Here is a 56,910-nt window from a genome sequence, read left to right on the forward strand (position 1 = left end):
CAAGGCCTGGACGATCCGCAGTCGCGGCTCGGCAAGCCGGTGCAGACCAACGAGCGCTACAAGATGATCCTCGAGCGCGGGGGCGGCGGTCTGAGCGTGGCGTTGAAGACGACCTGATGGCGGGGACGACTCCGCCCCGATGAGCCTCGGCGAGGTCGGGCACTGCGGGGTCGAAGGTCGCCTCGTCGTAGCTCGGAGGTGCTGTTCAAGGCCGACCTTGCGCTCGGCGCGCTCTCGAGCTCGGTGCCGCAGGTGCGGCAGCGCACCGGCGGTGACCCGTCTTGGCGCGTATCTCGGAGCGGCGAACGCCAGGTGCCGAGCGCGCTCCCTCGCCCAGGATGGCTACGGCGTCGTCGAGGAAGCGCGACGGGCGCCGTGACGCCCGACCGCCGACGTTGCGGGAGGCGGCCCGGCTGATCGGTGACCTGATGGCCTACCCCGACGTAGAACAGCCGCCGCTCCTCCTCGATGGCCTCCGGTCTCCGGCCATCGAGATGGGCGAGGCCGGCAGCCCGCCGCGCAGCAGCCGACCAGGTGGACGACGTCCCACTCGAGGCCCTTGGCCAAGTGCAGGCTGGCCAGCGTGACGCCCTGCACCGTCGGGGCGTGCTTCGACAGCCACGCACGCTCTGCGAGGTCGGCGACCAGCTCGGGCAGCCGGGCCTGCGGGCGCGCAGCGAGGTCGTCGGCCAGCGACGCGAGCGCCTGCAGCGACTCCACCGCTCGCGGGTCGCGCCACCCGCTCGCAGGTGGCTCAGCCTGACCGCGCAGCCCCGCTCAGCACGTCGCGTGCGCACCGCCGAGCGACCGAGCGCTCGCCGCGGTGCTCGGCAGCAGCACCACCGCGTCGCGGACCTCAACGCTCTTGACGAGACTCTCGCCCTCGCGCACCAGGTAGGGCACGTCGGCCTCCGCGCTGCGCACCCAGCAGCCGATCGGACTGGCCGTTGGTCACCAACGTGGCGGATCTCGCTCGGCGGCACGCCGCGTTCGTGCGGGCCTTGATCGCCGAGGCGACCTCGCGCGCCTCGGCCTGGTCCTGCGTGCCGCTCGAGGACGGGCCTCGGACCGGCGTCCCGCTGAGCCTGCAGCTGGACGAGCGAGCGCGGCGACGCGCCTGCGCGCCCTGCGCCGATGACGAGTTGGCAGGGAGACGATCTGCGGGGTGGAGCGGTAGTTGCGCACGAGCGTGACGGTGCCGGTTGCGCCCGGCCAGCGGCTCGTGAACCCCGAGCAGGTGCTCGGGCGTGGCTCCGGTGAAGGAGTAGATCGTCTGGGCCGGTCCACGCCACAGACTGGAGATCCTGCGCGTGTCGCACGAGGTGGAGCAGCCGCTGCTGGACCTCGAGCGACGCCGCGCGGGCTCGTCCACGAGGACATCGCGCCGACGCCGGCCGCCGGATGGTCGAGGTGTCGCGCAGGATCGCCAACGGTGATCCCGGCCATGCTCGATGCCGTCCGCGCCGAGGCGACCCTCGGCGAGATCTGCGACGCGCTGCGCGCCATGGGGGATCTACCGGGAGCCGGCGCGGTTCTGAGGGCGGTCCGGCCCGGTCACGACGGGGCCGCACCCGACGCCTCCCGGCGCCCACGACGCAGGCACCGAGTTTGGTGCCTGCGCGCCGGTCGGGCATGGTGGAAGGGCTGTTCGGCCCGCGAACACCCTGGGTAGACCCCGGAAAGGCCCTGTCGTGCCCCGCACCCCCGCTCGTCTGCTGTCCGTCGCCTGCGCCGCCACCCTGCTGGCTGCGTGCAGCGGCGGTGCGACCAGCCCCAGCACGACGACCAGCCCGAGCACGACGACCAGCCCCAGCACCGCCCCCACCACGGCGGCGCTCAGCGACCAGCAGATCGTCGAGCGCGCGGTGGCCGCGGTGACCACCCCGGCAGCGACCACCCCAGCCACGACCGCAACGCCAGGCGGCGCCGCGAGCAGCGCGACGAGGCCGACGTTCAGCGCGGACTCGGGGGTGCGCCTGCTGGCCCGCTCGACGCCGCTCGGGGGCTACCCGGCGAGCTGGCTCGCGGTCACCCAGCCCCAGGAGGGTGTGCCCGCGCTCGTCGTCGTCACCCAGCCGGCCGCGTCCGCCGCGGCGAAGGCCACCCGGTTGGTGCCGCTGCTCGACGGCGCCCAGGTGCGGGCCTTCCCCTCGCTGTCCAGCGGCACCGCGTTCAGCGCGCCGGCCGGGCTGGCGATCACCCCGGAGGCGCTGGTCACGGCCTACGCGAAGTCTCTCGTGCATCCCTCGCCGAGCCCGCTGCCCAAGACCGTGGCGGCCGACCCGTTCGCCGCCCAAGTGCGGGCGGCCGAGACGCAGCTGGCCGACGGGGTCAAGGGCGCCGGATCGGCGACGTCCACCCAGCGCATCCTGCCGGGCACGACGACGGTGACCCAGGCCGACGGCGGAGCGCTGGTCCTCGCGACGCTGGAGCGCACGACGACGATCACCGTGACCGAGGGAGCCGAGGTGGCCACGCCGGCTGCCTTCCAGGCGGCGAAGGGTCCCAAGACGCTGAAGCACAAGGGGACCTGGGTCACCCAGGAGGCCCTCGCGTTCGAGGTGCCGAAGGGCGCCGGGCAGGCCCACCTGGTCGGTGCCGACGAGCGCACCGTGTCCGCGAGCGGCTCCTGACCGCGACTTCGGCACATCGCGCCAGATAGGAGACAATGAGCCCATGACGTCTCAACCGTTCCCCGGTGCGCCGCTGCGTGGCGCCGTCGATCTCGGCGCGCTGGCTGCGCGCCCGCAGCCCGGAGCCGCCGGGTCCAAGCCCGCCGGCCCCGCTGCCGGTGGCTCGCAGGCCCAGGGCGGCGTGGTGGTCGAGGCGACCGACGCGACCGTCCCCGCGATCATGAACTCCTCCATCTCGGTGCCCGTGGTGCTGCTGCTGTGGTCGGCGTCGCGCCCCGAGACCCGCGCGGTGGTCGACGACTTCTCGGCCGTCGCCAGGGCGGCGGGCGGTCGCTTCCAGCTCGCCACCGTCGACATCGACGCGAATCCCTCTCTGGCGCAAGCCCTTCAGGTGCAGCAGATCCCGATGGCGATCGGCATGCTGCAGGGTCAGCCGGTGCCGCTCTTCGTCGGGCCGCAGCCGCGCGAGGTCATCACTGCCTACGTCGACGAGCTGCTCAAGATCGCCGTCAGCAACGGCATCACCGGCCGCGTGCCGGGTGCCGAGGACGCCGAGGGCAATGGCGCTGAGGTCGAGCCGCCGCTCCCGCCGCTGATCCAGGAGGCCTACGACGCCGTAGACCGTGGCGACCTCGACGGGGCCATCGCCGCCTTCACGAAGGCCCTGGCGGACAACCCCGACGACCGCGAGGCCCAGCTCGGCCTCGCGCAGATGCAGCTGCTGGCCCGCACCCAGGGCGTCGACCTCGCCCAGGCGCGCCAGGCCGCGGCCGAGCGCCCCGACGACGTCGCCGCCCAGACGATGGTGGCCGACCTCGACGTGCTCGGTGGTCACCTGGAGGACGCGTTCACCCGGCTGATCGACTTCGTGCGCACGCACGCGGGCGACGACCGCGACGCAGCGCGCCTGCACCTGATCGGGCTGTTCGACGTCATCGGCAACGACGACCCCCGCGTCAAGAAGGGCCGCACCTCGCTGATGAGCGCCCTGTTCTGACCTGAGCCAGGGCCTCACCCAGCCAGACGCGGCAGTTCCGGTGGCGCGGTCTACGCCTGGTCGGGCAGCGTTCGGACGCTGCGGATCGTGAGGGTGCCGAGGGCAACGATCAGGTAGACCACCCCGCTCACCACCATGAGTCGGTGCGGGTCGACGGCGGACGCGATCAGCCCCCCACGCGAGCTGACCCACGGGCATGGCGACGAAGCTGCCAAGCATGTCGTAGCTGTAGACCCGCGAGAGCGCGGCCTGCGGGACGTGCTGCTGCAGTGCGGTGTCCCAGGCGACCCCGAAGATCGCGGACCCGACACCGGCGAAGAGCGCCGCCGTGGCGACCCAGGGAGCGGTGAGCCCGCCTCCGAGGGCGAGGATCGGCAGCGCGACGCCCGCGACGGCGATCATGCCGGCGAGCAACGGTCGCCGCAGCCTCAGACGCAGCAGCAGGACCGTCCCGACCAGCAGGCCTACGGACTCCACGCTGAGCGCGAGACCCCAGCCGCGCTCGCCGAAGCCGGCGGTGGCCTTGGCGACAACTGGTCCGAGGACGAGCCAGCCTCCGGCGCTGACGGCGTTGAGGATGCCGAAGGCGACGACGATCACCCACACCCAGCGTCGCACGGTGAACTCGGTCCAGCCCGCCCGCAGCTCAGCAGGGGATGATCGGGGCCGGACGCTCTCGCGGCCGGGAGGCGCACCCGAGCCAGGCAGCCGATCGCCAGCACGTAGGTGAGCGCATCGAACGCCAGCGCCCATCCGGCACCGACACCGACGACGAGCAGGGCTGCGATCGTAGGGCCGAGGATTTGCATCCCGGAACGGGTGAAGGACAGCAGCGCGTTGGCCTGTTGCAGCAGCGGCCGGGGCACCAGCTCGGGGACGATCCCCAGCATGGCGGGCATGGTGAAAGCGGTGACGGCGCCGTTGACCGCCTCGAGGACGACCAAGGTGGCGATGCTCGCCGTGTGGGTGAGCAGCAGCAGCAGGCAGCAGGCGCCGGTGCGCGCCGCCAGGACCAGGGCGAGCGCGCCGGGCGAGCCGTCGATCTCGAGCACGCCAAAGGTCAGCGCGACGGTGGCCATCGCGGTCCCGAGCGTCGAGCTGACCCGAGCGCCGTAGAATCAGGCGTAGTCGCGGGACCGCAGCACCTCGGGGATGGCGCCGCGTCGGCCGAGGCGTCCCCTCCAGGTCATTCTGGAGAGGCTAGCGGGGAGGGACTAGCGGCAGGGGCTAGCGCGCAGGCGTCAGCGAGTCGGTGGCGGTGCGAACGAGCAGGATCAGGCTCCGGCGCTGCCGGGGGTGTCAGCGCTGCCGTCGAGGACGCCGCGGATCCGGTCGATCTCGGCCTGCTCGTCGTGGGAGACGCCCTTGGAGGCGCCGGCGACCTCGTTCATCGCGCTCTCGAGCACCTCGCGGTAGCCGCGCTGCAGCTCCGGGTGGGACGCGAGCGCTGCCATCGCGGCCTTGAGGTCGCCGAGGATCTTGGACTCGACCTGCTCGGGCGAGCCGCTCGGCGGCGCCATCAGCCCGCCCTGGAGGAGCTCACGGATCTGCTCGGGCGCCTTGGCCAGGGCCTTGGAGCCGGCCATCGACTCCTTGAAGGTCGCGAAGAAGCCGGGGTCTGCCTTGGAGACCAGGGCGATCGCGCCGAAGGCGCCGCGACGGATGACGTCCTTGTCGGCGTCGCTCAGCTGGGACGGGGTGGCCGGGGTCTGCGTGGGGTCGCTCATGGGCGGGGCATACCCGGTGGCGTGGCGGGGCAGACCCGGGCCACGCCGGGGGCGAGCACGGTGACCTGGGTGAGGTGACCGGCGAGGTCTACGGCGTGCTCGGTCCAGCACAGCCCGGGCGTGGGTGGCACCCCATGGGCGAGGACCTGGTCGAGGTCGGTCAGGCCGGCCTTCACGGCGCACTCCATCCGGCACCAGGTGGAGGTCGACACCCCGGCCGCACGCTCGGACCGAGCCCCGATCCGCTCTACGTCGATGCCGATGGCGGTGGTGCGTCCGGGCGTGACCGCTGCTGCCACGACTCCGTCCGCGTGCGCCCACGAGACGGCGACGTCGGGCCCGCGGACGACCGCCGGGCGGCCGTGCCCCGTGCGTCCGCAGGTCGGGCAGCGCTGCTCGATCTCGATGGCGGCGAGCGCGGCCACGTCCAGCGGAGAGGCCGGGTCAAGGTGGTCGAGCCCCGCGCCGACGGCGAGCCCGCGAACGAGCACCCGGACGAGCAGGTGAGCGGCGAGGTAGTCCCGCCGGTCGTTCGATCGACGCAGCCGGTCGTGGCGCTGCTGCTCGGCCTCGCTGAGCAGCTGGCGCAGCGCGACGGGGTAGGCGGAGCCGCCGGACCACTGCGCCACGAGCGACTCGCTCGACCCGACCGCGGCGACGGTCCGGCCGGAGGTCACGACCCGAGCGCGGCCACGATCCCGGCCACCCCGGTGGGTGCGCCGGCGACGTGCCAGCGGACCGGGCCCACCTGCACGAGGGCCGTGGCGCCGCCCGCGCCCTCGACCAGCGCCTTGCCGGGCAGCCAGTCCCAGTCGGGGCAGGAGTGTTGATACCACACGCCGATCCGGCCGCCGGCCACGGACGCGAGGTCGACCGACGACGAGCCGAGCATGCGCACGGTCGCGACGCGCGAGGTCGCGGCCTTCCACGGCTCGAAGATCTCGGGCCGGGTGAACCGGGTCGGGTGCAGGTAGGTCGCGGCACTGATCTGGTCCAGCGGTCGGTCCTCGATGCGCTCGACCGGCTCGCCGTTGCGCGTGGTCGGCAGCTCGGGGCCACCGAGCCACAGCTCGTCGCTCTGCGGGTGGTAGACCGCGCCGAGGACCACACCGGCTGGTCCGGTGAGGGCAAGCGCGCTGCACCAGTGGGACAGGCCGGAGGCGAAGTTGTAGGTCCCGTCCACCGGGTCGATCACCCAGGTGCGGCCGCTGGCGGGCTCCTTCGCGGTGCCCTCCTCGCCAAGGATCCCGTCGTCCGGGCGAGCGGCCCGCAGCCGGTCCCCGACCAGCCGCTCAGCCGCGTGGTCCGCCGCCGTGACGACGTCGGACACCGACGTCTTGGTGTGCGTCTGCAGGCCCCCGCCGCGCATCTGCAGCGCCAGCGTCCCCGCCTCGCGCACGAGGGTCGCGGCCAGCTCCAGGTCGGTCAGCGTCGAGTCGTCGGCGGCTTCGGCGGCGGCTCCGGCGGCGTCGAAGGGTGCGGCTTCGCTCATGGCTCCAGCCTCTCACGGTGCGCGCGTCGACGACCGAGTCTGCCTAGAGTGGGCAGATGCCGAATCCCCAGGCGGTCGGCACGCAGTGGTTGCTCACGCAGACCGAACGTGCCAACCCGCGCTCGCGGCTGGACGACCAGCACCCGGGCGACCAGGCGTGGTCGACCGGCAACCGCGTCACCCCGCTGGTGCATGGGGCGACCTACTTCGCGGACCTCTACGCGCGACTCGAGGCGACCCGCGAGGGTGACCTCGTGTGGTTCACCGACTGGCGCGGCGACCCCGACGAGCGGCTCACCGACGACCCGGGCTCCGACATCGTGTCCGTGCTGTCGCGGGCCGCCGAGCGCGGTGTCGACGTCCGCGGCCTGGTGTGGCGCTCGCACTGGGACAAGCTGGCGTTCTCCGCCGAGCAGAACCGCCGCATCGGTGAGCAGCTGCAGCAGCACGGCGCCGAGGTGCTCCTCGACATGCGGGTGCGCACCGGTGGCAGCCACCACCAGAAGTTCGTCGTGATCCGACACCGGGACCGGCCGAAGGACGACGTCGCCTACGTCGGTGGCATCGACCTGTGCCACACGCGCCGTGACGACGCGGCCCACGAGGGCGACCCGCAGGCGGTGCCGATGGCCGAGGAGTTCGGCCCCACCCCGGCCTGGCACGACGTCCAGGTAGCCATCTCCGGGCCGGCCGTGCACGACGTCGAGACGGTCTTCCGCGAGCGGTGGGAGGACCCGACCCCGTTGTCCCGCAACGTGTTCCGCATGCTGCGCGATCGACTGCGCGGTGACGACGTGTCGCCCGACCCGCTGCCCGAGCAGGCTCCGCGTCGGGGTGCTCCCTCGCTTCACCGACCAGGGCGGTGCGCTGTCCCGCACCCCGCAGCTGCTGGGGCGGCGTCAGGCCCTGGACGCGATCGCCGCGGCCGCCCCGGATCGGGTCGGCTTCTTCGGCCCCGAGAACCACGCCGGCGACCCGGTCTACGTCCACGCGAAGGTGTGCGTCATGGACGACCGCTGGGCGAGCGTGGGCTCCGACAACTTCAATCGCCGCTCCTGGACCCATGACTCGGAGCTGTCGGCCGTGGTGGTGGACGAGTCGCGGTCGGACTACAACGCCTGGGCGGGGCGGTTGCGGCTCACGCTCGCAGCCGAGCACCTGGATCGCGAGATCGCCCCCGGCACCGACGACGACGGTCTCGCTGAGCTGATGGCCGACTGCCTCACCCCCGAGGGGATGCTCGCGACCTACCGCGCCAGCGCCGAGCGGCTGCAGGCGTGGCACGACGGCGGCCGGCGCGGCACCCGGCCGCCGGGTCGCCTGCGCGAGCAGGCGCCCGTCGACCTGTCGCTGCTGCAGCGGCTCTGGGCCACCCCGATCTACGAGCTGGTGCACGACCCGGACGGTCGTCCGGCGCCGCTGCGACGTCGCCACGAGTTCTGAAGCGGGAATGGATCGCTCGGTGAGCCCGTTGCCGCGTAGGAGAGCCGGGCCGCGCGTCCGGCCGCTGCCACCGCCGTAGACCTCACCGCAGGGAGCCCTCGTGTCCACGCCTTCCGCACCGTCCCAGTCCACCGACCGACTGCCGCTGTCGATCCTCGACCTCGCCACGGTGGGGCACCGCCAGAGCGTCGGCGAGGCCCTCGCCGAGAGCACCACGCTCGCCCAGAAGGCCGACCAGCTGGGCCGGTTCGAGCGGCTGTGGTTCGCGGAGCACCACAACATGGCCAGCATCGCCTCGGCGGCCACGTCGGTCCTGCTCACCCACATCGCGGCGCACACCGAGCGCATCCGGGTGGGCTCGGGCGGCGTCATGCTGCCGAACCACTCGCCGCTGGTGATCGCCGAGCAGTTCGGCACCCTCGCCGAGCTCTATCCCGACCGAATCGACCTCGGCCTCGGGCGCGCGCCCGGCACCGACCAGCGCACCTGGGCGGCGCTGCGCCGCGACCCGCGCGCCTCCGACCGGTTCCCCCAGGACGTCGTGGAGCTGCAGGGCTACCTCGCCGAGGAGACCAAGGTGGAGGGGATCGAGGCGGTGCCCGGCAAGGGGACCAACGTCCCGCTCTACATCCTCGGCTCGTCGCTGTTCGGCGCGAAGCTCGCTGCCGCTCTCGGGCTGCCCTACGCCTTCGCCAGCCACTTCGCCCCCGACGCGCTCAAGCCAGCGGTGCAGGCCTACCGCGCCGAGTTCCGCCCGTCCGAGCAGCTCGAGTCGCCCTACGTGATCGCGGCGCTCAACGTCGTCGCCGCCGACTCCACCGAGGAGGCGAAGGCGTTGCGGGACAAGACGCTTCGCGCCCGCGCCGCGTCCCTGGCGTCCCGACAGCTCCCGCGCGGCCAGGAGCTGACCGACGACCAGCTCGACTTCGTCCTGCACTCGCCGCTCGGCGAGCAGGCGCGGCACATGATGACCTACACCGCCGTCGGTGACGCCGCGGACGTGGCGGACTACCTGCAGTGGTTCCGGGCCGAGTCCGACGCCGACGAGCTGATGTTCACCAACGCCATCCCCGGGATGGACAACCGGCTGCGTGCCCTCGAGATCGTCGCCACGATCGACTGAGCTCAGCCCGGCAGCACCATCGCCAGCACCGGCGCGTCGGCCTGGTCCAGCCAGGGCGGACGCGCCGTGCCGACGACCCGCCACCCGCGCTTCTGATAGATGAGCGGCGCGGGGGAGTAGCCCTGGATGACGTCGAGGCACGGGCCGAGCCCACGCGAGCGGATCTCGTCGACCGCGACGTCGAGCAGCCGCCCGCCGAGCCCGCTGCCCCGCTGGCTCAGGTCCACGAAAAGCGCTGACACAGTGGCGAGCTCGTCGACCGGGCGGTTGTGGCCCTGGACCCACGCCGGAGTCACCTCGTCGTCGAGCATGAGGCAAGCGCTCACGCTGCCCTCGGGGCGCTGGACGCACACGTGCCCGACGGGATGGCCGTCGACCTCGGCGGTCCAGGCCGCGAGCTCCCGGTCGCGGCGGATGAACTGCTCGATGGGGAAGGGCAGCTCGCGGCGATAGGGGTAGTGCGTGAGCGGCTGCTGGGCGAGCAGCACCTCCACCAGCGCGGGGACGTCCTCGTCCCGGCGAGGCCGCAGCACGGCCTCACCGGGACGGTCGGGCTGGGTCACGCGCCGAGCGCGGCCGAGACGACCTCGCGAGCCTCGGACTGCACCTCTGCCAGGTGCTCGGGGCCCTTGAACGACTCGGCGTAGATCTTGTAGACGTCCTCGGTGCCGGACGGGCGCGCCGCGAACCAGGCGTTCTCGGTGACGACCTTGAGGCCACCGATGGGGGCGTCGTTGCCGGGCGCCCGCGTCAGCTTGGCGGTGATCTCCTCGCCGGCCAGGGTGGAGGCCTTGACGTCGTCGGGGGAGAGCGCCGCCAGCTTGGCCTTCTGCTCGCGGTTGGCCGGGGCGTCGACGCGGGCGTAGGCCGGGTCGCCGTGCTTGGCCACGAGGTCGGCGTAGTGCTGGCTCGGGGAGCGGTCGGTCACGGCCTGGATCTCCGAGGCGAGCAGGGCCAGCAGGATGCCGTCCTTGTCGGTGGTCCACACCGACCCGTCCTTGCGCAGGAACGACGCGCCCGCGGACTCCTCGCCGCCGAACGGACCAGAGCCGTCGAGCAGCCCGGGCACGAACCACTTGAACCCGACCGGCACCTCGACGAGGCGGCGGCCGAGGTCGGCGGCGACGCGGTCGATCATCGAGCTCGACACGAGCGTCTTGCCGACGAAGCCGTCCTCGCGCCAGCCTGGACGGGCCCCGCTGAAGAGGTACTGGATCGCGACCGACAGGTAGTGGTTGGGGTTCATCAGCCCGGCGTCGGGGGTGACGATGCCGTGCCGGTCGGAGTCGGCGTCGTTGCCCGTGGCGATCTGGTACTTGTCCTTCTGGGCGATCAGGCTGGCCATGGCCGACGGCGACGAGCAGTCCATCCGGATCTTGCCGTCCCAGTCGAGCGTCATGAACCGCCAGGTGGGGTCCACCAGCGGGTTGACGACGGTGAGGTCCAGGCCGTGCGTCTCGGCGATGGCGCCCCAGTACTCGACCGCAGCACCACCGAGCGGGTCGGCGCCGATCCGGACGCCGGCGGCCTTGATCGCCTCGACGTCGATGACGTTGGGCAGGTCACGGACGTAGGTGCCCATGAAGTCGTAGGGCTTGCAGGCGGCGCGAGCCCGGGCGAACGGGATGCGCTTGACGCCCTCGAGACCGGCCTTGATGTAGTCGTTGGCCTTGTTGGCGATCCACTTCGTGGCGTCGGTGTCGGCCGGGCCACCGTGCGGCGGGTTGTACTTGAAACCACCGTCGGTGGGCGGGTTGTGCGAGGGCGTCACCACGATGCCGTCCGCGAGCCCGATGTGCGCGGGGAGGTCGTCGACGCCGCCGATCTTGCCCTTGTTGGCCGTCAGGATGGCGTGCGAGACCGCCGGGGTCGGCGTGTAGCCGTCGTGGTCGTCGACCAGGGTGATCACGTCGTTGGCGACGAGCACCTCGATGGCGCTGGCCCAGGCCGGCTCGGAGAGGCCGTGCGTGTCCCGGCCGATGAACAGCGGCCCGTCGAAGCCCTGCTGGGTGCGGTAGTCGACGATCGCCTGCGTCGTGGCGACGATGTGGTCCTCGTTGAACGCGGTCTTCAGACTGCTGCCGCGGTGCCCGGACGTGCCGAAGGCGACCTGCTGGTCGATGTTGTCGGGGTCCGGCTTGCCGGTGTAGTACGACGTGATCAGGTGGGCGACGTCGACCAGGTCCTGAGGTTGGGCGAGCTGCCCTGCGCGTTCGTGGGTCATGACCCCATCCTCCCAGCGCGTCGCTCGTCTGGCGACCCGGGTCGCGCTCGAGTGGACGGCTCGAGTGGACGGCTCGAGTGGACGGCTCGAGTGGACGGCTCGGGTGGACGGCTCGGCGCTGGGAGGTGGGGGCACGGTCTACAGCAGGGTGCAGGTGGAGATCGCCGGGAGCCCGAGGAAGCGCGCCTCGAACCAGCCGGGGACGGCCGCGACGTGCGGTGCGATGCCGCCGACGTGACCGGGGGCGAGGTTGGCCTGGAAGCTGACCGTCGCGCCCTTGGCGCACCAGTCCTTGGCGAGCTGCTTGCCGACGGCGAAGGGGATGACGTCGTCGAGCATCGAGTGGGTGAGCAGGGCCGGCATGGCGGGCTTGCGCTGACCGATCCGGTTGTCCGCCAGGACCGACTTCATCGGCTCGCTGTCGAACAGCGAGGACAACGGCTTGCCGTCGTGGGTCAGCACGCTGGAGGAGACGAACGAGGAGTCGAATAGGTCTGTGACACAGGCACCTTCGACCTTCTTCAAGGTCTCGACGCCCTGTGCGCTGAGGGTCTGGGCGGGGTCGATGTGGTAGGCCGCGTTGAGGCCGGCGGTCGCGTAGAACCCGAACGCCGAGTAGAGCGTGCCGTCGACCACCCGCGACACGGCCGCGAGGTCGGCGGGGACCGCGCCGGCGGCGACGCCCTTCACCTGCAGCTCGGGGGCATAGGTGGAGGCGAGCTCGGCCGCGGCGGCCGCTGCGCCACCGCCCTGGGAGTAGCCGGTGATCCCGACGGGGCTCTCGGGCGTGGTGTCGGAGAAGCCCGCGCCCTCGGTCGCGCGCACGGCATCGAGCACCGCCTGGCCTTGCGCCGCGCGGGTCATGTAGGTGTGGGTGCCCGGTGTGCCGAGACCCTGGTAGTCCGTGATGGCGAGCGTGTAGCCACGGGCGAGCAGGCCTGCCATCAGGGCGGATTCGTACTCGGTGTTCTCCGCGAACTGCCGGGACGGCGCGCAGCGGTCGCCCATGCCCTGGGTGCCGACGGCGTAGCCGATGACCGGCCGCCGCGTCGTGCCGACGTAGGGCGCGCGGGGCTGCACGACCAGACCGGTGACGGCGATCGGGTGACCCTCGCGGTCGCGCGAGGAGTACATGATCCGGCGCGCGTCGTAGAACGTGGCCGTCACCCCGAGCGGGTCGAGGACCTGGGTGGCGGGCTCCTGACGGATCACCGTGCCCGGGATGCTCGGGATCGTCGCCGGCGGCTCGTAGAACGCGGGGCGCGTGGCCTCGGCGACGCCCGTCAGCGTGGTGGCCCCGGCGGTGCCAGGGATGGCGTGCTCGTCGGCGTGGGCGGTGCCGGCGGCAGCGACCAGGCCGGCGGCAGTGAGGCCTGCGGCGAGGGCGAGCGAGGTGTGCCGCGGCGTTCGTCGGGAGGAACGTCGGGACGCGCGCCGGGAGGAGGTGGGCAGGAGCGAAGACAGCTGTCGGGACATCGGTGGCCTTGCAGGACTGCAGGGCTGGGACGTCCGAAGGTTACCGACCGGTAGGGCAGGGCGCGCGAGATGAAACGCTGCGACTCATCCGGGTGCGTTGCTAGCCCCGAGCCACGAAGTCCTCTCCCACGCGGTTGAGGAAGCCGACGACGTGCACCGCGACGCCCCAGTCCCTCGACGCCACCCACGACTGCCACCTGTGGTCCAGAAGTGGAACGGTCACGACCACGAGCCGTGCATAGGTCGTCGTCATCGTCAGGTGCGCATCCTTGAGGGACGAAAAGGTCACGGGCATGCCCCAGGTCAGCGACCTGGAGCATGCCCGTCGGACACAGCCTCGACCGTGGTGTCTACCGCTGGTCAGGCGTGGCGGACCCCGTCGTTGCAGACGTCGTCGTTGCCGACGTCTCGGTCTCGTCCGTGTCCGCGGCGACCGAGCCCTCGGGCTCGAACCACACGGTCGCGAGCGGGGGCACGACGATCTCGGCCGAGTAGGGCAGGCCGTGCCAGGGGATCTCCTCGGCGACGATCCGGCCCATGTTGCCGACGCCCGAGCCGTTCCAGGCCTCGGCGTCGGTGTTGAGGATCTCGTTCCAGACGCCCGGCCGGGGCAGGCCGATGCGGTACTGGTAGTGCGGGCCGCCGGAGAAGTTGGACACCACCGCGACGACCGGGCGCTCGTCCTGCTGCGCCTCGCCGTGCAGCGCCGGATCCGTGACCGAGGTCTCGGTGCCCGAGGTACCGGCGCTCGTGGCGACGGCCCGGGTCTCCGGCGCCTTGCCGTAGCGCAGGAACGAGAAGGTGTTGCCCTGCGCGTCGTTGGCGTCGATCCAGGCGAAGCCCTCCGGCGAGGTGTCGAGCTGCCACAGCGCCGGCCGGGAGGCGTAGAGGTGGTTCATCGATTTCAGCATCTGGTGCACGTCCAGGTGCCACGGCTGGTCGAGCAGCCACCAGTCGAGCGACTGCGCGTCGGCCCACTCGGCCTCCTGCGCGAACTCCTGGCCCATGAAGAGCAGCTGCTTGCCGGGGTGGCTCCACATGAACCCGAGGTACGCGCGCAGGTTGGCCAGCTGCTGCCACCGGTCTCCGGGCATCTTGCGCAGCAGCGACCCCTTGCCGTAGACGACCTCGTCGTGCGAGATCGGCAGCACGAAGTTCTCGCTCCACGCGTAGACCAGGGAGAAGGTCATCTCGTGGTGGTGGTATTGCTTGTGGATCGGCTCGTGCTCGACGTAGGCGAGGGTGTCGTGCATCCAGCCCATGTTCCACTTGAAGCCGAAACCGAGACCGCCGAGGTGGGTCGGACGCGTGACGCCGGGCCAGGAGGTGGACTCCTCGGCGATCATCAGCACACCCGGGTGCTTCTTGTAGACCGTGGCGTTGGTCTCCTGGAGGAACTGCACCGCCTCGAGGTGCTCGCGGCCGCCGAACTGGTTGGGCGTCCACTCGCCGTCCTTGCGCGAGTAGTCGAGGTAGAGCATCGAGGCGACCGCGTCGACGCGCAGCCCGTCGATGTGGAACTCCTCGAACCAGTAGAGCGCGTTGGCGACGAGGAAGTTGCGCACCTGCGGACGACCGAAGTCGAACACGTGGGTGCCCCAGTCGGGCTGGTCGCCGCGGCGGGGGTCCGGGTGCTCGTAGAGCGCCTGGCCGTCGAAGCGGGCGAGCGCGAAGGCGTCCTTGGGGAAGTGCGCCGGGACCCAGTCGACGAGCACGCCGATGCCGGCCTTGTGCAGCTCGTCGACGAGGTAGCGGAACTCGTCGGGGGAGCCGAACCGCGAGGTCGGGGCGTAGTAGCCGGTGACCTGGTAGCCCCACGAGGGGGCGTAGGGGTGCTCGGCGACCGGCATGAACTCGACGTGCGTGAAGCCGAGGTCCTTGACGTAGTTGACCAGCTGGTCGGCGAGCTCGGTGTAGGACAGCCCCATCCGCCACGAGCCGAGGTGCACCTCGTAGATGCTCATCGGCTCCTGGTGCGGCTGCGACTGCTCGCGCCGGGCGACCCAGTCGGCGTCGCGCCACTCGTAGCTGGAGACGTCGACGACCGACGCGGTGGCGGGCGGGATCTCGGTGGCGCGGGCCAGCGGGTCGGCCTTGGCGCGCCACTGGCCGTCGTGGCCGAGGATCTCGTACTTGTAGCGCGCACCGGCCTCGACGCCGGGGACGAACAGCTCCCACACGCCGGAGATGCCCATGGAGCGCATCGGGTGGGACTGGGAGTCCCAGGCGTTGAAGTCGCCGGCGACCCGGATCGCCTCGGCGTTGGGCGCCCACACGGCGAACGCAGTGCCGCGGGTCTTGCCGAGCGGCCCGTCGTACTCGATGACGTGCGAGCCGAGGACGGTCCACAGCTGCTCGTGGCGGCCCTCGGAGATCAGGTGCAGGTCGATCTCGCCCAGGGTCGGCAGGAACCGGTAGGGGTCGTCGATGGTGTGGACGAAACCGTCGCCCCAGTCGACGAGCACGCGGTAGTCGGGGACCTCGGTGCCGGGGACGACCGCGACCCACACGCCCTCGTGCTCGTGGGTGAACGGCGTCTCGCCGGCCTCGGTCTGCAGGGTCACGCTCTTGGCGCGCGGCTTGAAGGTGCGCACGGTCACCGAGCCGTCGGCGACGCGCGGCCCGAGCACCTCGTGCGGGTTGTGGTGGTGGCCGTGCACCAGCCGGTTGATCTGGTCGGTGTGGACCGGGATGGGAGCGGCCGACCGTGGCGTCGTCGTGGGAGCGGGGGTCGTGCTGGCCTCCGCGACCGGGGGTGTCTTGTCCTTCGTCACAGTGGCATCTTCTTTCGGGGAGTTCACGAGCCGCTCGATGGCGTTCGTGGGGATGGAGATCCACGAGGGCCGGTTGCGCGCCTCGTAGACCACTTCGTAGAGAGCCTTGTCGAGCTCGAGGGCCCGCAGCACGGCGGGCTCGGTGCGCGGGTCGGCGCCCGTCGCGGACGTGTAGCCGTCGAGGAACGCCTCGCGGCAGGCGGTCGCCCAGTGCGCCGCGGAGCTGCCGGGGTGGGTCTGCTCGTGCTGACCGGCGGCGTAGTCGAAGGACCGCAGCATGCCGGCGACGTCGCGCAGCGCGAGGTCGGGGGCGTTGCGCTCGACGAGCGGGCGCAGCGGCTCGCCCTCGAAGTCGAGCAGCACCCAGCCGCGACCGGGCACGTCGAGCACCTGGCCCAGGTGGTAGTCGCCGTGGATGCGCTGCAGCACCGGCCAGGGCGCGGCCACGACCTCGTCGAGGATCGCCGCGATCTCGGCCTCCTGCTCGCGCAGCGCCGGCACCTCGGTGGCGGCCTGCTCGTAGCGTCGGCGCATGCTGTCGGCGAGCGCGGAACGGTCTACGGAGGTGGCGGTGGCCGTGGGCAGGACCTGCGCGAGAGTGCGGTGCACCTCGCCGGTCGCCTCGCCGAGGGCCCGCGACCGGTCGCTGAAGTCGTGGTCGGTGTCGATCGCCGCGAGCGCGACGCGCCAGGCGTCCTGGGTGCCGGGGAAAAACTCCTGGGCGAACGCGAGGTGGCCGGTCATCGGCACCGAGTCGCTCGTCCAGGTGCCCTCGAGCGCGCCGACGGGGCGGGGCACCAGGGTGGAGCCCGCCTCGGCGAGCGCGGTCTGCACGGTGACGTCCGGGTTCCACCCGGGGTGCAGGGCGCGAAACACCTTGATGATCAACGGTTTCGACACGCCGTCGGGGTCCTGGGTGTCGAAGATGATCGAGGTGTTGGACTGCTCGCCGGACAGCACCTTGGAGGACATCACGACGAAGTCGCGCACGCGGGAGGCCCCGGACGCAGGGCGGCCGAAGACGTGCGTGTCGACCACCCCGCGGGTGGGCTCGGAGTGCACGTCCTCCTCGACGATCGTGCGCAGCAGCTCGGCGGTGTAGGCCGGGTCGTGCGGACCGTCGTAGACGTAGCGCGTGCCGAGCGTGGAGTGCTCCATCGTGCCGATGAGCGCGCGCTCCGCCCCGGCCAGCGGGGTGCCGCGGTAGGTCACCGGGATCTGGTAGAGCACGGACGGCTCGGCGGCCGTGTCGGCGAACAGGTGGGTCTCGATGCCCACCACGTCGTCGGCGTCGGCGAAGCGGTAGCTGCCGACGCGCACGAGGGACGGGGTGTGTCCCTTGCCGAGGTACCAGCGCTGGGCGGGGAGCCACTCGCTGATGAGGTCGATCTTGGACGGGGTGAGGGTGGCGTCCTCGATCACGGAGGGCTTGGCCACGTCACGCCTCCTTTCGACGGGTGGTCTGCTTGGCCGGTGCGGGAGCGGCCGGCTCCGTGGCCTTCTTGGCGGCGGCGCGGCGGCGCGGGAAGTCCCCGCCCTCGGGCAGCGACAGGCGCAGCCAGTAGAAGCTGCGCGAGCCGAGGGTGATGGCCAGGTGCCCGTCCTCGCTGACCGACTCGAAGCCCTGGCCGCCGAACAGGTCGGAGACCACGGCGCCGGCGAACCGGCGCGGCAGCGTGATCGTCGCGCCCTGCGGACGCGGCGAGAGGTTGTTGACGCACAGCACGACCTCGGGGGTCTCGTCGTCGACGGCGTCCTCGCTGCGCAGCTCGCGCACGAAGGCGAGCACCGCCTCGTTGGCCGAGTCGACGACCTCGAAGGTGCCCATACCCATCACCGGGTGCTGCTTGCGCACGGCGAGCATGCCGCGCGTCCAGTGCAGCAGCGAGCCCGAGCTGGACATCTGCGCCTCGACGTTCACGTTGTTGTAGTGGTAGACGAGGCTGGTGATGGTCGGCAGGTAGAGCTTGCCGGGGTCCGCGCTGGAGAAGCCCGCGTTGCGGTCCGGGGTCCACTGCATGGGCGTGCGGACCGCGTCGCGGTCGTTCAGCCAGATGTTGTCGCCCATGCCGATCTCGTCGCCGTAGTAGAGGCACGGCGAGCCGGGCAGCGACAGCACCAGGGCGTTGATGAGCTCGAGCTCGGCGCGGCTGTTGTCGAGCAGCGGCGCGAGCCGGCGGCGGATGCCGATGTTGGCGCGCATGCGGCGGTCGGGGGCGTACCAGCCGTACATCGCGGCCCGCTCCTCGCTGTCGACCATCTCGAGCGTCAGCTCGTCGTGGTTGCGCAAGAAGGTGCCCCACTGCCCGCCCTTGGGGATGTCCGGCGTCTCGGCGAGCACGCGGGCGATGGGCGCCGCCTTGCCCTCGCGCAGCGCGTAGTAGATGCGCGGCATGACGGGGAAGTGGAAGCACATCTGGCACTCGGGGTCCTCGTCGGTGCCGAAGTAGTCGACGACCTCGTGCGGCATCTGGTTGGCCTCGGCCAGCAGGATCCGGCCCGGGTACTCGGTGTCGACCATCCGGCGCAGCGCGGCGAGGAACTGGTGGGTCTTGGGGTGGTTCTCGCCGTTGTGCCCCTCCTCCTCGAACAGGTAGGGCACGGCGTCCAGGCGGAAGCCGTCGATGCCCATGTCCATCCAGAACCGGACGATGTCGAACATCTCCTCCTGGACCCGCGGGTTCTCGAAGTTGAGGTCCGGCTGGTGGGAGAAGAAGCGGTGCCAGAAGAACTGGCGCCGGATCGGGTCGAAGGTCCAGTTGGACACCTCGGTGTCGACGAAGATGATGCGCGCGTCGCCGTACTTGGTGTCGTCGTCGCTCCACACGTAGTAGTCGCCGTAGGGGCCGTCGGGGTTCTCCCGCGACGCCTTGAACCACTCGTGCTGGTCGCTCGTGTGATTCATCACGAAGTCGGTGATGATCCGGATCCCGCGGGCGTGCGCCTGAGCGACGAGCTCCTTGAACTCCGGCAGGGTGCCGAACTCGGGCAGCACCGCGCGGTAGTCGGCGATGTCGTAGCCGCCGTCGCGCAGCGGCGAGGCGTAGAACGGCGGCAGCCAGAGGCAGTCGACGCCGAGCCACTGCAGGTAGTCGAGCTTGGAGATGAGTCCGGTGAAGTCCCCGGCGCCCGATCCGTTGGAGTCCGCGAAGCCGCGCACGAGGACCTCGTAGAACACCGCCTTGCGGAACCACTGCGCGTCGTGCCGCAGACCGGGCTGGTTGAGTGACAGGCCTTGCACTGGGTCAGAACCTCCGGAGCTCGATGATGTGGACCGGCTCGGTGTCCTTGCCGAGCCGGACGAAGTTGTGGGCACCCCAGTGCCAGGAGTCCCCGGTGATCAGGTCGTGGGCGACGAAGCCCTCGTGCCACTCGAGGCCGAGCGCCGGCAGGTCCAGGTGGACCCACGTCTCGCGGGTGGCGTGCGGGTCGAGGTTGGCCACGACGATGACGACGTCCTCGCGCCCCTCCCCGGTCTTGACCGCCTTCGAGTAGCACATGACGTTCTCGTCGTCCACGTGGTGGAACGTGATGTTGCGCAGCCAGTGCAGCGCCGGGTGATCGCGACGAATCTCGTTGAGCCGCTTGAGATAACCGTGCAGCGACTGGCCCTCCTTGTGCCCGCCCGGCTCGTAGTCCATCCAGCGGCGGTCCTTGAACTCGTACTTCTCGTTGTCGATCTGCTCCTCGGCGCCGGGGCGCGCGACGTGCTCTACGAGCTCATAACCGGTGTAGATCCCGTAGGTCGGCACGATGGTCGCGGCGACCGCGGCCCGCAGCTTCCAGGCGGTCGGCCCGCCGTACTGCATGTAGGGGGTGAGGATGTCGTGCGTCGTCGGCCAGAACGACGGGCGCATGTAGGCGGCCGCGTCGCCGGCGAGCTCGCTGACGTACTCCTCGAGCTCCCACTTCTGGTTGCGCCAGGCGTAGTAGGTGTAGGACTGCTGGAAGCCGATCTTGCCGAGCGTGTGCATCATCGCCGGCTTGGTGAACGCCTCGGCCAGCCAGATGATGTCGGGTCGCTCCGTCGCCACGTCCTGGATCAGCCACTGCCAGAACTCGACCGGCTTGGTGTGCGGGTTGTCGACCCGGAACAGCGTGACGCCGTGGTCGATCCACACCTGGATGACCCGCCGCACCTCGGCGTAGATGCCCGCCGGGTCGTTGTCGAAATTGACCGGGTAGATGTCCTGGTACTTCTTGGGCGGGTTCTCGGCGTAGGCGATCGAGCCGTCGGCGCGCGTCGTGAACCACTCGGGGTGGGAGGTCACCCAGGGGTGGTCGGGGGAGCACTGCAGCGCGATGTCGAGGCAGACCTCCATGCCGAGCTCCTTGGCGCGGGCGACGAAGGCGTCGAAGTCCTCGAACGTGCCGAGGTCGGGGTGGATGGCGTCGTGCCCGCCGTCGGCCGAGCCGATGGCGTAGGGCGAGCCCGGGTCGAGCGGCCCGGCGTTGAGGGTGTTGTTGGGACCCTTGCGGTTGGTGCGCCCGATGGGGTGGATCGGGGTGAGGTAGACGACGTCGAAGCCCATGTCGGCGATCGCCGGCAGCCGGTCCATCGCGGTGCGCAGCGTGCCGCTGCGCCACACGCCGGTGTCGGGGTCGCGGTAGGCGCCCTCCGAGCGCGGGAACATCTCGTACCACGCGCCGGTCAGGGCGAGCTTGCGCTCCACGAGCCAGGACTGGGCGGGCGACGGGCTGACCATGTCGCGCAGCGGGCGGCGCGCCAGCTCCTCCTCGACGGCCGGCGAGATGCCGGCACCGAGGCGGATCAGCGGGGGCCGCTGCACCTCGCGCAGGCCCCAGATGGCGTCGTGCAGCACGCGCGCCTGCTCGGGCGTGCGCTCGACCTCGTCGAGGGCGCGCTGCAGGACGCGGGCGCCCTCCTCGAGCATCAGCTCGGTGTCGACCCCGGCCTCGACCTTGATGACGGCGTCGTGGTGCCAGGTGCCGTAGGGGTCGGACCAGCCCTCGACACTGTAGCTCCACAGGCCCTCGCGGTCGGCGGAGATCTCGGCCGACCACAGGTTGAGGCCGGGCTCGACGCAGGTCATCGGGACGTGCGTGACGCCGCCGTCGGGGTCGTGCAGCGCGACGCTCGCGTTGACCGCGTCGTGGCCCTCGCGGAAGACGGTGGCCCACACGGTGAACGTCTCGCCCACGACGGACTTCGCGGGGCGGCGACCGCAGTCGACGGTCGGGAAGACGTCCTCGACCGGGATCCGCCCGATGGGCAGCTGCGGCGGGACGGAGACCGGGACACCGGGGTCGGTCGTGTCGTCGGCGTGCTCTTCGGCCTGCTCGTCGACCTCGATCGTCGCGTCCGCCGGGAGGGCGTCGGCGAGGGTGGAGGCGTGGTCGACGGGTTGGTCGTCGACGAGGTAGGGGTCGGCCGGAGCCAGCGTGTCCGCAGGCTCCGGCCGGTCGTTGCCGGGGGTCTCGGGCGTGGGGGAGGGGTGCTTCGGGGTCACCCGCTCACGCTACCGAAGATGAGCCCAGGTGTGACCCCCGAGAGGGTCCTCGCCCGTCTCCGGCGCGGTCTGTCCCACGCAGCGAGACCCGCCGGTCAGCGCACGTAGATCGCGTCGCCCACCGGACGCTCCCCGGTGGCGTCGGAGGGGTGCGTGACGAGGGTGCCGTCGAGCACCATCGCCGTCGACCGTGACCAGCATCGTGCGCCCGGCGGCGTCCTCACCCGCGAAGGTGCGCGGGTTGCGCTGCAGCACCCAGCCGTAGTCGAAGCTCGGGTTGGTGGTCTGGTTCATCCCGTCGGCCTTCTGGGTGATGTGGATGCGACCGTCGCGCATCAGCTGCGGCCCGCCGTTGATGACGGAGGTGCCGGGTCGCAGCAGCGAGCGGTGACCGTGGCCGGGCGCGGTCAGCCGCGCGTCGACGCGCGCCCGCGACCCGACCGGCAGCGCCGCCAGCGTGGCCGCGGCGGCCGATGACCACCTCGGTGCCGGCACCCTGGGGTGTCGTAGCGCCGAAGGCGGGGGTGAACGCGACCAGCTCGTCCGAGTCGGTGCAGGTGACGTCGTGCAGCGGCAGGGACGTCGGGCGGTCGGTCGCGTCCCCGCCACAGTTGCGGATCAGGCCGGGCACCCGGTTGTAGCCGTCGAGCGTGAGAGTGCTTGTGCGCGTGCGGAGCTCGCCGGTCCAGCTCGGGCGCACGATCGTGGTGCGCCGGGCCCGCTCGTCGAGCACCAGCACCGGCCGGCCCGCGACCGGCTCGGACTCGAAGACGCCGTCGTAGGCGGCGGCACCGGCCGGGTCCCCCTCGGCACCGGCGGCCGGGTCCATGACGAAGAAGCCGGCGTTGATGGCCACGTCGGCGCGCGTGAAGGCGGCCAGCGCGGTGGTGGTCTCGCGCCGCTCGAGGTCGGGGCCGTAGGTGCCACCGAGGATCCCCTTGAACGTGCGCGGGTCGATCGTGACGACGTTGACCGTCCACGGGCCGCCCGACGGGTTGCCCCCGTCCCACCCGGAGTACCACGAACGGCCTGCGACACCAGCGATCTTGAGGGCCGCGACGGCTGCGTCGGCCTCGGCCTTCGTGGCGTAGGTGGTCGTGAGCCGGACCCGGTAGCCGATCGTGCCGGCGGGGACGTCGGCAGCCCGCGGCTGGTCTACGGGAGAGACGGTGGCGGGGAAGCCCTTGAGGTGACCAGGGCGGCGAATGTCGTTGCGTCGGAACGGTCCTGGACCGATCGCGGCGGTGCGTCGGGGTCGGGGCTGGTGGACCCGCTGGGGATGCTCAGCTCGACGACCCAGCGCAGCGACGGGTCGGGATGCCGTGTGAGGGTCATGGCGCCAACCCTAGGGACGGCGTCAGGCCTGCGCTCGCCAGATCTGCATCGATGCGGGCGCGGTCAGGTAGCTCGCGCCGGCCGCCATGGTGGCGCCCTCGAGGTCGGGGCGCTCCCACACCGAGTCCCACAGCAGGCGGTACTGCGTCACGGCGCGGATCCGGGGCAGCGTGATCTGGGCGTCGTCGGCGCCGCCGTGGAAGACCACCAGCAGCGACGCGCCGCCGACGACGCGACCGTCGAGGTAGGCCATCAGGGAGTGGTTGTAGGGGTCGTGCCACTGCTCGCCCTCCATCCGCTCGCCGCCGGCGGAGTACCAGGTGAGGTCGCGCATCCCGTCGGCGTAGGGCGGGCGCTTGCCGAAGAAGTGCCGCTGCCGCAGCACCGGGTGGTCGCGCCGGATGCGCACGAGGGCGGCGACGGTGTCGCGCATCGCCTGCTGGTCCTCGTCGAGATCCCAGTCCACCCAGGAGATCTCGTTGTCCTGGCAGTAGGCGTTGTTGTTGCCGCGCTGGCTGCGCCCGATCTCGTCGCCCATGGTGATCATCGGCACGCCGGCGGACACGAGCAGGCTGCCGAGGAGGTTGCGGCGGCTGCGGCGACGGTGCGCCTCGACGGCGTCGTCGGCCGGCCCCTCGACCCCGTGGTTCCACGATCGGTTGTGGTCCATGCCGTCCCGGTTGCCCTCGCCGTTGGCGCCGTTGTGCTTGACGTTGCAGCGGGTGAGGTCGGCGAGGGTGAAGCCGTCGTGGGCGGTGACGAAGTTGATCGACGCGATCGGGCCGCGGTCGCCGAGGGAGAAGGAGTCCTCGGACCCGGCGAGCCGGGTGGCCAGCTCGGAGAGCCGGTGACCGGGCTGGCCGTGGCTCGACGCGGCGAGGTCGATCAGCCAGAAGTTGCGCAGGGTGTCGCGGTAGCGGTCGTTCCACTCGGCGAACGGCGGGGGGAACTGGCCAGTGCGCCAGCCGTTCGAGCCGATGTCCCACGGCTCGGCGATCAGCTTGACCTGCGACAGCACCGGGTCGGAGGTGAGCGCGACGAGGAACGGGTGGTCCGGCGAGTAGCCACCCTCGCCGCGGGCGAGCGCGACGGCGAGGTCGAACCGGAAGCCGTCGACGTGCATCTCCTCGACCCAGTAGCGCAGCGAGTCCAGGACCATCCGCACGGCGGCGTGGTGGCGCAGGTCGACGGTGTTGCCGGTGCCCGTGACGTCGTTGTCCATGGCCCGGGAGTCCAGGCGGTAGTAGGCCGCGGCGTCCAGACCGCGCAGCGACAGCGTCCCGCCGTCGACCGACTGCTCACCGGTGTGGTTGTAGACCACGTCGAGGATCACCTCGATCCCGGCGGCGTGCAGCGCCTTGACCATGGCCTTGAACTCGGCGATCACCCCCTCCGGGTCCGTGGCGGCCGCGTAGGCGGCGTGCGGGGCGAAGAACCCGATCGAGTTGTAGCCCCAGTAGTTGACCAGCCCGCGCTGCACCAGCTGCGGCTCGGAGACGAAGGTGTGGACGGGCAGCAGCTCGACGGCGGTGACGCCCAGCCGGGTCAGCCACTCGATCGCCGCCGGGTGCGCCAGCCCCGCGTAGGTGCCGCGCAGGTGCTCGGGCACGTCGGGCAGCTGCTGGGTGAACCCCTTGACGTGCATCTCGTAGATCACCGACTCGCTCATCGGGGTCTGCGGCGGCGCGTCGTCGCCCCAGTCGAAGCCGTCCTCGACGACGACCGAGCGGGGGACGAACGGCGCGCTGTTGCGGTGGTCGGCGATCATCGGGTCGCCGGTCAGCAGCTCGTCGACGTGGTGGCCGAACACCTCCGGGCGCCACCGCACCTCACCCTCGATCGCCCGCGCGTAGGGGTCGAGCAAGAGCTTGTCCGGGTTGTAGCGGTGACCCTCCCACGGCCGCCACGGGCCGTGGCAGCGGAAGCCGTAGCGCTGCCCGGCCTTGATCCCGGGCACCTCGTCGAACCAGAAGCCGTGCAGCCGCTGGGTGAGCTCTACGCGGCGCTCGGACTCCCCGGTGTGGTCGTCGGCGTCGAACAGGCACAGCTCGACCCGGTCGGCCTTGGCGGCGAAGACGGCGACGTCCGCGCCCTCGTCGGTGAGGGTCACCCCGAGCGGTGGGACGCGGTCTCGGGAGTTCCGGGGTCGGGGTGACATGCGCGCAAGCCTAGGCACTCGTTACGGTGTGGACATGACTGATCCCACGTCTTTGCCCAACTTCATGCCTCCCGCCGCCGAGCAGCACCCCCTGCGCGACGCCGTCGTCGCCGCCCTCCAGGAGGACGGACTGCTCGCCGAGGTCGACGCCGACGGCGACGTCGCCTACAAGGTCCAGGGCCACCAGCTGTTCGCGCGCTGCCTCGAGGGCGAGATCCCGATGATGCGCGTCTTCGGCCAGTGGGCGATCGAGGAGGACCTCGACGTCGACGAGCTGAAGGCCCTGCAAGCCTCCAACGTCATCAACGCCCAGACCCTCTTCGTCAAGACCAGCGTCGCCCAGAACATGCTGTCCTCGGCCGTCGACAACCTGGTCGTCCCGGGCGCGGACCTGAAGACCCTGCTGCCGATGTCGACCAACTTCGTGATCCAGGCCGTCGGTGCGTGGCACCAGATCGTCACCGGTCAGGTGCCCGAGGACGGCTCGGCTCCCGAGGGGTCGCAGCCGCAGGCGTGAACCCGCGTGGTCGCGTGATGCTGGCCACGTGGCACGGCAGGGGTGCCGGACCCCCTGTTACCGGCCGGTAATATGGCGTGGAGCAGCAGCGCCGCGTCACTGATCTCCCCGAGGAAGGCAGCACGAGCATGGACATCGTCGTCTGCGTGAAGCACGTCCCGGACGCCCAGGGCGACCGGACCTTCACCGAGTCCGACAAGACCGTCGACCGCACGAGTGTCGACGGCCTCCTCTCCGAGCTGGACGAGTACGCCGTCGAAGAGGCTCTGAAGATCGCGGAGTCGCACGAGGGCAGCACGGTGACCGTGCTGACCGTCGGGCCCGACCAGGCCGGCGACGCCGTCAAGAAGTCGCTCCAGATGGGCGCCGACAAGGGTGTGCACGTGAGCGACGAGGCCATCCACGGCTCCGACGCGGCCGCGACCTCGCTGGTCCTCGCCGAGGCGATCAAGAAGATCGGCTCGCCCGACCTGGTCCTCACCGGCATGGCGTCCACCGACGGCACGATGGGCCTGGTCCCGGCGATGCTCGCCGAGCGGCTGGGGCTGCCGATGGCGACCTACGCGTCGGAGGTGACGCTCGACGGCTCTACCGTGACGATCCGGCGCGACGGCGACACGGCTACCGAGCGCATCGAGGTGTCCCTGCCGGCCGTGGTGTCGGTGACCGACCAGATCAACGAGCCGCGCTACCCCTCGTTCAAGGGGATCATGGCGGCCAAGAAGAAGCCGGTCGAGACCTGGGCGCTCGCCGACCTCGGCGTCGACGCGGGCCAGGTCGGCCTGGACAACGCCTGGACGACCGTCGAGTCCTTCACCGCGCGCCCGCCGCGCGAGCAGGGCGAGATCGTCAAGGACGAGGGCGAGGGCGGCACCGCGCTCGCCGGGTTCCTCGCCTCCCGCAAGTTCATCTGACGAGCCGACCCACAGACGAAGGAGTCGAACCCCATGGCTGAAGTTCTCGTCCTGCTCGACCACACCGACGGCAAGCTGAAGAAGACGTCCGCCGAGCTGCTCACCCTGGCCAAGCGCCTTGGCGAGCCCTCCGCGGTCTTCGTCGGCAGCGGCGTCGACGTGGCGCTGCCCGTGCTCGCGAAGTACGGCGCCGAGAAGGTCTACGTCGCCGAGCTGCCCGACGCCGCGGACTACCTCGTGGTCCCGACCGTCGAGGTGCTCGCCGCGACCGTCGAGCAGGCCCATCCCGTAGCGGTCCTGCTCACCTCCACGCCCGCCGGCAAGGAGGTCGCCGGTCGCCTCGCGGTCAAGACGGGTGCCGGTGTGCTCACCGACGCCGTCGACGTCGAGGCGGGCGAGGGTGGCAAGCCGCGCACCACGCACTCGGTGTTCGCCGGGTCCTACACGGTCAACGCGACCGGCGCCACCGACACGACGATCGTCACGGTCAAGCCCGGCTCGGTCGCCCCCGCGGCCGTCCAGGGCGCGGCCGAGCAGGTCGCCCTCGACGTGGCGCTCTCCGACCTCGCGCGGTCGGCCAAGATCGTGTCCAGCGAGCCCAAGCAGTCCACCGGCCGCCCCGACCTCACCGCCGCCCAGATCGTGGTCTCCGGCGGTCGTGGCACCGGGGGCGACTTCGGGCCGGTCGAGGCCTTCGCCGACTCGATGAAGGCCGCCGTGGGCGCCTCGCGCGCCGCCGTCGACGCGGGTTGGTACCCGCACACCCTGCAGGTCGGCCAGACCGGCAAGCAGGTGTCGCCGCAGCTCTACGTCGCCTGCGGCATCTCCGGCGCCATCCAGCACCGGGCGGGCATGCAGACCTCCAAGACGATCGTCGCCGTCAACAAGGACGAGGAGGCGCCCATCTTCGAGCTGGTCGACTTCGGCATCGTCGGCGACCTGTTCCAGGTGCTGCCGCAGGCCACGGAGGCCATCGCCAAGCGGTGACCGCCGCCGAGCGCTCGGGCTAGAGTCGAGACATGACTCACTACCCCCTCGACGACTCCCACCCGATCCGGGTGGGAGTCGTCGGTTTCGGGACGAGCGGCGCGGTCTTCCACGCGCCCGTCCTCGCGGCGTCGCCGGACTACGTGTTGGACTCGGTCGTGACGCGGGACCCCGCCCGGCGGGCCGCGCTCGCCGAGCGCTACCCCGGCACCGTCGCGGTCGACTCGATCGACGACCTGCTCGCGCGCGACCTCGACCTCGTCGTCGTAGGGTCGCCGGTCGCGCTGCACGCCGAGCACGCCCGCGCCGCCCTCGAGGCCGGGGTGGCCGTGGTCGTGGACAAGCCGTTCACGGTGCACGCGGCGGATGCCGCCGAGCTGATCGCCACCGCCGAGCGACACGGTGCGCCGCTGACGGTCTTCCAGAACCGCCGGTTCGACGACGACTTCCTCACCGTGCAGCGCGAGATCGCGTCCGGGCGGCTGGGGCGGGTGCGCTCGGTCGAGTCGCGCTTCGAGGTCGACAAGCCGACCATCACGAAGGCGTGGAAGGCGGCGGCGACGCCCGACGAGGGCGGGGGAGTGCTCTACGACCTCGGGTCGCACCTGCTCGACCAGGTGATCCGGCTGAGCGGGCCGGTGTCCTCGCTGGTCGGTGGTGTCAAGACGCTGCGCGAGGGCGGGCGCAGCGACGACGAGGCGACCCTGCTGCTCACGCACGGCGAGGGCCCGGGCGCGGTGGAGTCGAAGGTCGTGGTGAGCACCCTTGCGCCACAGCCGGGTCCGCGCTGGACCGTGACCGGCACCGAGGGCACGCTGACGATCCTGGGGCTGGACGAGCAGGAGGCCCAGCTGGGCGCCGGCGGCTCGCCGGCGGACGAGGGCTACGGGCGGCGCCAGGATCCCGGAGCGGCGACGCTGACCTCTGCCGACGGCTCGCGGACCCCGGTGGAGCTCGAGACCGGTGACTACCCGGAGTTCTACAGCCGGCTGGCGCGGGCCCTGCGCGGCCAGGGCGACCTCCCGGTGGATCCGCACGACTCGCAGCGGGTGGTCGAGATCATCGAGACGGTGCACCGAGGTGCGGCGGCGGCCGGAACGCGTTGAGCCCCGGACGCGTCGGATGGACATGACCAACGAGCTCTCCCGGCGCCCGGACCGGCCTCGGCCTGGCGGGCGGCGTTCTGCGACGGTCGTGCTCGGTGTCACGGCGCTGGTCGCCGGTCTGTTGACCGGCTGCGGCGCGGCCGAGCCGGACTACGCCGGGGTCTGCCTGGACCCCCAGACCGGCAAGCGGGTCGCCGACCAGCAGTGCGACGACGGCACCCAGACCCAGACGCATCGGACCGGCGTCGGCGGGATGTGGTACTTCCTGCCGTTCGGCCGGATCGCGCCGGCCATCGGGCAGAGGGCGACCGGCGGCAGCTTCAGCACCCCGCCGGATGGGCACTCCTACGTCAAGGGCGGGGTCCCCTCGACCGGCGGCACCGTGTCGGCCGCGTCGGTCAAGGGTGGCACCAAGGTCAGCCGGGGCGGCTTCGGCGGCAGTGGCGGCAAGGCCGGCAGCTGATGCGGCGACTGCCTGCCACGCCGCGACCGGGCTGGCGCGAGACCGTGATGAGCCAGGGCCTGATCTTCCCGGAGACCTATGCGCCGGACCGGGATCCGTCGCCCTACTGGTTCGAGGAGGCGTGCTACGAGCTGACGTCTGGCGAGGTCGACTACCTCGAGCAGGTCACCGAGCAGCTGCACCAGATGTGCCTCGAGGCAGCGCGCTTCCTCGCGACGGGTGAGATGGGCACGCTCGGGCTGCCGCCCGGTGCGCTGGAGCTGGCGCGTGAGTCGCTAACGGCCGGCACGCCCAGCATCTACGGCCGGTTCGACCTGCGCTACGACGGGGTCGGGCACGCGAAGCTCCTCGAGTACAACGCCGACACCCCCACCGGTCTGCTGGAATCGTCTGTCGCGCAATGGTTCTGGCTGCAGGACACGAATCCTGATCTGGACCAGTGGAACTCATTGCACGAGCGGCTCGTGCTGGCCTGGCGGTCCAACCGGATGAAGCTGCCGCCGGCGCCCGTCGTCTTCGCCCATCACGCCGACGAGCCGACCGGCGAGGAGCTGATGACCGTCACCTACCTGCGCGACACGGCCGACCAGGCCGGGCTGGCGACCGACTCCATCACGATCGGCGAGATCGGTTGGGACAGTGAGCGATCCTGCTTCGTCGGTCACGGTGACGCGCCCCTGCGAGCCTGCTTCAAGCTCTACCCGTGGGAGCAGATGCTGGCCGAGCCGTTCGGCGCGCACGTCGAGGCCCGGCCGCGAGGTGCGCTGTCCACGACGTGGATCGAGCCGGTGTGGAAGGTGCTGCTGTCCAACAAGGCTCTGCTCGCTGCCCTCTGGCACCTCTACCCGAGTCACGAATGCCTGCTGCCGGCCTATCTCGACGACCCCGGACCGCTGACCGAGTGGGTCGCCAAGCCGCTGCACGGCCGCGAGGGCGACAACATCCGCATCCACGCCGCGGGCATAGAGCACGAGCAGCCGGGCGACTACGGCGCCGAGGGCTGGCTCTACCAGCAGTGGTGCCCGTTGCCCGACTTCCACGGCAACAAGGCGGTCCTCGGGTCGTGGGTCGTCGACGGGCGGGCCGCCGGCGTGGGCATCCGCGAGTCCGACGGGTGGATCACCGACTACGGCGCCAGGTTCGTGCCGCACCGGATCGCCGCCCCGACCCCGAGCGCGGCCGAGTGCTCCGCCTGGCTCGACGACGCGCGACCCGAGGCGGCCGCGCGGGTGCCTGGTGAACCACGGTCCGCTGCACCAACACGCCCAGGAGAGTCCCGATGATGTTGAGCCTGCTCTACGCCGCGGCCTACTCGGTCGTCGGGATCGCTTTGCTGTGTGCGGGATTCGTGGCGATCGACCTGGTGACGACCGGGCGGCTCGGCCACCGGATCTACGAGGAGCGGTCGCTCAACGCGGCCCTGATCGTCGCGGCCGCGTTCCTCGGGCTCGGCGCGATCGTGTTCACCTCGATCTGGACCAACGGCGCGTCGTCGTTCGGCCCGGCGCTCGGCTGGACGGTCGCCTTCGGCCTGCTGGGTGTGGTGCTGCAGGCGCTGTCCTTCGTCGTGCTGGACGCGCTCACACCCGGCCGGCTCAAGGACATTGCCGTGGACAGTCGTTTCCATCCCGGCTCGCTCGTCGCGGCCGCCGCCATGCTGGCCGTGAGCCTGGTCGTGTGCGCGTCGATCGCCTAGGGCGTGATTGACCGCGGTCGTGGTTTCGCGCTCATGCCGAGGAGCGGGTGTCGAGACTGCTGGGGTGGGGCGGGCTAAGGTCGGGCAACGTGACTTCCGCCCCGCGTCCTCGTCTGCCGGGACGACAACATCGGGACGACAACATCGGGTCGATCAGAACCATCGAACGGGCCGGCGGAGTGCTCACCGAGACAGTGCTCGACGACACCGGACTGGCACGGCGCTACTGGATCGCAACGCCCTAATCTGCCGCTGGGGGAGCCTGGTGCAGGCTCGATGATGGTTCATGAACACTTCCCAGCCCAAGACCGTCGCCCACCCTCGGACTCTCCCACCTCCAGTTCGAGGTCGTGCTCCACGCCGCCCGTACCAGCGCGAACATCAACGACTTCGCACTCGTGACCATGCTCGGACTGCTCGGACTACGAATCTTCGAAGCCTGCGGCGCCGACATCCCCGACCCGCCACCCCAACTACATCCTCGCCGCCGACATGGCCTCAGGCACCTGACAGCAAACCAGCGACACGACCTACCTTTTCGTTTACGATATTCGTGCGCGTGAGGACGAAGTCACCGAGGAGCAGATCCAGCAGTGGGCCGACGAGGCCGAGGCCGGCTACGACGTGGACGCGCTCAAGCGACGAGGCCGGGGCCGGCCCGGACGCGGCGCTGAACCGATGCAGGTCGTCGCGGTACGACTGACTGCTGACGAGATCGCCGCACTGGACGCACTGGCAGAGCGTGAGCACCTGACCCGCTCCGAAGCCATCCGCCGAGCGCTAGCCAACTTCGCCGCGTGAACGTCCACCCCAGCGCGCTGCGGCACGGGGTCAGTCCCGATGACGCCGCACACGCGGCCACCTGGGCCCAATGGGTAGAACCCCTCGAAGACGATGACTGGCCACACCGAGAGCTGCGCCTCGGGTTCGACACCCAAGCCCGCCTCCTAGAGACCATCGTCCTGATCTTCTAGAGCGGGAACCAGCTCGTCATCCACGCGGGTCAGTCGTCAGTGGTCTAAGCCGAGCGGGTCAGCTCGTGCTCAACGGCTCTGCGGATCCAGGCTGAGACGGAGCGGTCATCGGCTTCCGCTGCTCGCTTGACGTCCTCGAGCAGGTCGGCCGGGAAGCGCACGGGCACCGGGGTGCTCATCGGGCGCTTCCGACGACGGTCCGGCCCCTGAGGCTCCTGGTTGGCCGGGTCGGCGTAGTACTCGTACTCCTGCTCGGCAGTCATCTCTGCGGCCTTCTTGTCAGCACTCATCGCGACCCCTTCGGTAGGTGGCAGCGAGGCCCGAAGATGCCTCGTATCAGCCGATCGGTCGGCATCTGCTCGGGTCGCCCGAGCGGGATGGGGGCCCAGCAACTTGATCACGTCCGCGTCGCCCGGGAATGACCGCGGTTCTTGATGATCTTGCGCAGCTAGAAGTTCAACTACTCGATGCTGTTGGTGGTGTAGCTGACCTTGTGCAGCGCCGGCCCGAAGGCCAGGGACGGGGTGAACCGGTCCCAGGCGTTCACCCAGGAGGCGACCGCGGCCGGGTACTTCTTGCCGAGGGTGGAGTCGGCGAACGCGGCGGCCGCCGTGAGCCTCATCTGCCGCAGTGCGGTGTAGACGGTCTTGTCTACCTGGTCCTAGACTCGTGCAATGAGTGAGACGACGACGATCCGGGTCAGTCGATCGACGCACGCGCGGGTGTCGCAACTGGCCAGTGCCCGGCACGAGACGATTGATGAGACGGTGCGTGCCGCGCTCCAGGCGCTGCGGCAAGACGCGATGGCCCGCGATCTGTCTCGCGACCTCGACGGGGACGAGTCGGTGTGGCTGAGTGCTGACGCCGGGTGATGTCGTCGAGCTGGACCTCGGCGTTCCTGCGGGCAGCGAGGCCGGGCTATGTCGGCCTGCGGTGGTCGTGACGGCCCGGCGGCTCCTGGCCGGTGGGCCGAACGTGGTCCAGATGGTGCCGCTGACGCGTACGGTCCGCGACAGCAGCCTTGAGGTGCTGGTGGAACCAGACAGGGGGAACGGCCTGGGCGCGCCCTCGGCCGCGCAGTGCCAGCACGTGCGTTCGGTGGCGACATCTCGAATCCTCGGGCGCAGTGGGAACGTCGGCCCGTTGGTGCTCGCGGAGATCCGCGAGATCCTGTCCCTCCTGATGGGACCTCTGAGCCAGGGCGACACGGTGCGGCGGGCGGCTGGTCTCAGCTGCTGGTGTCGGCCCGGTCGTCCGCGGGGTAGAGCGGGTTGTGGCCCGCGGGGACCTGCTCGCCCTCGGCGACGGGGCCGGGGGAGTGCCGTCGCCGAAGGGGCGCCCGCCGAGGGCTTCGCGACCGTGCGGGGTGAGCAGCCCCTCGAGGGCCGGGCCCTTCGGGACGATGCCGGTCGGGTTCACCTCGTGGTGGACGACGTAGTAGTGCTCCTTGATCTGCACGAAGTCGGTGGTGTCGCCGAACCCGGGGGTCTGGAACAGGTCGCGCAGGTAGCCCCACAGGGCCGGCATCTCGGTGATCTTGGCCCGGTTGCACTTGAAGTGCCCGTGGTAGACCGCGTCGAAGCGCACCAGCGTCGGGAACAGCCGGACGTCGGCCTCGGTGATGGTGTCGCCGACGAGGTATCGCTGGTGGGTGAGCCGCTCCTCGAGCCAGTCGAGGGCCGTCCACAGCCGGTCGTAGGCCGCGTCGTAGGACTCCTGGTCCGCCGCGAACCCGCAGCGGTAGACCCCGTTGTTGACCTCGGTGTAGACCCGCTTGTTGACCGTGTCGATCTCCTCGCGCAGCGCCTCCGGGTAGAGGTCGGGCGCACCCTCGCGCTGGTAGTCGCGCCACTCGGAGGAGAAGTCGAGCGTGATCTGCGGGAAGTTGTTGGTGACGACCTCTCCGGTCGGCACGTCGACGATGGCTGGCACGGTGATGCCGCGCGGGTAGTCCGGGACCCGAGCGAAGTAGGCCTGCTGGAGGCGCTCGATGCCGAGCACGGGGTCTACCCCGTCGGGGTCGAGCTCGAAGTTCCACGACCGCTTGTCGTGCGTGGGCGCGGCCAGACCGAGGGAGATCGCACCCTCCAGACCGAGCAGGCGGCGCACGATCACGGTGCGGTGCGCCCACGGGCAGGCACGGGCGGCGACCAGGCGGTAGCGCCCGGGCTCCACCGGCCAGATCAGCTGGCCGACCTTGTCGCCCTCGGGCCCCGCCGACGGCCCACCAGCGGGCGCGTCGCGGACGATCCGGTCGTTGATGTAGGTCGTGTCGCGCTCGAACGCGCCGCTCTTGGGGGCGTTCTGCGCGCGCTCGAACGTCTCGCCGGTGCTCTGGGGGTCGGCCTTGCTGTCGGCCTGGCCGTCGGTCTGGTGCTGCGTCTGGTCCGTCGCCATCGGACCAGTCTCTCCCGCTGGGCGCCCGAGGGCCAGTCCGTGACCACGGCCTAGACTGACCGGGTGAGTGACCAGCTCGTCTATCTGGACCACGCCGCCACCACCTCGGTGTTTCCGCAGGTCATCGAGGCGGTCGCCGAGCAGCGTGCGATCGTCGGCAACCCCTCCAGCCTGCACACCGCCGGTCGCGCTGCGCGTCGCGCCGTCGAGGAGAGCCGCGAGCAGATCGGGTCGCTGGTGGGGGCACGGCCCAGCGAGGTCGTCTTCACCTCCGGCGGCACCGAGGCCGACAACCTCGCCGTGACGGGCACCTACTTCTCCGCGCAGGACGCGTCGGGCGGTCGACGCCGGCGCCTCCTCGTCAGCACGCTGGAGCATCACGCCGTCCTCGAGGCGGCGGAGGCGCTGGAGCGGCGCTCGGGTGCCGAGGTCACCCTGCTGGAGTGCGACGGCGCCGGTCGCGTCGCCCCCGAGACGCTCGCCGCCGCGATCGATGCCGACCCCGAGTCGGTCGCGCTGGCATCGATCATGTGGGCCAACAACGAGATCGGCACGATCCAGCCCGTCGCCGAGCTCGCCGCCGTCGCCGCAGAGCGGGGCGTGCCCCTGCACACCGACGCGGTCCAGGCCGTGGGGCACGTGCCGGTCGACTTCACCGCGTCCGGCGCGACCGCGCTGTCCCTCACGGCGCACAAGCTCGGTGGGCCGGTCGGTGTCGGTGCGTTGCTGCTCAAGCGCGACGCCTCGCTCGTCCCGCTCACCCACGGCGGTGGTCAGGAGCGCGGGGTCCGCAGCGGCACCCTCGACGTCGCGGGCATCCGCGGCCTATCGGTCGCCCTGCAGATCGCCGTAGACACTCTGGACGCCGAGCTCGTGCGTCTCGTCGCGCTGCGCGACCGGCTCATCCGCGGGGCGATGGCGCTCGACCTCGGCATCCGCCCCGGCGGGGACTGGGTCGAGGGGGACGCCACCACCCGACTGCCCGGCAACGCGCACCTGCTGGTGCCGGGATGCGAGGGCGACTCCCTGCTCTACCTGCTCGATGCCGCAGGCATCCAGTGCTCGACCGGCTCGGCGTGCACGGCCGGGGTCCCGCAGCCCTCGCACGTGCTCCTCGCGACCGGGCTGTCCGACACGGAAGCCCGTGGCGCGCTGCGTTTTTCGCTCGGGCACACCACGACCGAGACCGACGTCGACGCGGCCCTCGCGGCGCTGTCCGCCGCCGTGGAGCGGGCCCGCCGTGCCGGGGTCGCGACCGGGAGGTTCTGATGGCCCGCATCGTCGCCGCCATGAGCGGCGGGGTCGACTCGGCGGTCGCCGCCGCCCGCATGCTCGACGCCGGCCACCAGGTCGTCGGCGTGCACCTCGCGCTGTCCCAGTCCGCCGCGACGCTGCGGGAGTCTGCCCGCGGCTGCTGCACGATCGAGGACGCCGGGGACGCGCGGCGCGTGGCCGACCGGCTCGTCATCCCGTTCTACGTGTGGGACATGGCCGAGCGGTTCGCGCACGACGTGGTCGAGGACTTCGTCACCGAGTACTCCGCCGGCCGCACCCCCAACCCCTGCCTGCGCTGCAACGAGAAGATCAAGTTCGCGGCGCTGCTCGACAAGGCCCTGGCGCTTGGGTTCGACGGGGTGGCGACCGGGCACTACGCCCAGGTCGAGATCGGTGCCGACGGGACGCGCTCGCTGCACCGCGCGGTCGACCCGGCCAAGGACCAGAGCTATGTGCTGGGTGTCCTCGACGCCGAGCAGCTGGAGCGGTCGTGGTTCCCGCTCGGTGACTCGACCAAGGACCAGATCCGCGCCGAGGCCGCCGAGCGTGGCTTAGCCGTCGCCAAGAAGCCGGACTCGCACGACATCTGCTTCATCGCCGACGGCGACACCAAGGGCTGGCTGGCCAAGCGCCTCGGCGAGCAACCCGGTGACATCGTCGACACGGCGGGCGAGGTCGTCGGATCCCACTCTGGCGCTTACGCATTCACCGTCGGCCAGCGACGCGGGCTGCGGCTCGGCCGGCCCACCGCAGACGGCGCCCCGCGCTACGTCGTCGAGGTGGACGTGCCCCGCAACACCGTCGTCGTCGGCACCGCCGACCTGCTCGGGATCGACCGGCTCACCGGCACGCACGTGCGCTGGACGGGTCCCGCACCGGTGGGTCGCACGCTGCGCCTCGGGGCCCAGGTGCGTGCCCACGGCAGCGAGATCCCCTGCACCGTCACGGTTCTGGGCGGTGGTGATGGCTTGGGTGTCGACGGTCTGGGTCGTGATGGTGGGGTGGTCGATGGTGAGGCTGTCGATGCAGCCGAGCTGCAGCTCGAGGTAGACCTCGACGAAGCGGTCCGGGGCATCGCCACCGGCCAGTCGGTCGTGCTCTACGACGGCACGCGGGTGGTCGGCTCGGCCACCATCAGCGCGACGGGTCGCCGTGCTCGTGCCGGCGGCGTAGGCCGTGACGCCCAGCGGTCGCAGGCGGCGTCATGACGCGCGCGACGGGCATGGGCTCGTGGCCGGGCACCGATGTCGCACAGGCCGATCGGATCATCCGCGACCTGCTCGGAGACGGCGGTCTGCCCTACGTGCCCGAGCTGCCCGACCGTGGGCCGGGTGCCGACATGATCGGTCGGGCCGCGGGTCTGCTCGTCGACCTGCCGGTCGACCTGCAGCCGATCGGCTGGCGTCTGGTCGATCGTCCCGGGCGAGATGCCCAACGGGCCAGTGCGATTCGCCGACAGGACCTCGATCTGGTGGCCGAGGTCTACGACGGTTATGAAGGCGAGCTGAAGGTGCAGGCGACCGGCCCGTGGACACTCGCCTCCGGGATCTGGCTGCCGCGCGGCGAGCGCGTCATCGTCGACGAGGGCGCCACGCGCGACCTGGTGGAGTCGCTGGCCGAGGGGATCAGGGGCTACGCCGAGGAGGTCGAGCGGCTGGTGCCCGATGCGCAGGTGGTCGTGCAGCTCGACGAGCCGTCGCTGCCGTCGGTGCTGGGCGGGCGGCTGCCGACGGCCTCGGGCTTCGGTCGGATCCGGGCGGTCGACTCGTTCGTCGCGGCCAACGCGCTGAGTGCCACAGTCAAGGCCGTGGGGGAGCGGACCACCGTCATCCACTGCTGCGCCAAGGGGGCGCCGATCCCGTTGCTGCGCACCACCGGTGCGTCCGCGCTCGCCGTCGACACGCAGGTGATCGGGCCCAAGACCTGGGAGTCGGTCGCGGTCACCGTCGAGGACGGCCTGCCGGTGTGGCTCGGGGTGCTGCCCACCACGGGCGAGCCTCCGCGCGTGCAGCGGGTCGTCGACGAGCTGCTCGCTCGCTGGGAGGACCTCGGCGTCGATCCGCACCTGCTGGACGGGCTCGTCGTGTCACCCGCGTGCGGCCTGGCCGGCCAGACCTGGGCCGGAGCCGTCGAGACCCACCGGCGGATCGTGGAGGTCGCCACCGAGCTCGCGACCCGCACCGCCGCCTGACTCGTTCCGCCCGACCCGTCCCGCCTGAGCCGTTCTACGGTGGAGCCATGCGCACCATCGCAGGAGACCTCACCAAGGACACCACCCTCTGCCTGTCCCTGTCGGGGCGCCCCGGCAACACGGGCACCCGCTTCCACAACTATCTCTACGATGCGCTCGGGCTGGACTACGTCTACAAGGCGTTCACGACCACCGACATCGTCGCGGCCATAGCGGGGGTGCGCGGTCTCGGGATCCGGGGTGCCGCGATCTCGATGCCCTGGAAGGAAGACGTCATCCCGCTCGTCGACGAGCTGGACCCGTCCGCCGAGGCCATCGAGTCGGTCAACACCATCGTCAACACCGACGGCCGGCTGGTGGCCTACAACACGGACTACATCGCGATCGCAACCCTGTTGCGGGACAACGAGATCGACCGTTCGTCATCGGTCGCCGTGCTCGGCTCGGGTGGCATGGCCAAGGCCACCGTGGCGGCGCTGCGCGACGGTGGCTACGCGGACGTCACCGTCGTGGCGCGCAACGCGAGCAGCGGTGGGGCGCTGGCGGAGCGCTACGGGTTCGACCGGGTCGCCGAGCTGGGCGACGCCCGCCCCCAGGTGGTGATCAACTGCACGCCCGTCGGCATGGCCGGCGGGCCCCAGGCCGACGCCCTGCCGGTGGCCGACGAGGTCGTGACGGCGGCCGACGTGGTCTTCGACGTCGTGCCGATGCCCGAGATCACGCCGCTGCTGGCCCGCGCGGCCGAGCTCGGCAAGGTCACGATCACCGGCGCGTCGGTGATGAGCCTGCAGGCCCTGGAGCAGTTCGTGCTCTACACCGGCGTCCGCCCGAGCCCCGAGCTGGCCGCCGAGGCCACCGCCTACTCGCGCGCCTGACCTGCCCGGGGGGTCGAGACGGCAGCTGGTCGCCGTGTCGGCGAGGCGTGGCGACCGGACGAGCCTCTCCGGGCTGGCAGGATGCCCGGATGGAGCTGCGCGAGTGGTCGGACCGGATCGAGTACGTCTCGGCGGGCTACGCCGACCACTACGGCGTGGACCGGACGCCCGAGTGGACGCTGCTGAAGCTGACCGAGGAGGTGGGCGAGCTGGCGCAGGCCTGGCTGTCGGCCACCGGCCAGGGCCGAGACCGGGGCGCGTCGCCCGAGGAGCTGCAGCAGGCTCTACCGGGAGAGGTCGCCGACGTGCTGGCGATGACGCTGGTCTTCGCGCAGCGTGCGGGCGTCGACGTGGAGCAGGCCCTGACGGACAAGTGGCTGCACTACGAGGCCTTCCACCAGGAGCGCGGATTCACCACGGATCGGTAGGCCGCGCGGCCGATGCGCGGGGTGTGTCAGACCCGTCTGGCACGATGCTCACATGGCGAGGAGCACGTCCCCGGCACGCGGGGTCAAGGACAACGACGGGGACATCCCCGACACGGACATCGAGGTCGAGGACGCCTCGGTGCCGGCCCGCCGCGAGTGGACCGAGGCGGCGCAGCGGGTGGTCGAGGCGCAGGAGGCCTACTACGGCCGGGACGCCCCGACGCTGTCCGACGCCGACTACGACCAGCTGATGCGGCGGCTGCAGGAGCTGGAGGAGCAGTTCCCCGACCTGCGCACGCCCGACAGCCCGACCCAGCGCGTCGGCGCGGCCCGCATCACCGAGTTCACGCCGGTCGAGCACCGCGCGCGGCTGCTCAGCCTCGACAACGTCTTCACCGCCGGCGAGCTCGACGAGTGGATGGCTCGGGTGCAGCGCGACCTCGACGGCGGCACGCCGCACCTGCTGTGCGAGCTCAAGATCGACGGGCTCGCGGTCAACCTGACCTACGAGCAGGGCCGGCTGACCCGGGCGGCCACGCGCGGCGACGGGCGCGTGGGCGAGGACGTCACGCACAACGTGCGCACCATCGAGGGCATCCCGCACCGCCTCGCCGGCGACGACGTGCCCGAGCTGGTCGAGATCCGCGGTGAGGTCTTCTTCCCGATCGAGGCGTTTGCCGACCTCAACGCGTCGCTGGTCGAGGCGGGCAAGGCGCCCTTCGCCAACCCGCGCAACGCGGCCGCCGGCTCGCTGCGCCAGAAGGATCCGGCCGTCACCGCCACCCGGCCGCTGAGCATGCTCGTGCACGGCATCGGCGCTCGGCGCGGCTTCGACATCGCGACCCAGAGCGAGGGCTACGAGCGGCTGCACGCGTGGGGGATGCCCACGTCCACGCACTACCAGGTCGTGGACCGTCCCGAGGCAGTGCAGGAGTTCGTCACCTACTACGGCGAGCACCGGCACAGCGTCGAGCACGAGATCGACGGCATCGTCGTCAAGGTCGACGAGATCGCGCTGCAAGGTCGGCTCGGGTCGACGTCTCGGGCGCCGCGCTGGGCGATCGCCTACAAGTACCCGCCCGAGGAGGTCAACACCACGCTCCTCGACATCCGGGTCAACGTCGGCCGCACCGGTCGGGTCACGCCCTACGGCGTGATGGAGCCGGTCAAGGTAGCCGGCTCGACCGTCGAGATGGCCACGCTGCACAACGCCTTCGAGGTCAAGCGCAAGGGTGTGCTGATCGGCGACACCGTCGTGCTGCGCAAGGCCGGTGACGTGATCCCTGAGATCCTCGGCCCGGTCGTCGACCTGCGTGACGGCACCGAGCGGGAGTTCGTCATGCCGACCCACTGCCCGGCGTGCGGCACCGAGCTCGCCTACGAGAAGGAGGGGGACAAGGACCTGCGCTGCCCCAACGCGCGCACCTGTCCCTCCCAGCTGCGCGAGCGCCTCTTCGCGCTCGCCGGTCGTGGGGCGTTCGACATCGAGGCGCTCGGGTGGGAGGGCGCCATCGCCCTGCTCGACTCGGGTGTCCTGCAGGACGAGTCGACCCTGTTCGGACTGACGGCCGAGGACGTGGCCCGCGTGCCGCTCTACACCCGGGCGGCGAGCCGCAAGGACGAGGTCGAGGGGCGCGTGCTGTCGGCCAACGGCCGCAAGCTGCTCGACAACCTCGACAAGGCCAAGGACCAGCCGCTGTGGCGGGTGCTCGTGGCTCTGTCGATCCGACACGTCGGGCCGACGGCGGCCCGGGGCCTCGCCACCCACTTCCGCTCGCTCGCGGCGATCGAGGACGCCACCGAGGAGCAGCTCGCCGCCACCGAGGGAGTGGGGCCGGTGATCGCCGCGTCGATCCGGGCGTGGTTCGACGGCGAGGGCTCGGACTGGCACCGCGCCATCGTCGACCGCTGGCGGGCCGACGGCGTGCGCATGGAGGACGAGACCGACTCCTCGATCGAGCGCACCCTCGAGGGGCTCACCGTGGTGGTCACCGGCTCCCTCGAGGGCTTCACCCGCGACTCGGCCAAGGAGGCCATCCTGGTGCGCGGCGGCAAGGCGTCGGGGTCGGTGTCGAAGAAGACCGACTTCGTCGTGGTCGGTGACAACGCCGGCAGCAAGGCCGACAAGGCCGTGGAGCTCGGCCGTCCCGTGCTCGACGAGGCCGGCTTCGTGCGCCTGCTCGAGGGCGGTGCTGCGGCGGTGACTCCGGCTGACGACTCCGACCAGGCCGCGGACGGTGACGGCGCCGAGGGCGGCGAGGGCGCCGAGGGCGTCGACGAGTGACCGCGGGAGCCGCCGATAGGATGACGACCATGTCTGCACTGTCCCGTGAGCAGGTGGCCCACCTGGCCGGCCTCGCGCGCATCCAGATGACCGACGCCGAGCTCGACAAGATGGCCGGCGAGCTCGCGGTCATCCTCGACTCGGTCGCCCAGGTCGGTGAGGTGACCGCGCAGGACATCCCGCCGATGTCGCACCCGCTGCCGCTCACCAACGTGACGCGCCCCGACGTCGTGCGGCCGCTGGACGAGCGGCTCACGGCGCAGCAGGCCCTCTCCGGCGCTCCGGCGCAGGAGGACGGCCGCTTCGAGGTGCCCCGGATCCTGAGCGAGGACTGACCGAATGACCACCGATCTCACGCGGCTCAGTGCTGCGCAGATGGCCGAGCAGCTCGCGTCCGGCGCGATCACCTCGGTCGAGCTGACCCAGGCCCACCTCGACCGGATCGCGGCCGTCGACGGCGCCGTCCACGCCTACCTGCACGTCGACGCCGAGGGGGCGCTCGCCACCGCCCGCGAGGTCGACGAGCTGCGTGCGCGCGGCGAGCAGCTGCACCCGCTGGCCGGGGTGCCGATCGCGATCAAGGACATCATGACGACGACGGGGCTGCCGACGACGGCGGGCTCGCGGATGCTCGAGGGCTGGATCCCGCCCTACGACGCCACCGTCGTCGCCCGCATCAAGGCGGCTCGCCTGCCGATCCTCGGCAAGACCAACATGGACGAGTTCGCCATGGGCTCCTCCACGGAGCACTCGGCCTACGGACCGTCGCACAACCCGTGGGACCTCGACCGCATCCCCGGCGGGTCCGGCGGCGGCTCGTCGAGCGTCCTCGCGTCCTTCCAGGCGCCGCTCGCGACCGGCACCGACACCGGTGGCTCGATCCGCCAGCCCGCTGCCGTGACCGCGACCGTCGGCACCAAGCCCACCTACGGCGGGGTGTCGCGCTACGGCCTGATCGCGCTCGCCTCCTCGTTGGACCAGGGCGGCCCGTGCGGCCGCACGGTCCTCGACACGGCGCTGCTGCACGAGCTGATGGCGGGGCACGACCCGCTCGACTCGACCTCCATCGATCAGCCGGTGCCTCCGGTGGTCGAGGCGGCCCGCTCCGGTGACGTCGCTGGCCTGCGCATCGGCATCGTCAAGGAGCTGACCGGCGACGCCTACCAGCCCGGCGTCCAGGCCAACTTCGACGCCGCCGTCGCCGCGCTGACCGCGGCCGGCGCCGAGGTCGTCGAGGTGTCCTGCCCGCACTTCCAGTACGCCCTCGCCGCCTACTACCTCATCCTCCCGAGCGAGGCGTCCTCGAACCTCGCGCGGTTCGACGCCATGCGCTACGGCCTGCGCGTCCCCCCCGCCGACGTAGCGCTCCCGAGCGCCGAGCAGGTCATGGCCTCCTCGCGCGAGGCCGGCTTCGGCGAGGAGGTCAAGCGCCGCATCATCATCGGCACCTACGCCCTGTCGAGCGGGTACTACGACGCGTACTACGGCCAGGCGCAGAAGGTCCGCACGCTGATCGCGCGAGACTTCGAGCAGGCGTTCACGCAGGCCGACGTGCTCGTGTCGCCCACGGCGCCGACGACCGCTTTCCGGCTCGGCGAGAAGCTGGACGACCCGATGGCCATGTATCTCAACGACATCGCCACCATCCCGGCCAACCTCGCCGGCATCCCGGGCATGTCCGTCCCGAGCGGGCTGGCCGCCGAGGACGGGCTGCCGACCGGTCTACAGGTCCTCGCGCCCGCGATGGCCGACGACCGGCTCTACCTCGTGGGGGCCGCGCTCGAGCGCATGCTGCAGGAGCAGTGGGGCGGGCCGCTGCTCGACCGCGTCCCCGAGCCGACCCAGCTCTCGAAGGAAGGGTGAACGGCCTTGTCCACCAACGCTATCCAGCCCGTGCTCGACTACGACGAGGTCCTCGAGAGCTTCGACCCGGTGATGGGCCTCGAGGTGCACGTCGAGCTCAGCACGCACACCAAGATGTTCTGCGGCTGCCCGACCGACTTCGGCGCGGAGCCCAACACCCAGGTGTGCCCGGTGTGTCTCGGCCTGCCCGGCGCGCTGCCCGTCGTCAACGCGGTCGGCGTCGAGTCGGTGATCCGCATCGGTCTCGCGCTCAACTGCCAGATCGCGTCGTGGTGCCGCTTCGCCCGCAAGAACTACTTCTATCCCGACATGCCGAAGAACTTCCAGACCAGTCAGTACGACGAGCCGATCGCGTTCGACGGCTACCTGGACGTCGAGATCCCGAGCCGCACCGGCGACGGTGTGGAGGTCTTCCGCGTCGAGATCGAGCGCGCCCACATGGAGGAGGACACCGGCAAGTCGCTGCACGTCGGCGGCTCGACCGGGCGCATCCAGGGCGCGGACTACTCGCTGCTCGACTACAACCGCGCCGGGATCCCGCTCATCGAGATCGTCACCAAGCCGGTCCGGGGCGCGGGGGAGCGCATGCCCGAGGTGGCCAAGGCCTACGTCGCCGCCGTGCGTGAGCTCATGGTGGCGCTCGACGTGAGCGACGCCCGGATGGAGCAGGGCTCGATGCGCTGCGACGCGAATGTCTCTCTCATGCCGAAGGGTTCGGCTCAGCTCGGCACCCGCACCGAGACGAAGAACGTCAACTCCCTGCGCTCCGTAGAGCGTGCGGTGCGTTATGAGATGATGCGCCAGGGCGCGATCCTCGCCGACGGTGGGACGGTGCGCCAGGAGACGCGGCACTGGCACGAGGACACCGGAGTCACGACGGCCGGCCGGGAGAAGTCCGACGCCGAGGACTACCGCTACTTCCCCGAGCCGGACCTGATCCCGATCGCCACGACCACCGAGCAGGTCGAGGCGCTGCGCGCGACGCTGCCCGAGCCGCCCGGCTTGCGGCGCAAGCGACTTCAGGGCGAGTGGGGCTACTCCGACCGCGAGATGGGCGACGTGGTGAGCGCCGGCGCCGTCGACCTCATCGATGCCTCGGTCGCTGCCGGCGCCACCCCGGCTGCCTCGCGCAAGTGGTGGACCGGCGAGGTGGCTCGTCGCGCGAACGCCGACGGCAAGGAGCTCGGCGACTACGCCCTCACCCCGGCCTTTGTGGCCGAGCTCGACTCGCTCGTGCGCTCGGGTCGGCTCAACGACTCGATGGCCCGCCAGGTCATGGAAGGCGTTCTCGCACAAGAGGGTTCGCCCACCGAGGTCGCCGATGCACGCGGCCTCGAGCTGGTGCAGGACGACTCTGCGCTGGAGGCTGCCGTCGACGCGGTGCTCGCCGACAACGCCGCCATCGCGGACAAGGTGCGCGGCGGCAAGGTGCAGGCTGCCGGTGCCCTGATCGGTCAGGTCATGAAGGCGACGAAGGGCCAGGCCGACGCGGCCCAGGTGCGCGCGCTCATCCTGTCCCGGCTCGGCGTCGAGGGCTGACCCCGGCGTCTGCTGGTGTGGCTGGTACGGCCGGGCTGGTGCGACAGGGTTCGGATGGGCTGTCTCGGTCACCAGACACTGCCGACCAGCACGCCGTCCTGCCGGTCCTGGCGGAGCCGACGCGCGTCCGCGAGGACCGCTCGGTCCACGACGACCATGAGGTTCGAAGGCACCTGGAGTCGCTCACGGGTCACCCGGATGAACTGCCAACCGAGAGAACGAAGGTCGTCCTCGCGCCCCTTCTCGGCCAGCAGCGCGGCGACGTCGGCCTTGGTCTGACCGCGGCCGTCGATCTGGGCGTACTTGTCGCGGCCGTCGTGCTCGACGGCGATCTTGGCGTCCGGCCGTCCGGGCACGATCAGCCGACCGTCGGGGCGGAAGACCTTGGACCCGCATCGCACCCCGAACTGCGGCTCGATCTCCCAGCCCAGCCCGTGCAGCACGTAGACCGTGTGTGACTCACCCGGTGACTCGTGCCGCGGGTCGGCCAGGGCGAGCGCAGCCCGGGCGAGGACGATACCCCGCGCGGATCGGTAGGCGTGCAGCACCGCGTCCATGCGGGCCTGCGCCCCGGGGTCGGTGGCCAGCAGCCGGTCGGCGGACATCAGCCCGGACACCGGGTCGAGCAGCGCCGTCTGGACGACGGCGGCGGCCGGGTCCACCGCCCGCAGCTGCGGATGCGGGCGCACCGACTCGCGCGCCTGATGGATGACCACGCCGTCGCGGTAGCTGCTGAGCCCCGGCCCGAGGCGCTGCAGGTGGACCTGCCGCAGCGGCGGTCGATGGATCGGCAGGCCGTGCAGGATGCGGAGTGGTGGCTGGCCATCAGCGCGGGGTGCTCGGCGAGGGCTACCTGCAGGCGTTGTCGATGCGCGGTGACTGACCACTCGGGTTTCGTCGCGGAGTACCACCCCCGCGTGACCTGATGCAGTGCGCCGGCCCGCAGCGCCGCCTGCAGCTGGCGGGTGGTCACACCCACGGACCTGGCGTCTTGGCACGAGAACACCGTTCGCGCGATCAACTCATCGGGAATGGTCATGCGCCGCAGCCTCGCCGCCCGGCTCCGGCGACGTCCACGGTCTACCCCTGGCTGTGGACGGCACAGGGGTCAGTCGGCTCCGCAACCCCCGTCGTGACGCGCCCGCCCGGCGCCTGCGCGCCGGGTCGGGATGCGGGTTGGCCACCGAGATGGTGGTTGGTGACGCGCGCCGCGTCGAGACGGCACTTGGCCACTGAAATGGTTGGTATAACAACCGTTTCGGTGTCTAGGTGCCGTGTCGGCGGGTTTGGGGTGGCTAAGTGCCGTGTCGGCGGGTTCGGGGTGGCTAAGTGCCGTCTCGGCGGGTAGGGAGTGGGTAAGTGCCGTGTCGGCGGGTGGGGCCGGGTGGGCGGCGAGACGGGGTCAGCGCTTGCCGCCGCCGAGGAGGCCGCCGAGGACGTCCTGCAGGATGGTGCTGGTGTCGAAGCCCTGCTGCGGCTGGGAGGACTGGGTGGGCTGCCCCTGCTGCGTCGACTGGGGCGCCTGGGACTGCTGGGGCGCCTGCTGCGACGTCGGGGTGGACGTCGACTGGCTGCCGCCGAGGGCGGAGTTGAGGACGTCCTGGATGATGTTGCCGCTGGTGCCACCGGTGGGGTCCTGACCAGCCTGGCTGGGCGCACCCGAGCGCTGGGTCGAGGGGTCGGGGGAGGACTGGCCGCCGCCGAGGATGGAGCCGAGGATCGAGCCCAGCCCGCCACCGAGGCCACCACCCAGGCCTCCGTCCTGGCCACCACCCAAGCCGCCACCGGACTGCTCCGCGCCGGCGCCGGCGCCCTGGAGCTGGCCGGTGACCTTCTTGGCTAGCCAGGCGAGCACGATCGGGGCGAGGATCGGCAGCAGCCGCTGCACCATCTGCGAGGAGAGCGGGCCGGTGGCCGAGGAGACACCGAGGGCGTCCACGACCTGACCGGTGTTGCCGCCGAAGATGTTCTGCACGATCTTCTGCCCGTCGCCGGTGTCGATCTGACCGAGGTCCGTCGGGTACGCGTCGCCGGCGTGGTCACCGAGCGCCGACGCGAGGGACTGGGCGCCGGACGGGTCGGCGGCGTTGGCCTGCAGACCGCCGAGCAGCGCGGGGAGCAGGGCCTCGACGGCCCGCTGGGCGTCGGCCGGGGCGACCCCGAGCTCGGAGGCGATCTGGTCTACGGGGACTTGGCTGCGCAGCGAGTCGAGCTCGGACACGGGTGACGCTCCCTTCGTGGCGACCGCCGTCGGCCGCCTCCTCTCGTCAGACTAACGGCCCGTCCACCCGCTGTGGGAGCAGTTCGCCGAGCACGTCGTCGATGGATCCGACCAGGGCGACGGACTGCTCCATGGCGCGCCCACGACCCAGCGCCGAGACGAGCGGGACGACGGGGAGCGCCTCGGTCCAGTGCTCGCGATCGACCAGCACGAGCGGTGGAGGAGGACCGTCGGCCGGCAACCGGTAATACATCCGCGTCACCGCCTGGAACACCTCCTGCACCGTGCCGGCCGCACCCGGCAGCACCACGACCCCGGCGTTGGAGCGCGCGAGCAGGCCGTCCTCGCGCAGCGCGTTCGAGAAGAACTTGGCGATCGCGTCGCAGAACACGTTGGGCGGCTCGTGCCCGTAGAACCAGGTCGGGATCCCCACCGAGCGCACCGTCCCAGCGTCGCCAGCTTCGACACCGCCAGCAACACCCGCACCACCAAAACCCCCACCAGCCAACGCCGCCCGCGCCTGGAGCGCGACGGCGGCCCAGGCCCCGACGTCGGGCACGAACGTCGGCACCGGGGCGAGCGCAGCCAGCGTGTCGTCCAACCAGCGGGCGGCCTCGTCACGGCTGCCGGCGTGGGCGGCGTAGGCCCCGAGGTTCGCGGCCTCCATCGCGCCGGGCCCGCCGCCGGTGACCACGAGCAGCCCGGCCTGGGCGAGGGCCAGACCGAGCCGGGCCGCCCCGGCGTAGGCCTCGCTGCCGCGCGCGATGTCGTGCCCGCCCATGACGCCCACGACCGAGCGCCCCTCGACCAGCTCGTCGAGCGCGTCGTTCATCGCGTCGTCGTGCAGGCTGCGCAGCACGCTGACGTAGGGGTCGCCGTGCAGCCGCACGTCGCGCGACCAGCCGTAGGCCCGGGCGTCCGGCGTCGTGCGCGCGTAGCCGTGCTCCGCGAGCCCGGCATACAACTCCTCCGGCGCGTAGAGCCGGCCCCGGTAGACATCGACCGGCGCCCCCGGCCCCACGGGGAAGACGACGGCGCCGTGCCGGTTCAGGTGGTCGGCGAGGCGCGGTGACACCCGGCCGCCGAGGACGACGAGCCCGCGCAGGTCCTCCCGGGCGAGCAGCGCCTCCTCGACGCCCGCGAGGTCCACGCCCTGCACCCGCACCCGCCGCAGCGACCCTCCGTCGGCGAGCAGCCGGGCGAGGTCCGCGGGATCGGTGATCTCCATGGGTGCATCCTCACCCACGGCGGGCACGCCCGGCGCGCAATCCCGACCGTCTGGCGACGACAGCGTCGCGAAGGGGTACCCCGCCCTGGCAGGTCCTGGGCGGGCCACGTTCAATAGGGGCATGAGCAACGGTGCTTACGCGACCCTCCACGAGCAGAGCCTGCGCGACCCCGAGGGATTCTGGGGTCAGGCGGCCGAGGACATCGACTGGATCACCCGGCCGACGACGGTGCTGGACGCCTCGAACCCTCCGTTCTACCGATGGTTCCCCGACGGCCGGCTCAACGTCTGCTACAACGCGCTCGACCGCCATGTCATCGGTGGCCGCGCCGACCAGGCCGCGCTGCACTACGACAGCCCGGTGACCGGCACGAAGAAGACGTACACCTACGCCGAGCTGCTCGACCTGACGGCCCGGTTCGCCGGCGTGCTGCGCGACCTCGGCGTCACCAAGGGCGACCGGGTGCTCATCTACATGCCGATGGTGCCGGAGGCGGTCGTCGCGATGCTCGCGTGCGCCCGCCTCGGCGCGGTGCACTCGGTCGTGTTCGGCGGGTTCGCGCCGCAGGAGCTGGCCGCCCGCATCGACGACGCCGCCCCGAAGGTCATCGTGTCGGCGAGCTGCGGGGTCGAGCCGCGCCGCGTCGTCGAGTACAAGCCGTTCCTCGACGAGGCCATCCGGCGCAGCGAGCACAAGCCCGAGCACTGCGTGGTGCTGCAGCGCGAGCAGGCGCCGGCCGAGCTGGGGGAGCGCGACCTCGACTGGGCGACCCTGATGCACCCCGACGCCGCGGCTCCCGCCGAGTGCGTGCCGGTGCAGTCCACCGACCCGCTCTACATCCTCTACACGTCCGGCACGACCGGGAAGCCCAAGGGCATCCTGCGCGACAGCGGCGGCTACGCGGTGGCGCTGCGCTGGACGATGCCCGCGGTCTACGGCCTCGAGCCGGGTGACGTGATGTTCTGCGCGTCCGACGTGGGCTGGGTCGTCGGCCACTCCTACATCGTCTACGCGCCGCTGCTCACCGGCTGCACCACCGTGCTCTACGAGGGCAAGCCGATCGGCACTCCCGACGCGGGTGCGTTCTGGCGCGTGGTCGAGGACTACGGCGTCAACTCGCTGTTCACCGCGCCCACCGCGTTCCGCGCGATCAAGAAGGAGGACTCGCGCGCCGAGCACCTGGCCGAGCACGACATCTCGTCGCTGCGCACGATCTACCTCGCGGGGGAGCGGCTCGACCCCGACACCTACCACTGGGCCACCGACGTCACGAGCCGCCCCGTGATCGACAACTGGTGGCAGACCGAGACGGGCTGGCCGATCGCCGCCAACCCGGTCGGCATCGAGCGCCTCCCGATCAAGCCGGGGTCGCCGACGGTGCCGATGGCGGGCTACGACATCCAGATCCTCGACGAGATGGGCAACGTCGCCGGGCCCAACCACGAGGGCTCGATCGTGGCCAAGCTGCCGCTGCCGCCGGGCACCTTCCCGACCCTGTTCAACGACGACGAACGTTATGTGTCAGGCTATTTCGCGGCCTATCCGGGCTACTACCTCACCGGTGACGGTGGCTACATCGACGAGGACGGCTACCTGTTCGTCATGGGACGCACCGACGACGTGCTCAACGTCGCGGGGCACCGGCTGTCGACCGGCTCGATCGAGGCGGCCCTCGCCGGCCACCCCGACGTCGCCGAGTGCGCGGTCATCGGCGTGCCCGACTCGTTCAAGGGCGAGCTGCCGCGCGGCTTCGTCGTGCTGAAGGCCGGCGTCGACGCCGACGACGAGTCCGTGCGCGAGCGGATCGTCGCCGAGCTGGTCAAGCGGGTGCGCGACGAGGTCGGTGCCGTCGCCGCCCTCAAGCAGGTCGACATCGTCGACGGCCTGCCCAAGACCCGCTCCGGCAAGATCCTGCGCAAGACGATGCGCGAGATCGCCGCCGGCAAGACCCCCGTCGTGCCCTCGACCATCGAGGACCAGGGCGTCCTCGACACGCTCACGCCCGTCCTGCGCGCCAACCAGTCGTAGAGCGACCAGCAGGCCTCGTCGGCGAGGCCTGCCGGGCGGTATCCTCGTCACGTTTTGTCCTCCGTTCTCGCCCCGACCCCCGGGGAGCCCGGGCGCGGTGCGATAGCGGACCTGGACGACCCAGGTCCCAGGAGGAGGCCTGGTTGGACGCTCGCGGCACGCTCGCCCGACGCGCTTCGCTCACCCGACGTGCATCGCTCAGCCGTCGGGGGTTGCTCGGCTCGGCCGCGGCGACCACTGCTCTCGGCGCCCTCGGCGTCGCCGCCGCGGGCTCGCTGACCGGGTGCGTCCCACCCGTGCCGCCTGCGGCCGCCGCGACGAAACGCCCTCTGCCCGTAGACCGTTCGGCAACGGACCGGCGCGTGGCGTTTGCCAACTGGACGCAGTATCTCGACCAGGACGAGACCACCCACCGCTACCCGACGCTCGACGACTTCCGCCGGGAGTCGGGCCTGCAGGTGAGCTACACCGAGGACATCGACGACAACGACGTCTACGTCAACAAGATCGCTCCGCAGCTGCGCGCCGGGCAGGACATCGGGCGCGACATCGTGGTGCTGAGCGACTGGATGGTCAACCGGATGATCGCCCAGGACCTGGTGCAGCCGCTCGAGCTGCTGCGGATGCCGCACGCGCCGGGCATCCTGCCCGAGCTGATCGACGCGCCGTTCGACCCGGGCCGCGCCTACTCGCTGCCGTGGCAGTCGGGGTTGACCGGGATCGCCTACGACGCCAGCAAGGTCAAGGAGATTCGCTCGGTCGACGACCTGTGGCGTCCTGACCTCAAGGGCCGCGTGGTCGCGCTGACGGAGTATCGCGACACCCTCGGGCTGGTCATGCGCTCGCAGGGCGTGGACCCCGCCCAGCCGTTCACCCGCGACCAGTTCGCCGCCGCGGTCGACGTCGTCCGCAAGCAGGTCGCCGCGGGCCAGATCCGCCGCCTGCGCGGGAACTCCTACGTCCAGGACCTGCAGTCCGGCAACGCGCTCGCCGGCATCGTGTGGAGCGGCGACGTGGTGACCCTGCGCGCCGAGACCGGCAACGACAGCTGGCGATTCGTCCTGCCCGAGTCCGGCGGGATGCTCTGGAGCGACAACATGGTCATCCCGAGCACCAGCACCCACCGGCGCAACGCCGAGGCGCTGATGGACTACTACTACCGCCCCGACGTCGCCGCGCGGGTCGCCGCCTGGGTGAGCTACATCTGCCCGGTGCGGGGTGCGCGCGAGGCGATGGCGAAGGTCGACCCCGAGCTGGTCGACGACCCGCTCATCTTCCCCAGCACGGCCGAGCTGGCCAGGCAGCGCGTCTTCCGCGCGCTCGACCCGGCGCAGGAGGCCGAGCTCGCGGCGATGTGGACGGCGGTGGTGGAGGCATGAGGCGTCGGCACCGGGACACGTCCGTGCGCGAGGCGATGGGTGACCTGCGGCTGGAAGGCCTGCGGCGGGTCTACGGGGACGTGGTGGCCGTGGACCACCTGGATCTGACCGTGCCGCAGGGCTCGTTCTTCGCCCTCGTCGGCCCGTCGGGCTGTGGCAAGACGACCACGCTGCGCATGGTCGCCGGCCTGGACCGCCCGGACGCCGGTCGCATCCTCGTCGGTGACGCCGACCTCACCCGCACGCGCGCGCACGAGCGCCCGGTCAACACCGTCTTCCAGAGCTACGCGCTGTTCCCGCACCTGAGCGTGCTCGGCAACGTCGCCTTCGGCCCGCAGCGCCGGGGTCTGGACCGCCGCACCGCGGTGGCCGCGGCCCGCTCCGCGCTCGACCTGGTGCAGCTCGGGTCGGTCGCCGAGCGTCGCCCGCAGGCGCTGTCGGGCGGCCAGCAGCAGCGCGTCGCGCTCGCCCGCGCGATCGTCAACCAGCCGCAGGTGCTGCTGCTCGACGAGCCGCTCGGCGCGCTCGATCTCACCCTGCGCCGCCAGATGCAGGTCGAGCTGAAGCGGGTGCAGGCCGAGATCGGGCTGACCTTCGTCCACGTCACGCACGACCAGGAGGAGGCCATGTCGATGGCCGACACCGTCGCCGTGATGAACCACGGACGGATCGAGCAGCTGGGGCCTCCGGCCGAGCTCTACGACCTGCCGCGCACGGCCTTCGTCGCGAACTTCCTCGGCCAGTCCAACCTCGTGCCCGGCACGCTCGTCGGCACCGAGGGCGACCTGGCCGTCGTCGAGCTCGCCGGCCAGCGGGTGCGCGTGCTCGCCGGGCGCTGCGTCGACCAGCCCGACGGTCGGCGTCAGGTGCTCGTCGGCGTGCGTCCCGAGAAGGTGCGCCTGCTGCGCCCCGACGATCCCGTAGACCGTCCCGCCGTCACCAACGTGCTGGCGCGCGGCCGGGTGCGCAACGTCGCGTTCAGCGGCGTGGCCACGCAGTATCTGGTCGACCTGCCGGGCGCCGGCACCTGGACGGTGTTCGAGCAGAACCTCGGCGTCGACGCGACGGCCGCGGTGGGTGACGAGGTCGGTGTCGCGTGGGACCTGCGGCACACCTTCACCCTGGCCGGCGACGAGGACCCCACCGCCGGCCGCACCGAGCTGGACGCGACCGGCCTGGACGCGACGGGCCTCGACGCCACGGGCCTGGACGCGACCGGCCTGGATCAGACCGGCCTCGGCGCGACCGGCGTGCATGGAACCGGCCTGGACCAGACCGGTGCCCGCCCCCGGGTGCCCCAACCGTGACCCGGTCCAGGACGGCGTACCTGCTGGTGGCACCGGGTCTGCTGTGGCTGCTCGTCTTCTTCGTCGCGCCGGTGGTGCAGCTGGCGTCGGTGAGCCTGCAGTCGCCGTTCCCGGGCTACCCGGGCTACTACTACCGCGACGTCAACGTCGGCAACTACGTCGTCGCGCTCACGCAGTTCGCCCCGCAGCTCGGCCGGTCGCTGCTCTACGCCGCGATCGCAACCGTGCTCTGCCTCGCGCTGGCCTTCCCGCTCGCCTACACGATGGTCTTCAAGGCGCCGCGCTGGCGCGGGCTGATCATGGTGCTGGTCGTCGCGCCGTTCTTCACCTCGTTCCTGCTGCGCACCATCGCCTGGCGGCAGATCCTCGCCGACGAGGGGCCGCTCGCGAGCAGCCTCCGCGCACTCCACCTGCTGCCGGGCGGCCACCTCACCGAGACGGCCGCGGCGGTGGTCGCGGGGCTGACCTACAACTTCCTGCCGTTCATGGTGCTGCCGCTCTACGCGTCCCTGGAGCGGGTCGACCCGACCCTGCTGGAGGCGGGGGCCGACCTCTACGGCTCGCCGTGGCAGACCTTCCAGCGGGTGACCGCACCGCTGGCGCTCCCGGGGGTCATGGCCGGCACGCTGCTCACCTTCATCCCGGCGGCGGGGGACTACGTCAACGCCGAGCTGCTCGGCTCCGAGCACGGCACCAAGATGGTGGGCAACGTCATCGACGCGCAGTTCTTCCGCGTCATCGGGGGCTACCCGATCGCCGCCGCGCTGTCCTTCACCCTGATGGCCATCATCCTCGCGCTCGTCGTGGTGCAGGTGCGCCGCTTCGGGACGGAGCACCTGACGTGAGGCGCCGGCTCGCCGACCACGCCGTCACGATCGTCGCGGTGCTGGTCCTGGTCTACCTGTTCGTCCCGGTCGCCTACACGTTCATCTTCTCGTTCAACGACTACAAGAAGTCCAACATCGCGTGGAACCCGCAGGGGTCGCCCACGCTCAAGCACTGGGCGGACCCGTGCGGCGCGCCCGGTGTCTGCGAGGCGCTGGGCACCTCGCTGCAGGTGGGGCTGGTCGCCACCGCGATCTCTACCGTGATCGGCACGTCGATGGCGATCGCGCTGGTGCGCCTGCGCGCTCGAGGTCGCCGGCTGACCGACGTGCTGGTCTTCCTGCCCATGGCGACGCCCGAGGTGGTGCTCGGCGCGTCGCTGCTCACCCTCTTCGTGCAGGGCTTCTCGCGCTGGGGCTGGCAGCTGGGCTTCTGGAGCATCGTCGCCGCCCACGTGATGTTCACCCTGTCGTTCGTCGTCGTGACCGTCCGGGCCCGGCTGCAGTCGATGGACCCGCGCCTCGAGGAGGCGGCGCAGGACCTCTACGCCGGACCGTGGGAGACCTTCCGCACCGTGACGCTGCCGCTGCTCGCCCCCGGCATCGTCGCCGCCGCGCTGCTGTCCTTCGCGCTGTCCTTCGACGACTTCATCATCACCACCTTCGTGTCCGGCGACGTCACGACCTTCCCGAAGTACGTCTACGTCGCCTACCTGCGCGGCATCCCCGCGGAGGTCAACGTCATCGGCTTCAGCATGTTCGCGGTCGCCACCGTCTGCGCTGTAGTCGCGCGCCTCGTCGTGCGGCGGGCTGTGCCACCCTCATCGTCGTAGACCGCGCGCAGGGGAGGTGGCATGGCCGGGATCGCCGCCGGGTTCTGGATCATCGGAGCCCTGGCCCTGCTGGGGTTCCTGCTCGCGCACGTGGGGCTGCTGGACGTCACCGCCCAGCTCACGCTGAGCCGGCTCGCGTTCTTCGTCGCGTCGCCCGCGCTGCTGCTGACCGTGCTGTCGAAGACACCGATCGCCGAGGTGTTCTCGGCCAACCTGCTGGTGTCGACGCTCTCGGTGGTCATCGTCGTCGCGCTCTACCTGGTCGTCGCGGTGCGGCTGTGGCGGCCCTCCCTCGGTGAGGCCGTCGTCGGGTCGATGTGCGCGGCCTACGTCAACGCCGGCAATCTCGGCGTGCCGATCGCCGCCTACGTGCTCGGCAATGTGTCCTACATGGCCCCCACCCTGCTGCTGCAGCTGTGCGTCATCACGCCGGTCGCGATGGCGCTCATGGACATCGACGCCCGCGGCTCTCGCCCGAAGGGCCTGGAGATCGTCCGGATGGTGCTGCGCAACCCGCTCTCGCTCGGGGCGCTGAGCGGTGTGGTGCTGTCCCTGGTCGGCTACTACCCGCCGGCCGCGGTGATGCGGCCGGTCGAGATCGTCGGCAACATGGCGGTCCCGTCGATGCTGCTCGCGTTCGGCATCTCGCTGCGCCTCGGGCCACGTCCCGGCGCGTCCGGCTCCGTGGGTCGGGTCGCCTTCCTCGTCGCGCTCAAGCTGGTCGTGCAGCCACTCGTGGCGCTGGGGCTGGCGCTCGCGCTCGGGCTGCGCGGCACCCTGCTGCTCGCTGCCGTCGTCACCGCTGCCCTGCCGACCGCGCAGAACGTCTTCACCCACGCCAACCGCTACGACAAGGCGGTGCTGCTCACCCGCGACGCCGTGTTCGTCTCGACGATGCTGTCGGCGCCCGTGATCGTGGTTATCGCGCTGCTGCTGCACTGACCGGCACCGATTTCCCACGGCATCGAGTAGCCCTTGGTCACTGCTCGTAGATTCCCTAGACCACCTGGGCGATTTGGGCTGAGAAGTCCGCGTTTGTCTGCTGTGAAAACGGGTCCAATAGGGCGGATTTCGGGCGGCCCGATCGTACTCTGGAAGAGCCGCTTGGGACCGAGGGGACGCCTCACGCCAGCCGTGCCGACGCAGATCGGCCCGCGCTCGCCGCGATGGGGACACGGATCGGACCGAGCACTTCCGCCACCAGGCAGCGACGCCCGGCCCCCATCTCGCCAGATCGGTCGACGTCACGTCGCGCCGAGGAAAGCCGTCGTGAGCACTCTCGAACGCCCGCTCGATCCCCTCACCTCACCCGACCCCACCCGGTCCGCCGCGTCCGCCGACGCCGCTCGACCCACCACCGCCCTGATCCTCGTCGGCCTGTCGATGCTCGGGACCGCGCTGCTGCCCGTGCTCGCGCACGTCGTCGCCACGACCGTGCTGGTCGTCGTCGGCAGCGTCGTCGCCCTGGTCACCGTCGCCCTGATGGTCGGGGTGCGCGGCAGCTCGTCGCACACGCCGGGGCTGCACCGCCGCCTCGACCTGCCGGCCACGGCCCGCTCCAGCGGCCGGATGGCCTGGGAGCTCGCGCTGCACCTGTCGCCCGTCATCCTGCTGACCGCCGCCTACCCGCTCGCGGCGCAGCGGATCGTCGGCGTCCAGATCGGCGGGGTCGACCTGATGACCCTCCTGCTCGCCTCCTCGGTGACCGTGCCCTGGCTCACCCAGAGCGGCTGCCTGCCGATCTACCGCGTCGTCGGGCCGCTGCTGCCCGTTCAGTCCGACGAGGACCTCGACCGGGTCAAGGCGGCGTTCCTGCGCTTCTGGCCCGGCGCCTTCGTGCAGGCCCTCCCGGTGGTCGCCCTCTTCGCCGTGCTCGTCGAGTCGGTGCTGCGCCTGCCGCTCGCCGCGCTCGCGGTCTACGTCGGCCTGTGCCTGGCGCACCTCGCGTTCGTCCAGGCGCTCGTCGTGGTCAACGCCGGTCGGCGCCGCGGCCTGTGGGCGCTGTCGTGGGCGGCCTACGCCGCGGCCCTGCTCGCCGCTCCCGCGCTGTGGTTCCTGCCGCCGCTCGTCGCGACCCTCGTCGCGTGCTGGTCGCTTCGCGGCGCGCTCACCCCGGCGCGTGAGTCGCTCGGGGTCCGCACCCTGCCGATGCGCGAGGTGGCCGTCGACCTGCTCCGCGGCCTGCTGCTCGGCTCGGTGCTGTGGGCCGACAAGGTGCTCGTCTTCCTCGCCGGCGGTGGGCAGTTCGCGGTCCAGACCGTCTTCCTGGCGCTGATGCCGGCCGTCGTCGCCTACAACTTCTACTTCGTGCGCCTCGCGCCGCGCTTCGACCGCGGCGTCCTGGACCTGCGCGACGCGATGGAGTCGCTGCCCGCGTCGCGGCTGACCGGCGTCTCAGCCGGCCTCGTCGGCACGGTCGTCGCCACCGTGGCCCGCGCGGCCCTCGTCGGCGCGCTGCTCACCATCGCCCTCACGGCCGTCGTCGTAGCCCTCGACCCGGCCGACGCGGTGCTGTCGGCGACCGTCTCGGTCGCCTCGTGGCTCTTCCTCGTCATCACCCTGCTCGCCTACAAGCTCGACTACATCGGCGAGCGGGTGCGCGCCCAGGTGATCAGCGGAGCGCACCTGCTGATCGCGGTGCTCGCGTTCACGCTCTTCAGCGGGACCGCGTCCTACGCCGTCCTCGCGCTCGGCGACACGCTCGTCCTGGCGCTCGCGCTGCACCAG

General features: G+C 71.5%; 51 protein-coding genes and 3 pseudogenes (1 of these 54 only partly in view). 31 read left to right on the top strand and 23 right to left on the bottom strand.

Going from position 1 to position 56,910, the window contains the following annotated elements:
- Positions 1 to 342 precede the first annotated feature (342 nt).
- Positions 343 to 720, bottom strand: a complete 378-nt coding sequence (locus tag MM440_RS17640; protein ID WP_420914165.1) for a 3'-5' exonuclease — start codon at positions 718 to 720, stop codon at positions 343 to 345.
- 57 nt (positions 721 to 777) lie between these two features.
- Positions 778 to 924 (bottom strand): hypothetical protein, encoded by a 147-nt coding sequence (locus MM440_RS13420; protein WP_241444870.1) that lies wholly within the window; start codon positions 922 to 924, stop codon positions 778 to 780.
- A 767-nt stretch (positions 925 to 1,691) separates the two neighbouring features.
- Here MM440_RS13420 and MM440_RS13425 point away from each other — a divergent pair.
- Entirely contained in the window at positions 1,692 to 2,633 is a 942-nt protein-coding gene (locus MM440_RS13425; RefSeq protein WP_241444872.1) for a hypothetical protein, read from the top strand.
- A 43-nt stretch (positions 2,634 to 2,676) separates the two neighbouring features.
- Positions 2,677 to 3,630 (top strand): tetratricopeptide repeat protein, encoded by a 954-nt coding sequence (locus MM440_RS13430; RefSeq protein WP_241444874.1) that lies wholly within the window; start codon positions 2,677 to 2,679, stop codon positions 3,628 to 3,630.
- Positions 3,631 to 3,680: 50 nt separating this feature from the next.
- Here the strand turns inward: MM440_RS13430 and MM440_RS13435 are convergent, their stop codons facing one another.
- From MM440_RS13435 to MM440_RS13455, 5 genes are all read right to left on the bottom strand, one after another.
- Positions 3,681 to 3,845 (bottom strand): hypothetical protein, encoded by a 165-nt coding sequence (locus MM440_RS13435; protein WP_241444876.1) that lies wholly within the window; start codon positions 3,843 to 3,845, stop codon positions 3,681 to 3,683.
- 381 nt (positions 3,846 to 4,226) lie between these two features.
- On the bottom strand, positions 4,227 to 4,709 hold the full coding sequence (locus MM440_RS13440; protein ID WP_241444877.1) for an MFS transporter: 483 nt from the start codon (positions 4,707 to 4,709) through the stop codon (positions 4,227 to 4,229).
- 195 nt (positions 4,710 to 4,904) lie between these two features.
- Positions 4,905 to 5,357 carry a hypothetical protein gene (locus MM440_RS13445; RefSeq protein WP_241444878.1) on the bottom strand — a complete coding sequence of 151 codons (453 nt, stop codon included), beginning with the start codon at positions 5,355 to 5,357 and terminating at the stop codon, positions 4,905 to 4,907.
- Complete coding sequence (locus MM440_RS13450; protein ID WP_241444879.1) at positions 5,354 to 6,034, bottom strand: 4'-phosphopantetheinyl transferase family protein; 681 nt, start codon at positions 6,032 to 6,034, stop codon at positions 5,354 to 5,356. The genes MM440_RS13445 and MM440_RS13450 overlap by 4 nt, the downstream gene beginning before the upstream one ends.
- Positions 6,031 to 6,849 carry an inositol monophosphatase family protein gene (locus tag MM440_RS13455; RefSeq protein ID WP_241444880.1) on the bottom strand — a complete coding sequence of 273 codons (819 nt, stop codon included), beginning with the start codon at positions 6,847 to 6,849 and terminating at the stop codon, positions 6,031 to 6,033. The genes MM440_RS13450 and MM440_RS13455 overlap by 4 nt, the downstream gene beginning before the upstream one ends.
- A 56-nt stretch (positions 6,850 to 6,905) precedes the next feature.
- Here MM440_RS13455 and MM440_RS13460 point away from each other — a divergent pair, with 56 nt between their 5' ends.
- The 3 genes from MM440_RS13460 to MM440_RS13470 all read left to right on the top strand — a co-directional run bounded on the left by MM440_RS13460 (position 6,906) and on the right by MM440_RS13470 (position 9,415).
- Positions 6,906 to 7,916 (top strand): phospholipase D-like domain-containing protein, encoded by a 1,011-nt coding sequence (locus MM440_RS13460; RefSeq protein WP_241444881.1) that lies wholly within the window; start codon positions 6,906 to 6,908, stop codon positions 7,914 to 7,916.
- Positions 7,855 to 8,292, top strand: coding sequence for a hypothetical protein (locus MM440_RS13465; protein WP_241444882.1), 438 nt, complete (start codon positions 7,855 to 7,857; stop codon positions 8,290 to 8,292). Before MM440_RS13460 ends, MM440_RS13465 begins: the two co-directional genes overlap by 62 nt.
- Positions 8,293 to 8,392: 100 nt before the next feature.
- On the top strand, positions 8,393 to 9,415 hold the full coding sequence (locus MM440_RS13470; protein WP_241444883.1) for an LLM class flavin-dependent oxidoreductase: 1,023 nt from the start codon (positions 8,393 to 8,395) through the stop codon (positions 9,413 to 9,415).
- A 2-nt stretch (positions 9,416 to 9,417) separates the two neighbouring features.
- Here the strand turns inward: MM440_RS13470 and MM440_RS13475 are convergent, their stop codons facing one another.
- The 10 genes from MM440_RS13475 to glgX form a co-directional block, all read right to left on the bottom strand.
- The gene (locus tag MM440_RS13475; RefSeq protein WP_241444885.1) at positions 9,418 to 9,978 is read right to left on the bottom strand and encodes a GNAT family N-acetyltransferase; all 561 of its coding nucleotides are present in this window, start codon (positions 9,976 to 9,978) and stop codon (positions 9,418 to 9,420) included.
- Positions 9,975 to 11,639 carry a phosphoglucomutase (alpha-D-glucose-1,6-bisphosphate-dependent) gene (gene pgm, locus MM440_RS13480; RefSeq protein ID WP_241444887.1) on the bottom strand — a complete coding sequence of 555 codons (1,665 nt, stop codon included), beginning with the start codon at positions 11,637 to 11,639 and terminating at the stop codon, positions 9,975 to 9,977. Before pgm ends, MM440_RS13475 begins: the two co-directional genes overlap by 4 nt.
- Before the next feature lie 138 nt (positions 11,640 to 11,777).
- On the bottom strand, positions 11,778 to 13,115 hold the full coding sequence (locus MM440_RS13485) for a lipase family protein (RefSeq protein WP_241444889.1): 1,338 nt from the start codon (positions 13,113 to 13,115) through the stop codon (positions 11,778 to 11,780).
- Between the two features lie 100 nt (positions 13,116 to 13,215).
- Positions 13,216 to 13,368, bottom strand: a complete 153-nt coding sequence (locus MM440_RS13490; protein ID WP_241444891.1) for a hypothetical protein — start codon at positions 13,366 to 13,368, stop codon at positions 13,216 to 13,218.
- A 97-nt stretch (positions 13,369 to 13,465) separates the two neighbouring features.
- The gene (gene glgB / locus MM440_RS13495; protein ID WP_241444892.1) at positions 13,466 to 17,326 is read right to left on the bottom strand and encodes a 1,4-alpha-glucan branching protein GlgB; all 3,861 of its coding nucleotides are present in this window, start codon (positions 17,324 to 17,326) and stop codon (positions 13,466 to 13,468) included.
- 1 nt (position 17,327) lies between these two features.
- Positions 17,328 to 19,130 carry a maltose alpha-D-glucosyltransferase gene (gene treS / locus MM440_RS13500; RefSeq protein ID WP_241444893.1) on the bottom strand — a complete coding sequence of 601 codons (1,803 nt, stop codon included), beginning with the start codon at positions 19,128 to 19,130 and terminating at the stop codon, positions 17,328 to 17,330.
- 4 nt (positions 19,131 to 19,134) lie between these two features.
- A complete protein-coding gene (locus MM440_RS13505) occupies positions 19,135 to 21,204 on the bottom strand; it encodes an alpha-1,4-glucan--maltose-1-phosphate maltosyltransferase (RefSeq protein WP_420914166.1) in 2,070 nt (689 codons plus the stop codon).
- A 165-nt stretch (positions 21,205 to 21,369) separates the two neighbouring features.
- Positions 21,370 to 21,696 (bottom strand): phosphodiester glycosidase family protein, encoded by a 327-nt coding sequence (locus MM440_RS17645; RefSeq protein WP_420914167.1) that lies wholly within the window; start codon positions 21,694 to 21,696, stop codon positions 21,370 to 21,372.
- On the bottom strand, positions 21,581 to 22,216 hold the full coding sequence (locus MM440_RS13515) for a hypothetical protein (protein ID WP_241444895.1): 636 nt from the start codon (positions 22,214 to 22,216) through the stop codon (positions 21,581 to 21,583). Before MM440_RS13515 ends, MM440_RS17645 begins: the two co-directional genes overlap by 116 nt.
- Before the next feature lie 501 nt (positions 22,217 to 22,717).
- On the bottom strand, positions 22,718 to 24,853 hold the full coding sequence (gene glgX, locus MM440_RS13520) for a glycogen debranching protein GlgX (RefSeq protein ID WP_241444896.1): 2,136 nt from the start codon (positions 24,851 to 24,853) through the stop codon (positions 22,718 to 22,720).
- Between the two features lie 34 nt (positions 24,854 to 24,887).
- Between glgX and MM440_RS13525 the strand changes: the two genes are divergently transcribed.
- From MM440_RS13525 to MM440_RS13560, 8 genes are all read left to right on the top strand, one after another.
- Positions 24,888 to 25,370 (top strand): hypothetical protein, encoded by a 483-nt coding sequence (locus tag MM440_RS13525; protein WP_241444897.1) that lies wholly within the window; start codon positions 24,888 to 24,890, stop codon positions 25,368 to 25,370.
- Positions 25,371 to 25,498: 128 nt separating this feature from the next.
- A complete protein-coding gene (locus tag MM440_RS13530; RefSeq protein WP_241444898.1) occupies positions 25,499 to 26,284 on the top strand; it encodes an electron transfer flavoprotein subunit beta/FixA family protein in 786 nt (261 codons plus the stop codon).
- A gap of 33 nt (positions 26,285 to 26,317) precedes the next feature.
- The gene (locus tag MM440_RS13535; protein WP_241444899.1) at positions 26,318 to 27,271 is read left to right on the top strand and encodes an electron transfer flavoprotein subunit alpha/FixB family protein; all 954 of its coding nucleotides are present in this window, start codon (positions 26,318 to 26,320) and stop codon (positions 27,269 to 27,271) included.
- 32 nt (positions 27,272 to 27,303) lie between these two features.
- Positions 27,304 to 28,377 carry a Gfo/Idh/MocA family oxidoreductase gene (locus tag MM440_RS13540; protein ID WP_241444900.1) on the top strand — a complete coding sequence of 358 codons (1,074 nt, stop codon included), beginning with the start codon at positions 27,304 to 27,306 and terminating at the stop codon, positions 28,375 to 28,377.
- A 22-nt stretch (positions 28,378 to 28,399) separates the two neighbouring features.
- Positions 28,400 to 28,840: a tRNA-dihydrouridine synthase gene (locus MM440_RS13545; RefSeq protein WP_241444901.1), complete on the top strand. Its 441-nt coding sequence runs from the start codon at positions 28,400 to 28,402 to the stop codon at positions 28,838 to 28,840.
- A complete protein-coding gene (locus tag MM440_RS13550) occupies positions 28,840 to 30,123 on the top strand; it encodes a glutathionylspermidine synthase family protein (RefSeq protein WP_241444902.1) in 1,284 nt (427 codons plus the stop codon). Before MM440_RS13545 ends, MM440_RS13550 begins: the two co-directional genes overlap by 1 nt.
- Positions 30,120 to 30,536 carry a DUF350 domain-containing protein gene (locus MM440_RS13555; protein WP_241444903.1) on the top strand — a complete coding sequence of 139 codons (417 nt, stop codon included), beginning with the start codon at positions 30,120 to 30,122 and terminating at the stop codon, positions 30,534 to 30,536. The genes MM440_RS13550 and MM440_RS13555 overlap by 4 nt, the downstream gene beginning before the upstream one ends.
- Positions 30,537 to 31,085: 549 nt before the next feature.
- Positions 31,086 to 31,337 carry a ribbon-helix-helix domain-containing protein gene (locus MM440_RS13560; RefSeq protein WP_241445069.1) on the top strand — a complete coding sequence of 84 codons (252 nt, stop codon included), beginning with the start codon at positions 31,086 to 31,088 and terminating at the stop codon, positions 31,335 to 31,337.
- Between the two features lie 217 nt (positions 31,338 to 31,554).
- On the opposite strand, the gene MM440_RS13570 is transcribed toward MM440_RS13560, so the two are convergent.
- A complete protein-coding gene (locus tag MM440_RS13570; protein WP_241445070.1) occupies positions 31,555 to 31,800 on the bottom strand; it encodes a YlcI/YnfO family protein in 246 nt (81 codons plus the stop codon).
- 173 nt (positions 31,801 to 31,973) lie between these two features.
- A pseudogene (locus tag MM440_RS17650) lies at positions 31,974 to 32,111 on the bottom strand (IS256 family transposase); the annotation flags it as partial.
- A gap of 73 nt (positions 32,112 to 32,184) precedes the next feature.
- Between MM440_RS17650 and MM440_RS13580 the strand changes: the two are divergent.
- Complete coding sequence (locus tag MM440_RS13580) at positions 32,185 to 32,382, top strand: hypothetical protein (RefSeq protein ID WP_241444904.1); 198 nt, start codon at positions 32,185 to 32,187, stop codon at positions 32,380 to 32,382.
- Positions 32,366 to 32,629 (top strand): annotated as a pseudogene (locus MM440_RS13585) (type II toxin-antitoxin system PemK/MazF family toxin); the annotation flags it as partial. The gene MM440_RS13580 and the pseudogene MM440_RS13585, both read left to right, overlap by 17 nt.
- A 109-nt stretch (positions 32,630 to 32,738) precedes the next feature.
- Here the strand turns inward: MM440_RS13585 and MM440_RS13590 are convergent.
- A pseudogene (locus MM440_RS13590) lies at positions 32,739 to 33,907 on the bottom strand (glutathione S-transferase family protein).
- 63 nt (positions 33,908 to 33,970) lie between these two features.
- On the opposite strand from MM440_RS13590, the gene MM440_RS13595 reads away from it, so the two are divergent.
- From MM440_RS13595 to gatB, 9 genes are all read left to right on the top strand, one after another.
- Positions 33,971 to 35,176 (top strand): cysteine desulfurase family protein, encoded by a 1,206-nt coding sequence (locus MM440_RS13595; RefSeq protein ID WP_241444905.1) that lies wholly within the window; start codon positions 33,971 to 33,973, stop codon positions 35,174 to 35,176.
- Positions 35,176 to 36,390: a tRNA 2-thiouridine(34) synthase MnmA gene (gene mnmA / locus MM440_RS13600; protein ID WP_241444907.1), complete on the top strand. Its 1,215-nt coding sequence runs from the start codon at positions 35,176 to 35,178 to the stop codon at positions 36,388 to 36,390. Before MM440_RS13595 ends, mnmA begins: the two co-directional genes overlap by 1 nt.
- On the top strand, positions 36,387 to 37,373 hold the full coding sequence (locus MM440_RS13605) for a uroporphyrinogen decarboxylase/cobalamine-independent methonine synthase family protein (RefSeq protein ID WP_241444909.1): 987 nt from the start codon (positions 36,387 to 36,389) through the stop codon (positions 37,371 to 37,373). The genes mnmA and MM440_RS13605 overlap by 4 nt, the downstream gene beginning before the upstream one ends.
- Before the next feature lie 47 nt (positions 37,374 to 37,420).
- Complete coding sequence (locus MM440_RS13610) at positions 37,421 to 38,248, top strand: shikimate 5-dehydrogenase (RefSeq protein WP_241444911.1); 828 nt, start codon at positions 37,421 to 37,423, stop codon at positions 38,246 to 38,248.
- Between the two features lie 89 nt (positions 38,249 to 38,337).
- Positions 38,338 to 38,676 (top strand): MazG nucleotide pyrophosphohydrolase domain-containing protein, encoded by a 339-nt coding sequence (locus tag MM440_RS13615; protein ID WP_241444912.1) that lies wholly within the window; start codon positions 38,338 to 38,340, stop codon positions 38,674 to 38,676.
- Positions 38,677 to 38,728: 52 nt separating this feature from the next.
- Positions 38,729 to 40,960 (top strand): NAD-dependent DNA ligase LigA, encoded by a 2,232-nt coding sequence (gene ligA, locus MM440_RS13620; protein WP_241444913.1) that lies wholly within the window; start codon positions 38,729 to 38,731, stop codon positions 40,958 to 40,960.
- A 29-nt stretch (positions 40,961 to 40,989) separates the two neighbouring features.
- Positions 40,990 to 41,295: an Asp-tRNA(Asn)/Glu-tRNA(Gln) amidotransferase subunit GatC gene (gatC, locus tag MM440_RS13625; protein ID WP_241444914.1), complete on the top strand. Its 306-nt coding sequence runs from the start codon at positions 40,990 to 40,992 to the stop codon at positions 41,293 to 41,295.
- A 4-nt stretch (positions 41,296 to 41,299) separates the two neighbouring features.
- Positions 41,300 to 42,823, top strand: coding sequence for an Asp-tRNA(Asn)/Glu-tRNA(Gln) amidotransferase subunit GatA (gatA, locus tag MM440_RS13630; RefSeq protein WP_241444915.1), 1,524 nt, complete (start codon positions 41,300 to 41,302; stop codon positions 42,821 to 42,823).
- Between the two features lie 6 nt (positions 42,824 to 42,829).
- Complete coding sequence (gatB, locus tag MM440_RS13635; protein WP_277626713.1) at positions 42,830 to 44,362, top strand: Asp-tRNA(Asn)/Glu-tRNA(Gln) amidotransferase subunit GatB; 1,533 nt, start codon at positions 42,830 to 42,832, stop codon at positions 44,360 to 44,362.
- A gap of 68 nt (positions 44,363 to 44,430) precedes the next feature.
- On the opposite strand, the gene MM440_RS13640 is transcribed toward gatB, so the two are convergent.
- The 3 genes from MM440_RS13640 to MM440_RS13650 form a co-directional block, all read right to left on the bottom strand.
- Positions 44,431 to 45,078 carry a hypothetical protein gene (locus tag MM440_RS13640; RefSeq protein WP_241444916.1) on the bottom strand — a complete coding sequence of 216 codons (648 nt, stop codon included), beginning with the start codon at positions 45,076 to 45,078 and terminating at the stop codon, positions 44,431 to 44,433.
- A 686-nt stretch (positions 45,079 to 45,764) separates the two neighbouring features.
- The gene (locus tag MM440_RS13645; RefSeq protein ID WP_241444917.1) at positions 45,765 to 46,583 is read right to left on the bottom strand and encodes a DUF937 domain-containing protein; all 819 of its coding nucleotides are present in this window, start codon (positions 46,581 to 46,583) and stop codon (positions 45,765 to 45,767) included.
- A 46-nt stretch (positions 46,584 to 46,629) separates the two neighbouring features.
- Entirely contained in the window at positions 46,630 to 47,811 is a 1,182-nt protein-coding gene (locus MM440_RS13650) for an LOG family protein (RefSeq protein ID WP_241444918.1), read from the bottom strand.
- 121 nt (positions 47,812 to 47,932) lie between these two features.
- On the opposite strand from MM440_RS13650, the gene MM440_RS13655 reads away from it, so the two are divergent.
- From MM440_RS13655 to MM440_RS13685, 7 genes are all read left to right on the top strand, one after another.
- The gene (locus MM440_RS13655) at positions 47,933 to 49,840 is read left to right on the top strand and encodes a propionyl-CoA synthetase (RefSeq protein ID WP_241444919.1); all 1,908 of its coding nucleotides are present in this window, start codon (positions 47,933 to 47,935) and stop codon (positions 49,838 to 49,840) included.
- 143 nt (positions 49,841 to 49,983) lie between these two features.
- Positions 49,984 to 51,219, top strand: coding sequence for a polyamine ABC transporter substrate-binding protein (locus MM440_RS13660; protein WP_241444920.1), 1,236 nt, complete (start codon positions 49,984 to 49,986; stop codon positions 51,217 to 51,219).
- A complete protein-coding gene (locus MM440_RS13665) occupies positions 51,216 to 52,526 on the top strand; it encodes an ABC transporter ATP-binding protein (RefSeq protein ID WP_241444921.1) in 1,311 nt (436 codons plus the stop codon). The genes MM440_RS13660 and MM440_RS13665 overlap by 4 nt, the downstream gene beginning before the upstream one ends.
- A complete protein-coding gene (locus tag MM440_RS13670) occupies positions 52,523 to 53,371 on the top strand; it encodes an ABC transporter permease (RefSeq protein ID WP_241444922.1) in 849 nt (282 codons plus the stop codon). Before MM440_RS13665 ends, MM440_RS13670 begins: the two co-directional genes overlap by 4 nt.
- Positions 53,368 to 54,183 carry an ABC transporter permease gene (locus MM440_RS13675; RefSeq protein WP_241444923.1) on the top strand — a complete coding sequence of 272 codons (816 nt, stop codon included), beginning with the start codon at positions 53,368 to 53,370 and terminating at the stop codon, positions 54,181 to 54,183. The genes MM440_RS13670 and MM440_RS13675 overlap by 4 nt, the downstream gene beginning before the upstream one ends.
- 21 nt (positions 54,184 to 54,204) lie before the next feature.
- Positions 54,205 to 55,125, top strand: a complete 921-nt coding sequence (locus MM440_RS13680; protein ID WP_241444925.1) for an AEC family transporter — start codon at positions 54,205 to 54,207, stop codon at positions 55,123 to 55,125.
- Positions 55,126 to 55,452: 327 nt separating this feature from the next.
- A protein-coding gene (locus tag MM440_RS13685; protein WP_241444927.1) for a hypothetical protein crosses the window boundary here: on the top strand, positions 55,453 to 56,910 show its 5' portion. 63 nt of this gene lie beyond the right edge of the window; the window shows 1,458 of its 1,521 coding nt (coding positions 1–1,458); the start codon lies at positions 55,453 to 55,455; its stop codon lies off the right edge, out of view.

It is taken from the genome of Arsenicicoccus piscis (assembly GCF_022568835.1).
GTDB classification, from domain to species: Bacteria; Actinomycetota; Actinomycetes; order Actinomycetales; family Dermatophilaceae; genus Arsenicicoccus; species Arsenicicoccus piscis.

Excerpts from the sequence above, each read along its gene's own strand:
- MM440_RS13490 (WP_241444891.1), bottom strand. The coding sequence starts at position 13,368 with ATGACGACGACCTATGCACGGCTCGTGGTCGTGACCGTTCCACTTCTG.
- pgm (WP_241444887.1), bottom strand. The coding sequence starts at position 11,639 with ATGACCCACGAACGCGCAGGGCAGCTCGCCCAACCTCAGGACCTGGTC.
- gatC (WP_241444914.1), top strand. The coding sequence starts at position 40,990 with ATGTCTGCACTGTCCCGTGAGCAGGTGGCCCACCTGGCCGGCCTCGCG.
- MM440_RS13655 (WP_241444919.1), top strand. The coding sequence starts at position 47,933 with ATGAGCAACGGTGCTTACGCGACCCTCCACGAGCAGAGCCTGCGCGAC.
- MM440_RS17645 (WP_420914167.1), bottom strand. The coding sequence starts at position 21,696 with ATGCGCGACGGTCGCATCCACATCACCCAGAAGGCCGACGGGATGAAC.
- MM440_RS13680 (WP_241444925.1), top strand. The coding sequence starts at position 54,205 with ATGGCCGGGATCGCCGCCGGGTTCTGGATCATCGGAGCCCTGGCCCTG.
- MM440_RS13545 (WP_241444901.1), top strand. The coding sequence starts at position 28,400 with ATGACCAACGAGCTCTCCCGGCGCCCGGACCGGCCTCGGCCTGGCGGG.
- ligA (WP_241444913.1), top strand. The coding sequence starts at position 38,729 with ATGGCGAGGAGCACGTCCCCGGCACGCGGGGTCAAGGACAACGACGGG.
- MM440_RS13440 (WP_241444877.1), bottom strand. The coding sequence starts at position 4,709 with ATGGCCACCGTCGCGCTGACCTTTGGCGTGCTCGAGATCGACGGCTCG.
- MM440_RS13525 (WP_241444897.1), top strand. The coding sequence starts at position 24,888 with ATGACTGATCCCACGTCTTTGCCCAACTTCATGCCTCCCGCCGCCGAG.
- MM440_RS13540 (WP_241444900.1), top strand. The coding sequence starts at position 27,304 with ATGACTCACTACCCCCTCGACGACTCCCACCCGATCCGGGTGGGAGTC.
- MM440_RS13555 (WP_241444903.1), top strand. The coding sequence starts at position 30,120 with ATGATGTTGAGCCTGCTCTACGCCGCGGCCTACTCGGTCGTCGGGATC.
- MM440_RS13650 (WP_241444918.1), bottom strand. The coding sequence starts at position 47,811 with ATGGAGATCACCGATCCCGCGGACCTCGCCCGGCTGCTCGCCGACGGA.
- glgX (WP_241444896.1), bottom strand. The coding sequence starts at position 24,853 with ATGTCACCCCGACCCCGGAACTCCCGAGACCGCGTCCCACCGCTCGGG.
- MM440_RS13605 (WP_241444909.1), top strand. The coding sequence starts at position 36,387 with ATGACGCGCGCGACGGGCATGGGCTCGTGGCCGGGCACCGATGTCGCA.
- MM440_RS13430 (WP_241444874.1), top strand. The coding sequence starts at position 2,677 with ATGACGTCTCAACCGTTCCCCGGTGCGCCGCTGCGTGGCGCCGTCGAT.
- MM440_RS13485 (WP_241444889.1), bottom strand. The coding sequence starts at position 13,115 with ATGTCCCGACAGCTGTCTTCGCTCCTGCCCACCTCCTCCCGGCGCGCG.
- MM440_RS13445 (WP_241444878.1), bottom strand. The coding sequence starts at position 5,357 with ATGAGCGACCCCACGCAGACCCCGGCCACCCCGTCCCAGCTGAGCGAC.
- MM440_RS13535 (WP_241444899.1), top strand. The coding sequence starts at position 26,318 with ATGGCTGAAGTTCTCGTCCTGCTCGACCACACCGACGGCAAGCTGAAG.
- MM440_RS13550 (WP_241444902.1), top strand. The coding sequence starts at position 28,840 with ATGCGGCGACTGCCTGCCACGCCGCGACCGGGCTGGCGCGAGACCGTG.
- MM440_RS13610 (WP_241444911.1), top strand. The coding sequence starts at position 37,421 with ATGCGCACCATCGCAGGAGACCTCACCAAGGACACCACCCTCTGCCTG.
- MM440_RS13615 (WP_241444912.1), top strand. The coding sequence starts at position 38,338 with ATGGAGCTGCGCGAGTGGTCGGACCGGATCGAGTACGTCTCGGCGGGC.
- MM440_RS13465 (WP_241444882.1), top strand. The coding sequence starts at position 7,855 with ATGGACGACCGCTGGGCGAGCGTGGGCTCCGACAACTTCAATCGCCGC.
- MM440_RS13460 (WP_241444881.1), top strand. The coding sequence starts at position 6,906 with ATGCCGAATCCCCAGGCGGTCGGCACGCAGTGGTTGCTCACGCAGACC.
- MM440_RS13570 (WP_241445070.1), bottom strand. The coding sequence starts at position 31,800 with ATGAGTGCTGACAAGAAGGCCGCAGAGATGACTGCCGAGCAGGAGTAC.
- MM440_RS13530 (WP_241444898.1), top strand. The coding sequence starts at position 25,499 with ATGGACATCGTCGTCTGCGTGAAGCACGTCCCGGACGCCCAGGGCGAC.
- mnmA (WP_241444907.1), top strand. The coding sequence starts at position 35,176 with ATGGCCCGCATCGTCGCCGCCATGAGCGGCGGGGTCGACTCGGCGGTC.
- gatA (WP_241444915.1), top strand. The coding sequence starts at position 41,300 with ATGACCACCGATCTCACGCGGCTCAGTGCTGCGCAGATGGCCGAGCAG.
- MM440_RS13580 (WP_241444904.1), top strand. The coding sequence starts at position 32,185 with ATGAGTGAGACGACGACGATCCGGGTCAGTCGATCGACGCACGCGCGG.
- MM440_RS13455 (WP_241444880.1), bottom strand. The coding sequence starts at position 6,849 with ATGAGCGAAGCCGCACCCTTCGACGCCGCCGGAGCCGCCGCCGAAGCC.
- MM440_RS13665 (WP_241444921.1), top strand. The coding sequence starts at position 51,216 with ATGAGGCGTCGGCACCGGGACACGTCCGTGCGCGAGGCGATGGGTGAC.